Origin of the sequence: Agromyces sp. NPDC058126, from assembly GCF_042884595.1 — a bacterium.
GTDB lineage: Bacteria > Actinomycetota > Actinomycetes > Actinomycetales > Microbacteriaceae > Agromyces.
The window spans coordinates 1-57,218 of the sequence record NZ_JBHVTS010000007.1; the positions used below are offsets into that span (position 1 = coordinate 1).

A 57,218-nucleotide genomic window follows, 5' to 3' on the forward strand; every position below is an offset into this window, starting at 1 on the left:
ATCGAGCACGGCGACCACCGAGAGCACCTCGTCGTCGGGGAACCCGCCGTCGACGAGCGCCGTGGCGAGCACGTCGTAACTCTCGATGACGGCGTCATCGGTGATGGTCTTGCCGACGAGCAGCGGCACGATCGCAGGATGCTCGGCGTAGAGGCGGCGCATGCCCTGCATGGTCTCGACGACGATCTCGTCCCACGTGCCGGTCGGCAGCTCGGGGAGGTAGCGACGGCCGAGCCGTCCGCGCACGAGCTCGATGATGCCGTCGCGGCCCTCGATGTGGTTGTAGAGCGACGAGGGCGTGACATCGAGGCTGCGTGCGAGCGCGTTGACCCCGAAGGGAGCGCCCGAGTCGATGAGCTCGATCGCGGCGTCGGCGATGCGGTCGGCCGACAGCAGCGGCACCTTCGGCCTCGCCATGCGCACTCCTCGGGTCGGGCGCTCGGGTTCGAGCAATCAGGTCAGCCTACGCGGATGCCCCGGTGCGGGGTTCCGCGATCCGGCATCTCCATGCATAATAAACGAACACCATTCGTTTAACGCGGCGCCCCGCCGCGTCATCCCCGGCACACCGCAGTGCCCCGATCCCCCACCGGAGCCCCGATGTCGCACTCCGACCTCAGCGCACGCGTCCCCCTGCGCCTGCCCACCGCGACCGCGACCTTCGCGATCGCCATCGCCGGCTACCTCGGCGTCAACCTCTCGCCGTACATGATCACGGCCCTCCAGACTGCGCTCGACGCCGACCTCATCACCGCGAGCTGGATCGTGACCGGCGCCCTCCTCGCCACCGCGATCGTCGGACTCGCGATGGCGCCGCTCTGCGCCGGGCCCCGCCGTCTGCTCGTCGCCCGTGCCGGGCTCGCCCTCGGCGTCGTCGGCTTCGGCGCCGCCGCACTCGTGCCCGAGCCGGGCGTCGTCGTCGGCGGCCTGCTCCTCGGCGGCGCCGGCGCGGGCGGCGCGGTCGCCGCCGCGGGCGCCGCGCTCGCCGCCTTCCGCAACCCCGACCGGGTCGCGGGCTTCAACGGCCTCGCGAACCGCGGCGTCATCACGATCGTGCTCTTCGTCATCCCGCTCATCGGCCTCGCCCCGATCGACGTGTTCGGCGCGCTCGCCCTCTTCAGCCTCATCGGGATCGCCGTGAGCGGCTGGCTGCCCGCCGCACCCGTGCACGCGCCGCGGGCCGGCGCCGCGGTCGCCGAGGCCGTCCCCGTCGAGATCCCGCCGACCGGCGCCGTGCGCGCCCTGCCCGAGCGCAGCCCCGCCACGACCCGCCTCGTCACCATCGCCGGGTTCGCGCTGCTCGTGACGTTCGCGCTCTGGGCCGCGAGCGAGGACTCCCTCTGGGCGATGGCCGGCGCGATGGGCGCCGAGCAGGCCGGCCTCACCGACGCGGGCCTCGGCCTCGCCCTCAGCGGCGCGACCGCCGGCGGGCTCGTCGGCTCGGTGCTGCTCATGATCGTCGGCGACCGATTCGGACGCGCCCTGCCACTCGGCATCCTGCTCGCACTCGGTGGCATCCTGAAGATCGTGGAGGGCTTCACGACCGACGAGACGAGCTTCATCGTCGTCTTCATCGCGTGGAACACGGTCTACGCGCTCGCCTTCATGTACTTCGTCTCGACCTCGGCCGCGCTCGACGCCGACGGCCGCTGGTCGGGCCCGCTGCTCGCCGTCTACCTCGTCGGCTCGAGCCTCACCCCGGTCATCGGGGCGGCGCTCGTCGGGGTGCTCGGCTACCAGGGCTTCGCCGTCGCCCTCGGCATCGCGAGCTTCGTGCTCGCCGTGCCGGCGGTCCTCGTCGCCCGACTGTCCACCCGCCTGCAGCGCGCCGAGGCCGACCCGTCGGCCGGCGCGCGGCCCGAGGCATCCGCCCCCACCCAGGAGGTCACCGCATGAGCCGCACGCTCGTCACGAACGCCCGCATCTTCACCGCGAACCGGCCCGGCGACGGCGCCGAATGGGCGGAGGCGCTCGTCGTCGACGGCGAGACGCTCGCCTACGTCGGCGACGCCGAGTCGGCCGCCCGTGCCGCCGGGGCCGACGCCGAGGTGCTCGACCTCGGCGGGCGGCTCGTGATGCCCGGCTTCCTCGACGTGCACACGCACCTGCACATGCTCGGCGACGCGCTCGGCCGAGTGCAGCTGCGCGACGCCCGCGACCTCGGCGAGATCCAGGCGCGCCTCCGCGGGGGCCGCGACGCCGACCCCGAGGCGGCGCGCCTCCTCGGCGTCTCCTGGCTGTTCGACTCGGTGCCGGGCGGCGCGCCCACCCGGCAGATGATCGACGAGGTCGTCGCCGACGTGCCCGTCTACCTCGACGCGAACGACCTGCACTCGACCTGGGTGAACACGGCCGCACTCGCCGAGCTCGGCATCACCCGCGACACCCCCGACCCGATCGGCGGGCGCATCGGGCGCGACGCCGACGGCGAGCCCGACGGCATGCTCTACGAGACGGCGACGCAGTACTTCGTGTGGCGGTTCCTCGCCGAGCAGGCGACCGACACCGACCGCGACGCCGCCGTCGAACGCGCCCTCGACGCCTACCTCGCGGCCGGCGTCACCGGCGCCGCCGACATGGCGTTCGGCGAGCACGAGCTCGCCTCGATCGAACGCGTCGTCGCACGGCGCGGCGGCGAGCTGCCCTTCCACCTCGTCGCGTACTGGCTCATCGACAACACCGGCGACGACGCGCAGAACCTCGCGCAGGTCGCGCGCGCGGCCGAGCTCGCGCAGCGGACGGACGCCCCGGTGCGCGTCGTCGGGATCAAGCTCATCACCGACGGGGTGATCGACGCGTGCACCGCCGCGATGAAGGAGCCCTACGCCGACGGCTCGAACGAGGACCCGATCTGGCCGTACGCGCAGATGGCCCCGGTCGTCGCCGCCGCCGATGCCGCAGGGCTGCAGATCGCCCTGCACGCGATCGGCGACCTCGCGAGCGAGTCGGCGCTCGACGCCCTCGAGCACGCCGCGCAGGTGAACGGCGACCGACCCCGGCGCCACCGCATCGAGCACCTCGAGTACGCCGCCCCCAGCACCGCCGAACGCATGGCCCGGCTCGGCGTCACCGCCTCGATGCAGCCCGTGCACTGCGACCCCGCCGTCATGGACAACTGGATCGCGCAGCTCGGCGACGCCCGTGCCGACCGCGGCTTCGCCTGGAGCGAGTACCGCGACGCCGGGGCGCTGCTCGCGTTCTCGACCGACGCGCCGACCGCCCCGCACGAGGCGCTCGCGAACCTCTACATCGCCGCGACCCGGCGCTCGGCGCTCGACCCCTCGCTCGAGGCGCTGACGCCGCAGTACGCGCTGCCGCTCGGCGAGGCCGTCGGGCACGCGACCCGCGACGCGGCCGCGTCGATCCGCGAGGAGCACGTGCGGGGGCGCCTCGCCGAGGGGCTCGCCGCCGACTTCGCCGTGCTCGACGCCGACCCGTTCGCCGAGGGCGACGCGGCGCTGCTCCAGGCCCGGGTCATCCGCACCGTCGTCGCCGGCCGCACCGCCTACGAGGCGTAGGCGCGCGCACCCGCCCGACCGAACACGAACGAGGCCGCCCCCTGGTGTCGCAGGGGGCGGCCTCGTCATACGTACGGAGGGGACGCGGGCGTCACTCCTCCGCGACCGCGCGCGAGAGCGTCTCGCCGCGGAAGTAGGCCGGGCGCTTCCAGCGCTGCCAGAACATGATGACGACACCCGTGAGCAGGATCACCATGCCGAGCACGAACACGAGTCCGACGCCGCCGATGTTCGAGCCCGAACCGTACTCGGGGTCCATGCTGTCGATGAGCGTCGTGAAGAACAGCACCGACAGGATGAGCCCGCCGAGGAACGGCGCGAACAGGCGGAAGAAGAAGTCGCGGCCCGAGCGGAACCAGGTCTTGCGGAAGTACCAGACGCACGCGAACGCCGTGATGCCGTAGTAGAAGCAGATCATCATGCCGAGCGTCGTGATCGTGTCCCACAGCACGTCCTCGCTGACGAAGCGCATGACCGTGTAGAACACGGCCGCGACGATCGCCGCGACGACGGTCGCGTAGCCGGGCGTGAAGAAGCGCGGGCTCACGCGCGCGAACTTCTCGGGCAGGGCGCCGTAGTGGCCCATCGCGAGCAGCGTGCGCGCGGGCGACACGAAGGTCGACTGCAGCGACGCCGCCGAGCTCGACAGCACCGCGAGCGACATGAGGATCGCGAGCGGGCCGAGGATGGGGCCCGCGAGGTAGAAGAACGCGTTCTCCTGGATCGCCTCGTTGCCGAGGCCGACGCCCTCGGTGCCCACGCCCGCGAAGGCGAGCGAACCCATGGCGACGAAGAGGTAGATCGCGACGACGATCGTGACGGTGAGGGTCGCCGCCTTGCCCGGCGTGGTGCGCGAGCCCTTCGTCTCCTCGTTCATCGTGAGCGTGACGTCCCAACCCCAGAACACGAACAGCGAGACCGAGAGGCCCGCGACGACGGCCGAGAACGAGCCGATCTCGAAGGGGTTGAACCAGCTGAGCTCGACCGGCGTCGCGTCGAACGCGGTGCCGTTCGCGACGTGGATGAACGCCGCGACGCCGAAGCCGATCATGACGAGCAGCTGGAACCCGACGAGCCAGTACTGCACCTTCTGCGTCGTCTGCATGTCGCGGTACGAGATGAGCGTCGCCCCGAGGATGAAGACGAGGCACGTGGCGACGTTCACGAACGGGTTGCCGACGAGGTCGGCGACCGCCGCGGCATCCCCGCCGAAGAACCCGACCACCTGCGAGACCGCGAGGTAGAAGAACTCGACCGCGATGCCCGCGAGGTTCGAGAGCACGACGACGGTCGCCGCGATGAGCCCCCAGCCGCCCATCCAGCCGAGCCACGGGCCGAAGGCCCGGGTCGCCCAGGTGAACGAGGTGCCCGAGTCGGGCATCGCGCTGTTGAGCTCGCGGTAGCCGAAGGCGACGAGCAGCATCGGGATGAACCCGAGCAGGAAGATCGCGGGCAGCTGCGTGCCGACCTCGGCGACGGTCGGCCCGAGCGCGCCCGTCAGCGTGTACGCGGGCGCGATGCACGAGATGCCGATGACGATCGCGCCGATCAGGCCGACCGATCCGGCCGACAGGCCCTTTTTCGAGAGGCCCGGGTCGGCGCCGTCGACCATGGCGCTCGCCGTGGTGAGCGGCGCGTGCGGCTCGGTGTGGTGTTCGTGGGGATGCGTCATCGCAATGTCTTTCAGTTCTCGGGTCGCGGCACGACGATCATCGGGACCGGCAGCTCGCGGAGCATCTTCGAGCCGGTGGACCCGAGGAAGAGGCGGCTCGGGGTCGCGAGCCTGCTCGAGCCGACGAGCACGATCTCGCCCGCGTGCCAGTCGAGCCCGCGCACCGACTCCTCGATCGAGGAGCCGGTCGCGGTGGAGACGGTCGCCTCGACGCCCGCGGGCAGCGCCCGCTGCGCCTCGACGAGCACCTCGTCGGCGTGGGCGGTCGACGTGAGGTCGGCGAGCTCCTCGTCCATGCCGGAGGGCAGGTCGATCGGAACGAGCGAGAGGAGGCGCAGCGGCGCGTGGGTCGCACGGCCGAGGCGCACGGATGCCTCGAGCACGGCGCTCGCCCCGGCGCGCAGGCCGATCGCCGCGGTGATGCGGGTGACGCCGAGCGACGTCGGCACCTCGCGCGAGCCCGCGGGGGCGAGTGCGACCGGGACATCCGAGGCGTGCAGCAGCGCGCTCGCGACCGAACCGATGCGCGAACGCCCGAGCGAGGCGCCGCGGGCCGAGCCGACCACGATGAGCGACGCGCCGAACTCGTGCGCGGCCTCGACGAGGCCCTCGGCGAACGACTCCGCGTAGCGGATGTGCAGCGACTGGGCGATGTCGTCGCCGATCTTCGCGCTCGCCTCGGTGAGCCAGCGCTGCGAGCGCTCCTTGACGTGCCGTTCGTAGCCGGGGTCGCGGGGCACGACGCCGCCGCGGGCCTCGATCGGCAGGATCATGACGACCTCGAGGAAGGCCTCGGTCGCCCCGGCGAGCCGGGCGCCGAACGCGAGCGCGTCGGCACCCGAGTCGTCGGCCGTGTAGCCGACGACGATGCGGATCGGTTCGGACATGCTGGAGACTCCGCTCAGCTCGCGAGACTCTGCTCGTTGAGAATCTGCTCGGCGACGAGGCGGCCCATGCGGATCGCGCCGTCGACGTGCTGGTAGCCCTTGCCCGCCATGTCGGAGCAGGCGAAGTGGATCGGGCCGACGTTCTTGCGCAGGTCGGCGCCGTAGCGGGCGAGGCCGCCCATGTCGAAGCTCGCCGCGTACGCGCCGCGGGTCCACTCCTCGCTGCCCCAGTCGCTCTCGTAGTAGACGACGGGGTTGAGCGCCTCGGGGCCGTAGTAGTGCGAGAGCGACTCGAGGATCGCAGCCTTCCGCTCCTCGGCGGAGAGCGTGAAGACGCCGTCGGCCTCCTCGTCGGAGACGAAGCCGACGAGGGTGCCGCGGGTGTCGCCGTGGTTCGTGTTGTCGTACGCCTCGTGCGAGAGCTCGTAGGGGCTGAACGCGGTGCCCGACAGGCCCTGCTCGCGCCAGAACGGCGTCTCGTAGACGGCGTGCACCTTGATGACGAAGCCCATCGAGAGGTGCTGGTGGAGCTGGTGCTGGCGGCGGGGCAGCGGCGGCTCGTACGAGATGCGGCTGTAGAGGATCGGCGGCACGGCGAGGACGACGCGCTTCGCGTGCACCTCGATCGAGTCGGTGACGGCGACGACGCCCTCGTCGAGGTTGTCGGGGTTCCAGCGGAGCTTGCGCACCGGCTGGTTCAGGCGCACCGCGTCGCCGAGCTTCGCGGCGAGGCCGAGCGGCACCTGCTGGAGGCCGCCGACGACGCGCGCGTCGAGGATGAAGTCGGCGTCGACGAGGTTCGAGAACGAACCGGCCGAGGCGGCCATGAGCAGGGCCTGCAGGGCGCTGAACGCGTGGGTCGGCTTCGTGAGCATCGCGCCGGCGATGAACATGCCGATGTTGAGCTTGGCCTCTTCGTCGTCGGTCTGCGTGCCGAGCCACTCGGCGAACGAGATCTCGTCGAGCTCCTTCGCGCGCGGGTGCGCCCAGGGGGCGTCGGGGTCGATCTCGGCGACGAGGGCGTCGAGCTTCTCGATGAGGCCGACGATCTCGCCCTCGGTCTTCGCCGGGACCGGGAAGATCTCGCCCTCGAAGAGGCGCCGCTCGCCGTCCTCGGCGATGTAGACGTTCTTGCCCTCGCGGTAGCGCGTGTAGGTCTCGAGGCCGAGCTCGGCGAGCGTCTCGATCAGGGCGTCCTGGTCGGGCGAGACCCACTGGCCGCCGATCTCGAGCATGGCGCCGTCGACGTCGCCGGTCCAGAGGCGCCCGCCGACGCGGTCGCGGGCCTCGAGCACGACGACCGATTCGCCGGCGTCCTTCAGCTTGTTGGCGGCGGTGAGGCCTGCGGCCCCCGCGCCGACGATCACGACGTCGGTCTCGATGCGTTCCATGGTCTACTTCGCTTCGCTTTCGATTGCAGTTCGTTGGGCTCGCGCCCGAAAAGAGGCGAGCGGATGCCACGGGCTCAGCCGGTGGCATCCGCTCGCATCGTTCAGCTCACCGGGATGAGCGTGTACTTGGTGTCGAGGTACTCGTGGATGCCCTCCGCGCCGCCCTCGCGGCCGATGCCCGACTGCTTGATGCCGCCGAAGGGGGCCGCCGCGTTCGAGACGAGGCCGGTGTTGAGGCCCATCATGCCCGTGGCGAGCTTCTCGATCATGCGCTGGCCGCGCGCGAGGTCCTGCGTGAAGACGTAGGAGACGAGGCCGTACTCGGTGTCGTTGGCGAGGCGCACGGCCTCGTCCTCCGTCGAGAAGGTGGTGATGCCGAGCACCGGGCCGAAGATCTCCTCCTTGAGGAGGCGGGCGTCGGCCGAGACGTCGCCGAGCACGGTGGGCGCGTAGAACGTGCCCGCGCCGCTGATGACGGTGCCGCCGGTGAGGATCTTCGCGCCCTTGCCGACCGCGTCCTGCACGAGCTCGTCGGTCGTCGCGACCGCCTTGTCGTCGATCAGCGGGCCGATGTTGACGCCGTCCTCGGTGCCGCGGCCGACCGAGAAGCCGGCGACGCGCTCGGCGACGCGCTTCGAGAACTCGGCGGCGACCGACTCGTGCACGATGAAGCGGTTGGCCGCGGTGCACGCCTGGCCGATGTTGCGGAACTTCGCGAGCATCGCGCCGTCGACCGCCTTGTCGAGGTCGGCGTCGCCGAACACGACGAACGGGGCGTTGCCGCCGAGCTCCATCGAGGTGCGCAGGATGCCGGTGGCGGCCTGCTTCATGAGGGCGCGGCCGACGCCGGTCGAGCCGGTGAAGCTGAGCTTGCGGAGGCGCGGGTCCTCGATGATCGGGCCCGAGACGGCCGAGGAGGTCGAGGTCGCGATGACGTTCACGACGCCCTTGGGCAGGCCCACCTCTTCGAGCAGCTGCACGAACGCGATCGTCGTGAGCGGCGTGAGTGCCGGGGGCTTGATGACGACGGTGCAGCCGGCCGCGAGCGCGGGCGCGATCTTGCGGGTCGCCATCGCGAGCGGGAAGTTCCACGGGGTGATGAAGAACGAGGGGCCGACGGGGCGCTGCGAGACGACCATGTGGCCGGTGCCCTCGGGGTTCAGGCCGTAGCGGCCCGAGATGCGCACGGCCTCCTCGCTGAACCAGCGGAGGAACTCGCCGCCGTAGGCGACCTCGCCGCGGGCCTCGGCGAGCGGCTTGCCCATCTCGAGGGTCATGAGGAGCGCGAACTCCTCCTTGCGCTCCTGCAGCAGGTCGAAAGCGCGGCGCAGCAGTTCGCCGCGGACGCGGGGCGCGGTGGCGGCCCACTCGTCCTGCGCGGCGACGGCCGCGTCGAGCGCCTTGAGGCCGTCGGCGACCGAGGCGTCGGCGATCTCCTTGATGGTGTCGCCGGTGGCGGGGTCGATGACGGCGAGGGTCTTGCCGCCCTCGGCCGGCACCCACTCGCCGGCGATGAAGAGGCCGGTCTCGACCTTGTCGAGCACCGTGGCTTCAAGCGTTGCGTTCGTCATGTGTGACTTTCCCGTTCGATGGTTCGTGCAGTTCGTGCGGAGTGCTGCGGGTCCGGATGCCTCCGAGTCGCCCGATCCCGCATGGAGCGGGCGACTCGGGGAGGAAGTTGTCGGATCAGGGATAGAGGCCGCGCAGCTTGTGCGCTTCGGCGACGCGCTCGACCGCGAGCGCGGTGGCGGCGGTGCGGAGCGACAGGCCCCGCGAGGTCGCGTAGCCGAGCACGTGCTGCCACGCGCTGAGCATCCGCTCCTCCAGTCTGGCCTCGACTTCGTCGACGCGCCACCAGTAGGCCTGGTTCGCCTGCACCCACTCGAAGTAGGAGACGATCACGCCGCCGGCGTTCGCGAGGATGTCGGGCACCACGAGGATGCCGCGCTCGCGCATGATGCGGTCGGCCGCCGGCGTCGTGGGGCCGTTGGCGCCCTCGACGATGACCTTGGCCCGCACCTGTGCCGCGTTGCCCTCGTGCAGCACGCCCTCGACGGCGGCCGGCACGAGCAGGTCGACCTCGAGCTCGAGCAGGGCGGCGCCGTCGAGCGCCTCGGCGCCGGCGAAGCCGACGACCGCACCGGTCGCGCGGACGTGGGCGCTGAGCGCCTCGATGTCGAGGCCGGCGCCGTTGTACACGGCGCCGTACTGGTCGCTCACGGCCTGCACGGTGACGCCCGCCTCGGTGAGGAACCGCGCGGCATCCGCACCGACCTTGCCGAAGCCCTGCACGGCCGCGGTGGCCTGCGACTGGGTGATGCCGGCGTGGCGGAGGGCGGCGAGCGCGATGTGCGTGACCCCACGCGACGTCGCGCTCGCGCGCCCCTGTGATCCGCCGAGCGCGATGGGCTTGCCGGTCACGATGCCGGGCACGGTGAAGCCGGAGTTCACGGAGTAGGTGTCCATGATCCAGGCCATCGTCTGCTCGTCGGTGCCGATGTCGGGCGCAGGGATGTCGCGCTCCGGGCCGATGATCGGCAGGATCTCGCTCGTGTAGCGACGGGTCACGCGCTCGAGCTCGGCCTTGGAGTGCTCGCGGGGGTCGATCGCGATGCCGCCCTTCGCGCCGCCGTACGGCACGTCGAGCAGGGCGCACTTCCAGGTCATCCACATGGCGAGCGCCCGCACCTCGTCGATGTCGACGTTCGGCGCGTAGCGCAGGCCGCCCTTGGCGGGGCCGCGGCTGAAGTTGTGCTGCACGCGGTAGCCGGTGAACAGCACGGTCTCGCCCGAGTCGCGGCGCAGCGGCACCGCGACCGTCAGCTCGCGACGCGGGGTCGCGAGCATCTGGTGGGTGCCCTCGGAGAAGCCGAGCAGGCCGATGGCCTCGGCCAGCTGCGAGCGGGCGTCGTCGAGCGGGGTCGCTATGGGGGCTGCGTGCGGGGCGACGACGTTGTCGATCACGGTGCTCATGCCTGCTTGAGACCCTCCGCGATCACGCCGAGGCCCTCGATGAGGAGCTCGTCGGAGATCGTGAGCGGCGGCAGGAAGCGGACCACGTTGCCGTAGGTGCCGCAGGTGAGCAGGATCACGCCGTGCTCGTGCGCGTACTTCGCGACCTTGCCGGTGAGGGCCGCGTCGGGGGCGCCGGTGGCGGGGTCGACGAGCTCGATCGCGACCATGGCACCGCGGCCGCGGACGTCGCCGATGCGCGGGTCGGCCGTGCGGAGCGCGTTGAGGCGGCCGATGAGCACCGAGCCGATCTCCTTGGCGCGCTCGATGAGGCCGTCCTCTTCGTAGGTCTCGATCGTGGCGAGCGCGGCGGCGCAGGCGAGCGGCGAGCCCGTGTAGGTGCCGCCGAGGCCGCCGGCCATCGCGGAGTCCATGATCTCGGCGCGACCGGTGACGGCCGACAGCGGCAGGCCGCCGGCGATGCCCTTGGCGGTGACGATGACGTCGGGCACGATGCCCTCGTGCTCGCTCGCGAACCAGGCGCCCGTGCGGGCGAAGCCGGTCTGCACCTCGTCGGCGATGAAGACGACGCCGTTCGCGTTCGCCCACTCGACGAGCGCGGCGAGGAAGCCGGTGGCGGGCACGATGAAGCCGCCCTCGCCCTGGATGGGCTCGATGATGATCGCGGCGAGGTTCTCGACGCCGACCTGCTTCTCGATCTGGAGGATCGCGCGGGCCGCGGCCTCACGGCCGTCGAGGCCGCCGTCGCGGAACGGGTAGCTGAGGGGGGCGCGGTACACCTCGGGGGCGAACGGGCCGAAGCCGCTCTTGTACGGGATGTTCTTCGCGGTGAGCCCCATGGTGAGGTTCGTGCGGCCGTGGTAGGCGTGGTCGAACGCGACGACGGCCTGCTTCTTCGTGTAGTGGCGGGCGATCTTGATCGCGTTCTCGACGGCCTCGGCGCCCGAGTTGAACAGCGCCGAGCGCTTCTCGTGGTCACCGGGGGTGAGCTCGTTGAGCTTCTCGGCGACGGCGACGTAGCCCTCGTAGGGGGCGACGGTGAAGCAGGTGTGGGTGAAGGCGTTCAGCTGCGCCGCGACGGCGTCGACGACGCGCGGGGCCGAGTTGCCGACACCGGTGACGGCGATGCCCGAGCCGAGGTCGATGAGCGAGTTGCCGTCGGCGTCGACGACCACGCCGCCGCCTGCGGCGACGACCGAGATGGGCAGGGTGTGGCCGACGCCGGCGGCGACGGCCTGCGCCTTGCGGGCGATGAGCTCCTGCGAGCGGGGGCCGGGGATGGCCGTGACGAGACGGCGCTCCTGAGCGAGTGCGGGGCCGCCGGGGATGGTGGTGGCCGGGGTGTCGACGAGGGTCATAGCTGCTCCGATGCAATGTGACGACGGTGGCTGATGCGTCGATGGTAGGTCGGGCAGCACGGATGCCTCGACGCCCGTGTGTACATGAAGCATCCCTTTCTTGGACGCCGCGTACAATATCGGCGCACACGTCGCGCGCCACCCCGCGGCATCCGGTCGCCGCGAACAGGACGAGCCGGTCGGCACCCCTGCTCACGGGGGTGCCGACCGGCTCGTCCTGTCGGAGTCGGCGTCAGCGGCCGGCGAGCTCCTTCTGCTCCTCGATCTCCTGCGCCGCGACGGCACGCGTCGCGGGCGCCGGCGGGTCGTTCGGCGCGGCGGCCGCTCTGGCGCCGAGGCCGGGGATCGCCGAGCGACGTCGCGCCCGGCCGATCGCGCGCAGCGACACCGCCCACTGCAGCCCGTAGCCGATCAGGAACACCAGCAGCGTGAAGATCAGCGCCATCGCCGCACCCTGGTCGGGCTGGTAGAGCTGCGCCGAGCGCGGGCTGATCATGGCGTACATGTACACCGACAGCGGCCGCGACTCGGGCGTCGCGAGGAACGCCGGCAGCGTGAACTCGTTCGTGCCGAGGATGAACATCTGGATCCACACGGCGAACACCGTGGGCATCAGCAGCGGCACCACCACCCGGCGGAAGCCCTCGAGCGGGCTCGCGCCGCTCACGACCGCGGCCTCCTCGAGCTCCTTGCGGATCTGCAGCGTCGCGCTGTAGCCCGAGCGGTAGGCGATCGACACCCGGTACGAGTACGCGATCACGAGCGCCGCGATCGTGCCCGCGAGCGGGATCATGGGGTTGATCACGAGGAAGGTGAGGAACATCGCGAAGCCCGCGATGACCGCCGGGATCGCGACCGACGACGAGGCGAAGAGGTCCATGGCCCTCGACCCCGGGGTGCGGCGGCCGCGCGCGATGCCGTAGGCGAGCACCGTCGCCGCGACGCACGCGATCGTCGCGCTGGCACCCGCGATGAGCAGCGTGCGCCCGAGCGAGGCCCAGAACTCGCCGTCGGCGAGCACCTCGCCGAAGGCGGTGAAGTGCGTCTGCGTGGCGAGCGCCTCGAACGAGAACGCGATCGGGTACGGGGTGATCGCCGACCAGAGCAGGGCGAACATCGGCAGGACGGCGGTGAGCAGCACGAAGACGAAGATCGCGACGAGTACCGGCGCCTTCCAGGCGCCGAGCTTCATGGTCGTCGGCCGGAACCCCTTGCCCGAGATCGAGGCGCGGCGCTCGGCGCTGCGGGTCGCACGGAGGTAGATCACGAAGGCGATCGTCGTGATCACGAGGAACACGCAGCCCCACGCCGCGGCGAGCCCGTACTGCGGCAGTTCGCCGGCTCCCGCGCTGATGAGGTTCCAGAGCTTCAGGGCGAAGATGTTCTTGCCCGCCTCCTGGCCGAAGAGGAGCGGGATCTCGAGGCTGCCGAGCCCGAGGATGCCGGTGAGCACGGCGACGCCGAGCAGGCCCGGCCAGAGCATCGGCAGGGTCACCCGCCGGAGGGTCTGCCCCCACGACGCGCCCGACACCCGCGCCGACTCCTCGAGCGAGCCGTCCATCGAGGTGAGGATCGGCACGATCATGAGGAACGGGAACGTCACGTTCGTGAGCGACTGCACGACGGTCATCGTCGCGAACGAGTACGGGTCGATGACGAGATCGCCGGGCAGCAGCCGCAGCAGCTGGTTCAGCACGCCCGACTCGGGCGAGAGCATGAGCTGGTACGCCTGCGCCTTGACGATGGGCGGGATGATGAACGGCACCACGACGAGCACCGAGATCACCCGCCGGAACGGCACGTCGGTGCGCACCGTGACCCACGCGAGGCCGAAGGCGAGCAGCAGCGAGATGATCGTCGAGCCGCCCACGAAGACGGCGGTCGAGCCGAGCACCGACCAGAAGTCCTCGCGCAGCTCCCAGAGGGTGACGAAGTTGTCGACCGACCACTTCGCGCTCGACACGCCGAACGGCAGGAACGGACCACGGAACGCCGTGATGACCTGCACGGCCAGCGGGATCGCGAGGAGGAGGGTGATCACCGCTCCCGCGACGATCGTCGCGATCTTCATTCCGGTCGGCCGGGTCCGCCCGGCCGTCGTGGTCCGTCCTGCCGTCGACATGCGGTTATCCGTTCAGTGCCGCGTCGGCGGCGTTGATCATCGCGATCCAGTCGTCGCGGTTCTCGGGCGACTCGATGTTCGTCGTGCCCTCGAGGCCCGCGAGCAGCGCGTCGGCGTTCGTCTTCATGAGGCCGGTCGCCTCGTCGAACACCGAGGCGGGCAGCCCCGCGTACGGCACCTGCGTGGTCGAGAACTGCTCATCGGTCATGCGGAGGTTCAGCCAGTCGGGGTTGAAGGCGTTCCAGAGCACCCACAGCATGCCGCCGGCCTGGTTCTTCGCGTCGACGTTCACGCCCGAGAACTGCGCGAACACCGGGCCGTTCTCGTAGGGCTGCACCGTGAGGCTCGGGTTCGGGTTGAACAGGGTCTGGCCGAGCGCGATCGGCACGTCGCCGTTCGAGAGCGGCGAGTCCTGGTCTTCGAGCACCTGGAGGGTGCCGGACGACTTCAGCTGGCCGATGAGGTCGACCATCGCGTCCTCGCCGTCCGCCATGCCGACCCCCGAGAACACGTTCGCGTTGTAGCTCGCGACCGAGACCTTGCCCGCGTACTGCGGGTCGAGCAGTCCCTCGAGCGTGGCCGGGGCCTCGATCTTGTCGGTGTTGACCTGCATGAGCGAGCCGTTGATGCTGTCGGGCAGCATGCCGGTCGAGCCGAGGGTGAGGAACTCCTCGGGCACGCCGAACTTCGCCCAGTCGACGTCGGCCCAGTAGCCCTCGTCGGTCATCGCCGCGGAGGAGACGATCGAGCCCGAGATCACGTCGGTGTTGCGGGCGCCGGTGGCCTTCGCCGAGATGATCGCCGACGACAGGTTGTAGGTGAGGCCCTGCGTCTCGATCTTCAGGTCGGGGTAGCTCTTGTTGAACTCGGCGATGACCTCGGGCGAGAGCTCGTACCAGTCCCAGATCACGAGGCGGCCGCCGTCGGTCTCCTTGGCCTGCTCGTAGAGGGCGTCCATCTGCTCGTCGATCGCGGGCCAGATGTCCTCGTAGAAGTTCTCGCATCGGGTGACGGGGCCGACCTCGACGGCGTCGCAGGCGCCGGCCGCGGCGGCATCGCCGGAGGGTTCGATGGCCTGCGGCGTCGAGCCGGGCGTGCTGCACGAGCTGAGCAGCAGCATGCCGGTCGCCGCGAGGGCGATGAGGCCGCTGCGGGCTGTGGATGACTTCATGATCCGGGTGTCCTCTCTGACGTGGATCTCTGATGGATGGAGCGGGGGACGGTGCGATGGAGCGGGTGGAGCGGCCTTCCTGCGCGATGGGGTGGTGGTCAGTCGACGAGCACGCGGCACGCGTGCGGTGCGAGCTCGATGGCGATCTCGCTGCCGTTGGCGGGCGAGTCGAGGGGGGCCCCGCGCGCCACGATCGTGCCGACGACGGTCTCGCCTGCGAGCACCTCGACCTCGTACTCGACGATCTCGCCGAGGAACTCGACCCGGACGACGCGGGCGGGGAGCACGTTCGGGCGATCGGGCGCCGTCTCGTGCCAGCGCACGCTCTCGGGGCGGAAGGTGACGGTGACCTCGTCGCCGAGGCCGACGCCGTCGGGGCACGGGGTCGTGAGCCGGGTGCCGAAGGCCTCGACGTGCGCCTCGCCCGCGCCGCCGCGCTCGCGCACCACCGCGGGGATCATGTTGACCCGGCCCACGAAGTCGGCGACGAAACGGTCGGCCGGTTGGTAGTAGAGCTCGCGGGGCGAGGCCTCCTGCACGATGCGCCCCTGGTTCATCACGGCGACCCGGTCCGACATCGAGAGCGCCTCGGACTGGTCGTGCGTGACGTAGAGCGCGGTGATCCCGAGGCGCTGCTGGAGGCTCCGCAGCTCGTTGCGCATCGTGTCGCGGAGCTTCGCGTCGAGGTTCGAGAGCGGCTCGTCGAGCAGCAGCAGCCGGGGTCGGTGCGCGAGCGCCCGGGCGAGGGCGAGGCGCTGCTGCTGGCCGCCCGAGAGCGCGGTGGCGGGCCGGTTCGCGTAGGCGTCGAGCTGCACGAGCTCGAGGGCCTCCATGGCCCGGGCCCGCGCCTCCTTCTTCGGCAGCTTGCCGCCCGAGACCTGCAGGGGGAACACCGCGTTGGCGAAGACGGTCATGTGCGGCCAGATCGCGTAGTTCTGGAACACCATGCCGACGTCGCGCTTGTCGGGCGGCATGTGCTCGGTACCGGTCGAGAGCACCTTGTCGTCGAGCGTGATCCGCCCGCCGTTGCTCGTCTCGAGGCCGGCGACGCAGCGGAGCGTGGTCGTCTTGCCGCACCCCGAGGGGCCGAGGAGCGAGGTGAAGGTGCCCGGCTCGATCGTGAAGCTGACGCCCTTGACGACGGGCACCGCGCCGCCGTCGAGCTCGTACTGCTTCTCGAGGCCGTCGACGACGAGGCGGCCGCCTCCCTGTGCTGCAGTCATGTGTCCGCTCCTTGGCGATTTTTGAATTCTGGATCCGATTGAAGGACGAGGATGCCCCGGAGGGACCGTGCGGCGGCCATCAGTGCTCGACCGCCTGCGCCGGCGCTCCGCCGCGGGCGTCCGCCCCGGCCTCGCGAGCCTCGCCCCAGCCGACGGTCACCTTGGGCCTCGCGAAGAACAGCACCACGATCGCGCAGAGCGCGAACGCGCCGACCGCGAGCCACAGCGACTGGGCCATCGCGGTCGAGAAGCCGCCGACCGCCGCAGCGGGCAGGCCACCGGCCGCTCCCGGCGCGAGCTCCTCGGCCGTGAAGGTCGGCAGCTCGGCCGCGAGGGTGAGGCTCATGAGGGCGGCGATCGCCGCCGAGCCGAGCACCGAGCCGAGCTGGCGGGTCATCGTGTAGACCCCCGAGCCGGCGCCGGCCTGCGCCCGCGGCAGGTTGCGCGTCGCGGTCGAGGCCAGCGGTGCGAAGACGCCCGAGATGCCGAAGCCGAGCAGCGCCGAGGGCAGGAGCAGCAGCCAGTACGGGACATCCGGCCCGATGAGCGCGCTGTACCAGGCGAGCGCGAGCGCCGAGAGCGAGAGCCCGGCGAGCGCGACCCACTTCGGGTCGATCCGGTCGCTGAACCGGCCGACGAGCGGGGCGAGCACGCCCGAGACCACCGCCATCGGCACGAGCATGAGCGCCGCCTGCGTCGGCGTGAGCCCGCGCCCCACCTGGAAGTAGAACGCGAGCGGCAGCGGCATCGTCGTCATCGCGACGCCCACGAGCGAGATCGCGACGTTCGACAGCGAGAAGTTGCGGTCGCGGAAGAGCCCGAGCGGCAGCAGCGGCTCGGCCGTGTTGAGCGCCTGCCAGACCACGAAGCCCGCGAGCACGACGACGCCGGCGATGATGACGCCCCACACCGTGATCGGGCCGGTGATCGTGCCCCAGTCGTAGGTCTCGCCCTCCTGGATGCCGAAGACGAGGAGGAACATGCCCACCGCGCTCAGCACGACGCCGAGCCAGTCGAAGCGGTGCGAGTGCGTCTCGAGGTTCGGCACGAGCCGCCACGCGGCGACGAACGCGACCACGCCCACGGGGATGTTCACGAAGAACACCCACTGCCAGCCGAGCGAGTCGACGAGCAGCCCGCCGAGGATCGGCCCGACGAGCGTCGCGACACCCGCCACCGAGCCCCAGAGCCCCATCGCCGCACCGCGCTGGTTCGGCGGGAAGACGCGGGTGATGACCGCCATCGTCTGCGGCGTCATGAGCGCCGCACCGAGCCCCTGCAGGGCGCGGGCCGCGATGAGCGTCGTGATGTCGCCCGAGAGCCCGCACCAGAGCGACGCCAGCGTGAAGACCACGAGGCCGACGAGGTACACCCGCTTCGGCCCGAAGCGGTCGCCGAGCCGGCCCGTGATGAGCAGCGGCACGGCGTACGCGAGCAGGTACGCGCTCGTCACCCAGATCACCGCCGTGAGGTCGGTCTCGAGGTCGGCGAGGATCGCCGGGTTCGCGATCGACACGATCGTCGTGTCGACGAGGATCATGAAGAACCCGATGACGAGCGCCCAGAGGGCGGGCCACGGTCTGGCGGTCTGGTTCATGGTCGGCTTTCGCAGGGGGAGGTCACGGGCCGGGGGTGGGGTTCAGTTCGCAGCGGATGACTCGCCCGGCAGCCCGACGACCGGGTCGCCGAGGAGCGGGGTGGAGACCGCGTAGATGCCGTGGTTGGCGAAGAGCCAGATCAGGTTGCGGTCCCACTCGACGAAGATGCCGTGCACCGGCGCCGCGAGGTCGTCGTCGTCCTTCAGTCCCATCGGGGGCACGAAGTACGCGCCGACCTTCGGGTCCTCGGGGTCGCGCACGTCGAAGATCTGCAGCCCCGCCGCGTAGAACGCGTAGGGGATCACGCCGCCGTGCGGGGTGCCGGTGTTGGTGAAGTAGCCCGAGCGCTTCGGCCCGAACGAACCCCGGCGCTGGGCCCAGTCGGTGAACGCGGCCTCGACGGGCGGCACCGGTCGGGGCAGGGTGCGCACGACCCGCGGATTCGTCGGGTCGGAGACGTCGATCTGGTAGATCTCCTTGGCGGGCTCGTAGCAGTCGGTGTTCATCGGGTAGCCCGAGACGTAGACGTAGCCGGTCTCCTCGACCTGGGTCGTGTCGACGTTGTCGCCCTCGGTGCCGGCGACGCTCGTCGGGAGCTCGCACCAGCCGACGTGGTGGATGTTCGCCGGGTCCGAGACGTCGAGCACGAAGAACCCCTGGCCCCCCTGGGCGGCGTAGCCGTAGCGGGAGCCCGACTCGACCGAGCGCGGCATGAAGACGCCCATGCGCGAGCCGAACCACGAGGTCTTGTTGTTCCAGCGGTCGTTGCCGGCGAGGTACTCGGAGTCGTCCTCTTCGCCGGCGCGGGAGCCGGGCACCCACCAAGTCGAGAGCAGCTCGGGGTTGGCGGGGTCGCTGACGTCGTACGCCGCGTGGCCGGCGGTCCAGAGCGTCGTGCGGTAGGGCTGGTTCGTGAAGGTGTTGTCGGGCGCGGTCGCGACGAAGAGGTACTTGTCGCCGTAGTAGACGGGCAGGTCGAGCACGCCGTTGCCCTCCTGGATCTCGTCGGGCCCGTGGTTCGGGTCGGTCGAGACCTCGGTGAGGAGGGTCCAGTCGCGGGGGCTCGGCCCGTTCATCTCCCAGGTGCGGAAGCCGCGCAGGCCCTCCCACTCCTTCAGCTGCCCCTCGACGGTGTCGTCGAGCCACTTGTTGGCGACGCGCCCCTTGAGGAAGTAGCGCGGGGTCTCGCTGGCCTGGACGGCGATGTGCTTGCCGAGCTGCTCGTTCCACTGCACCGTGGTCGCGCCGAACTGGGGGCGGGGGTCGCCCCAGCCCCACTCCTCCTCGTCGACGATCTTCAGGTCGCGCGGGTCGGTGATGTCGTACAGCTTCCAGTGATTGCCGCCGCCGTAGTGCAGCATGTAGCGGGTGCCGTCGAAGTCGTAGATGCACTGCCACGAGTGGCTCGTGTTCACGACGATCGGGTAGAACGCCTCGGCGGTGGCGTTGAGGGCGTACGTCTCAGGGTCGCGGTAGTCGAGCTGACCGGGCCAGTCGACGAACACGTCGCGCGGCACCGACGGGGTGGAGGCCGGCGGGAGGAAGGTGCCGTCGGGCTGCATGCCCCAGGTGCCGGGCTCGGGGTCGCGGGGTTCGCCGTCGACGCGCTCGAAGTCCTCAGGACGGTACTTCTTCGCGTCGGGAACGTAGGGAGAGCCGGCCATGTCGCCTCCATTGGCAGCTGGAACTGAGATCGTCGCGACGCGGTGCGTCGTCACATTCAGCGTCGCCAGAAGTTGCGATACCGTCCAATATCTATTCGGCTCGGAGCCATGACCGTTCAGGCATACCGACCGAACTGCTGCGCCTCGCGTTCGGCGTGCTCGCGTTCGAACTCCGCGAGCCGCGCGCCCTCGACGCGGAGGTGCTCGAGCAGGGCCGAGGCCGCCGCCGACGGCGCCCGGTCGGCGAGCCGCGTGACCCCGACCGCGCGCCGGATCGAGCTCAGCGGCGTCGGGAGGATGCGGAGCTCGCGGTCGTCGACGGCGATGAACATCGGCAGCGCCGCGATGACGTCGGTCGACACGAGGAGGTTGCGCAGCGTCAGCATCGACGTGCACTCCACCCGGTCGGCCGGCAGCGGCAGGCCCTCGTGGAAGAAGACGGCCTCGAGCTCGGCGCGCAGCGCCGTCTGCGCAAGCGGGAAGATCCACGGGTAGCGCACGAGTTCGGCGAGCGCGGTCGTCGGGCCCTGGTGCACGGGATGCCCCGCCCGAGCCACGAGCCGGATGGGCTCGAGGTGCAACCGCTCCTGCTCGAGCCGCACCGGCACGCTCGACGAGAGCCGGCCGACGGTGAGGTCGAGGTCGCCGGCGAGCAGCAGCTGCTGCAGGGTGTCGGGCGTGCCCTCGCGCACGACCACCGTGAGGCGCGGGTGCTCGACCTTGAGCCCCGCGATCGCCCGCGGCAGCAGCAGGTTCGAGCCGGCCAGGTGCGTGCCGACCGTGACCGTGCCGAGCTGGCCCGACTGCAGCAGCCGCACCTCCTCCCCCGCGATCCGCAGCTCGGCGAGCACCGAACGGGCGCGCTCGATGAACGGCCGGCCGTACTCCGTCGGCGTGACGCCACGCGGCAGCCGCTCGAACAGCGGCACCCCGAGCAGGTCCTCGACCTCGCGCAGCCCGCGCGTCACGACCGGCTGGGTGATGTGCAGCACCTCGGCGGCGCGCACGAGGGTTCCCTCGTCGGCGATGGCGGCGACGAGGACCAGGTGCCGGATCTTGAGTCGGCCATCGAGGAGGCGGTCAGTGCTCATGCAACGGAACCATAGCCGAACGGGCATGGCAGCGCGTCAACTCGGCATTTGTCGGCATCCCGCCCGGTTCCTAACCTGAAGCCATGTCCTCCCCGACGTCACCGGCGACGATCGCCCTGCCGACCAAGCCGACGCCTCGCGCGCCCCGCCAGATCCGCAACTTCATCGACGGCGAGTTCGTCGACGGCATCCGCGGCTTCGACAAGATCGATCCCGTCGACGGGTCGCTCGTCGGGCAGGTGCACGAGGCCGGCCGGGTCGAGGTCGACCGGGCCGTGGCCGCCGCGCGCGCCGCGCTCGACGGTCCGTGGGGCCGCATGTCGGTCATCGAGCGCACGCGCCTGCTGCGTCGCATCGCCGACGTCATCGACCGCCGCGCCGAGGAGCTCGTCGCGGCCGAAGTCGGCGACACGGGCAAGCCCGAGACCCTCGCCCGCGACCTCGACGTCGCCCGGGCGGCCATGAACTTCCGCTCCTTCGCCGACACCGTCGCCGCGGCCGGGCTCGACTCGTTCCTCACCGAGCTGCCCGACGGGCGCCGGGCGCTCAACTACGCCGTGCGCAAGCCGCTCGGCGTCGTCGCGGTCATCGTGCCGTGGAACCTGCCGCTGCTGCTGCTCACCTGGAAGCTCGCCCCGGCGCTCGCCGCCGGCAACACCGTCGTCGTGAAGCCCTCGGAGGAGACGCCGTCCTCGGCGACGATGCTCGCCGAGATCCTCGCCGAGGCGGGGCTGCCGGCCGGCGTCGTCAACGTCGTGCACGGCTTCGGCGCGGGTTCGGCCGGCGCGTTCCTCACGGAGCATCCGGGCATCGACGGCGTCACCTTCACCGGCGAGTCCTCGACCGGCTCGACGATCATGCGCGCGGTCGCCCCGCGGGTGCGCCCCGTGTCGTTCGAGCTCGGCGGCAAGAACGCCGCCGTCGTGTTCGCCGACGCCGACCTCGACGCCGCCGTCGCCGGCCTTGCCCGCTCGACGTACCTCAACACCGGCCAGGTCTGCCTCTGCACCGAGCGCATCTACGTCGAGCGGGCGATCTTCGACGACGTCGCAGCCGGGCTCGCCGAGCAGGCGCGGCGGCTTCGCCTCGGCCGCCCCGAGAACCCGGCGACCACGACCGGCCCCCTCATCTCGCAGGCGCACCGCGAGAAGGTGCGCGGCTACCTCGACCTCGCCGTGGCCGAGGGCGCGACGGTGCTCGCCGGCGGCGGCATCCCGACCCTCGGCGAGGGCCTCGACGGCGGTTCGTGGATCGAGCCGACCCTCTGGACCGGCCTCGACAACTCGCACCGCACCGTCCGCGAGGAGATCTTCGGGCCGGTCGCCGCCCTCATCCCCTTCGACACCGAGGAGGAGGCGATCGCGCTCGCGAACGACACCGACTACGGGCTCGCCGCGGTGACGTGGACGAGCGACCTCACCCGCGGCCACCGTGTGGCTCAGCGCATGCGCGTCGGCATGTCGTGGGTGAACACCTGGTACCTGCGCGACCTGCGCAGCCCCTTCGGCGGCATGGGCCTGTCGGGCATCGGCCGCGAGGGCGGCCACCACTCGCTCGAGTTCTACACCGAGCCGACGAACGTGTGCGTGCAGCTGTGAGCGGCGAGTCGACGGCCACGACCCTGCACGCCGCCGAGGAGCGGCTGCACGCGGCGGCCCGCGACGGCCTCGCCTGCTCGCCCGTGCGCGAGCTCATCGGCGAGACCGACCAGGATGCGGCCTACGCCGTGCAGTCGCTCGGCATCGCGCGCCGGCTCGCCGAGGGCCGGCGCATCGTCGGCCGCAAGATCGGCCTCACCTCGCCCGCGGTGCAGGCGCAGTTCGGCGTGTTCACCCCCGACTACGGCGTGCTGCTCAACGACATGGTCTTCGCCGACCGCGAGCCCATCGACCTCGGGCGCTTCCTGCAGCCCCGCGTCGAGGCCGAGGTCGCCTTCGTGCTCGGCCGCGACCTCGACTCCCCCACGACCCACGTGGCCGAGGTGCTCGCCGCCACCGAGTTCGTGCTCCCGGCGATCGAGGTCGTCGACTCGCGCATCGCCGGCTGGGACATCCGCATCACCGACACGATCGCCGACAACGCCTCGAGCGGGGCGATCGTGCTCGGCACCACCCCGCGCCGGATCGAGGGGCTCGACCTCGCCGAGCTCGGCATGCGCCTCGACCACGGGGGCGAGCCCGTCTCGACCGGGTCGGGCGCAGCATGCCTCGGCAGCCCGGTCATCGCCGTCGCCTGGCTCGCGCGCGAGGTCGCCCGGCACGGGCGGCCGCTCCGCGCCGGCGAGATCGTGCTCTCGGGCGCACTCGGGCCGATGGTCGCGGCGAGCGCGGGCGTCTTCCACGCCCGCCTCGACGGGCTCGGCGAGGTGCGCGCGGACTTCACCACGACCGCTCTCGAAGGAGCCGCAGCATGACCACCGCCGTCGCCATCATCGGTTCGGGCAACATCGGCACCGACCTCCTGATCAAGGTCAAGCGCCTCTCGTCGACGCTGCACGTGGCCGCCATGGCCGGCATCGACGCCGACTCCGACGGGCTCGCGCGAGCGCGCCGCCTCGGGGTCGCGACGACCCACAAGGGTGTCGACGGGCTCGTCGCGATGCCCGAGTTCGAGGGCGTCGAGCTCGTCTTCGACGCGACCTCCGCGGGGGCGCACGCGCGCAACGACGCCGTCGTGCGCGACCGCGGCCGCCTGATGGTCGACCTCACCCCGGCCGCGATCGGCCCCTACGTCGTGCCCGTCGTGAACCTCGGCGACGAGCTCGACGCCACCAACGTGAACATGGTGACGTGCGGCGGCCAGGCCACCGTGCCGATGGTCGCCGCGGTCTCGCGGGTGGCTCAGGTGGCGTACGCCGAGATCGTCGCGTCGATCTCGTCGCGCTCGGCGGGTCCCGGCACTCGGGCGAACATCGACGAGTTCACCGAGACGACGGCCCGCGCCCTCGAGGTGATCGGCGGCGCCGAGCGCGGCAAGGCGATCATCGTGCTGAACCCGGCCGATCCGCCGCTCATCATGCGCGACACGGTGTACTGCCTCGTCGAGGACCGGGGCGACGGCGCCGCGCTCGACGAGGACGCCGTGCGCGACTCCGTCGCCGCGATGGTCGCGGAGGTGCAGGGCTACGTCGGCGGCTACCGCCTGAAGCAGGAGGTGCAGTTCGACCGCGTCGACGAACCCTACGTGCCGGCGCTCGACCGCCCGTTCCGCGGCACCCGCGTCACCGTCCTCCTCGAGGTCGCGGGCGCCGGCCACTACCTGCCCGAGTACGCGGGCAACCTCGACATCATGACCTCGGCGGCGCTGCGCACGGCCGAGCGACTCGTCGCCGCACGGAACGGAGCCACGGCATGACCGTCACCGAGACGGCGTCCGCGCCCGCGCCGAAGGTGTACGTGCAGGACGTCACGCTCCGCGACGGCATGCACGCGATCGCCCACCGCTACACGCTCGACCAGGTTCGCGACATCGCGCAGGCCCTCGAGGCCGCGGGCGTCGACGCGATCGAGGTCGCCCACGGCGACGGCCTCGGGGGTTCGAGCGTCGCCTACGGGCAGGGCGCGCACACCGATTGGCAGTGGATCGAGGCGGCCGCCTCGGTACTCGACCGGGCGAAGCTGACGACGCTCATCCTCCCCGGCATCGGCACGATCGACGACCTCGAACGGGCCCGCGACCTCGGCGTCCGAAGCGTGCGCGTCGCGACGCACTGCACCGAGGCCGACGTCGCCGCCCAGCACATCGGCTGGGCACGCGAGCACGGCATGGATGTCTCCGGGTTCCTGATGATGAGCCACATGAACGACCCCCGGGGCCTCGCCGAGCAGGCGCGGCTCATGGAGTCGTACGGCGCGCACTGCGTCTACGTCACCGACTCGGGCGGCCGGCTCACCATGCGCGACGTCGCCGACCGCGTCGACGCGTACCGCGAGGTGCTCGCGCCCGAGACCCAGATCGGCATCCACGCGCACGAGAACCTCTCGCTCAGCGTCGCCAACAGCGTGACCGCCGTCGAGCACGGCGCCTTCCGCGTCGACGCCTCGCTCGCGGGGCAGGGCGCGGGCGCCGGCAACTGCCCGATCGAGGCGTTCGTCGCCGTCGCCGACCTCCTCGGCTTCGGGCACGGCTGCGACCTCTTCGCCCTGCAGGATGCCGCGGAGGAGCTCGTGCGGCCGCTGCAGCGCCGGCCCGTCCGCGTCGACCGGGAAACCCTCACGCTCGGTTACGCCGGGGTGTACTCGAGCTTCCTGCTGCACGCCGAGCGGGCCGCCGAGCGCCACGGGCTCGACGCCCGCGACATCCTCGTCGAACTGGGCCGCCGCCGCATGGTGGGCGGCCAGGAGGACATGATCGTCGACGTCGCCCTCGACCTCGTCGCTGAGCGCGACGCCGCGCGCAAGGACGGGGATGCCGCATGACCGCCGCAGCCGCCTTCGCCGCCGCCCTCGACCGGGCGCAGCGCACCGCCTCGCCGATCGCGCGCCTCGATGCGGGCGAGGTCATCGGCCTCGGCACCGCTTACGCCGCGCAGCACGCGCTCGTCGCCCGCCGCGTCGCCCGCGGTGAGCGCGTGACCGGCGTGAAGCTCGGATTCACGAGCCGGGCGAAGGCCGCGCAGATGGGCGTCGACGACGTCATCATCGGCACCCTCACCGACGCGATGCGCGTCGAGGACGGCGGCGCCTTCGACCCCCGCGCGGCGATCCACCCCCGAGTGGAGCCCGAGGTCGCGTACCTCCTCGGCGTCGACGTCGACGGCGCGTCCGACGCCGAGCTCGACCCCGCCACCGCCATCGCCGCGGTCGCGCCCGCGCTCGAGGTGATCGACTCGCGCTACCGCGACTTCCGGTTCAGCCTCGACGACGTGGTCGCCGACAACGCCTCGGCGGCCGCCTACGCGATCGGCCCGTGGAGCTCCCCCGCCGCGGCGGGCGCCCTCGACAACCGCGCGGTGCGCCTCGAGCTCGGCGGCCGGCTCGCGCAGGCCGGCTCGACCGCCGCGATCCTCGGCGACCCCGTGCGGGCGCTCGCCGCCGCCCGACGTCTCGCGCGCGAGCACGGCTTCGCGCTGCGAGCCGGCACCGTGCTGCTGGCCGGCGCGGCGACGGCGGCCGTGCCGCTGCCGGGCGACGGCCTCGTCGAGGCGACGATCGCCGGTCTCGGCCGGGTGTCGTTCCGCGTCGAGCGCGGGGCAACCGACGGCTCGTCGACCGGCGACCACGATCAGCAGGAGGACGCGTCATGAGCGACGCCCGTGGCATCCTCGTCGCCGGCAAGGCGACCCCTCGCGGACGGTTCCCCCACGCGAAGGTCGCGGGCGACCTCGTCTTCGTGTCGGGCACCTCGAGCCGCCGGCCCGACAACACGATCGCGGGCGCCGAGGCCGACGAGTTCGGCGCCACCCGGCTCGACATCACGGTGCAGACCCGCGCGGTCATCGAGAACCTCCGCGAGATCTTGGCGGAGGCCGGCTGCAGGCTCGAGGACCTCGTGCAGGCGACGAGCTACCTCGTCGACATGAACGACTTCGCCGCCTACAACGCGGTCTGGGCCGAGTACTTCGACGAACAGGGCCCGACCCGCACGACCGTCGCCGTGCACCAGCTGCCGCACCCGCACCTGCGCATCGAGATCCAGGCGGTCGCGCGGCGCCCCGAGGCTTCCGACGTTCCCGATACCGCCACTCTCGAGGAGGAGAAGAAATGAGCACCATCCCACCCGTGATCGATTTCGCCGCGTGGATCAAGGAGCACGAGCACCTGCTCCAGCCGCCGGTGAACAACAAGCAGGCGTTCATCCCGATGAACGACTTCATCGTGCAGGTCGTCGGCGGGCCCAACCAGCGCACCGACTTCCACTTCGACCCGTACGAGGAGTGGTTCTACCAGTACCGCGGCAACATGCACGTCAACATCCAGACGGAGGACGGCCCGCAGCGCATCGACATCCGCGAGGGCGAGATGTGGCTGCTGCCCGGCAACGTCTACCACTCGCCGCAGCGCCCCGAGCCCGGTTCGATCGGGATCGTCATCGAGCGCATCCGCGAGGAGGGCACGCTCGAGAAGTTCGCGTGGTTCTGCCCGAACTGCAACACGAAGGTGCACGAGGTCGAGCTGCAGGTGCGCGACATCGTCGAGGACCTGCCGCCCGTCTTCCGCGAGTTCTACGAGAGCGAAGAGGGTCGGACGTGCCCGAACTGCGGCACCGTCCACCCCGGCAAGGGCTGACCCCGTTGGGCACGATCGACATCCACACGCACTACGTGCCGAGCGCCTGGCCCGATCTGTCGACGCAGATCGGGCCGGGGGTCTGGCCGTCGCTGCGGGTCGACTCCGAGCGCGAGGCGATGATCATGCTCGGCCAGTCCGAGTTCCGTCGCGTGGAGTCCGACTGCTGGGATGCCGAGGCACGCCTCGCCGACATGGACGCCGACGGGGTCGACCTCCAGGTCGTCTCCCCCACGCCGGTCTTCTTCTCGTACGACAAGTCGGGCGACGAGGCCGTGAAGGTCGCGCGCATCTTCAACGACCTCGCCCTCGAGATCTGCGCACCGGCGGCCGATCGCCTGCTGCCGTTCGCGCAGGTGCCGCTGCAGGACACCGACGCCGCGTGCGCCGAGGTCGACCGTGCGATCGCCGCCGGGCATCGCGGGGTCGAGATCGGCAACCACGTGGGCGACCGCGACCTCGACGACGAGGGCGTCGTCACCTTCCTCCAGCACTGCGCTGCGCAGGGCGTGCCCGTGCTCGTGCACCCGTGGGACATGGCCGAGTCGCCGCGACTCGACCGCTGGATGGCGCGCTGGCTCACCGGCATGCCCGCCGAGACGCACCTGTCGATCATCGCGATGATCCTCGGCGGCGTCTTCGATCGGGTGCCGCCCTCGCTCCGCATCGCGTTCGCCCACGGCGGCGGTTCGTTCGCGTTCTGGCTCGGCCGCCTCGAGAACGCCTGGCACCGCCGGCCCGACCTCATCGCGACGAGCGAGCGGCCGCCGTCGACCTACCTCGACCGGTTCAGCGTCGACTCCGTCGTCTTCGACGATGCGCCGCTTCGCCTCCTCGTCGACACGCTCGGCACCGAGCACGTGATGGTCGGCAGCGACTACCCGTATCCGCTCGGCGAGCGCCCGGTCGGCTCGGTCCTCGACCGCGCCGACTACCTGAGCGACGCCGAGAAGGCGGCGATCCGCCACGGCAACGCCCGCCGCTTCCTGGCGATCTGAGCGGGGCGCCCGTACCGCGGGCGCCCCGCCCGGCCTTCTTCCTTCCTTTCTCTCGACCCCAGACCCCCGGAGACCCGCACATGAGCCTCGCGACATCCGCCCCCCAGTCGATCGACCGCGCGACGTGCGCCGCGCTCGACGCGGCCGACCCGCTCGCGCGGTTCCGCGAGCGCTTCTCGCTGCCCGAGGGCGTCGTCTACCTCGACGGCAACTCGCTCGGCGCACTGCCCCGTGCGACGCCGGGGCACGTCGAACGGGTGATCGCGGAGGAGTGGGGCACGGGCCTGATCCGCAGCTGGAACGACGCGGGCTGGTTCGACAAGCCCGCCGCCCTCGGCGACCGCATCGCCCCGCTCATCGGTGCGGCGCCGGGCGAGGTCGTGCTCGGCGACTCGACCTCGGCGAGCCTCTTCCAGGCGGTGACGGCGGCCGCCCGTATGCGCCCCGGCCGACGGGTGATCATCTCCGAGCGCGGCAACTTCCCGACCGACCTGTACGTGCTCGAGTCGGTGCAGGAGCTCCTCGGCGAGCCCGGCCGCCCCCTCGAGCGCCGGCTGATCGACGACGACGGACCGAGGCTCGACGAGGTGCTCGACGACGACGTCGCGGTGGTCGTGCTCACCCACGTGAACTACCGCACGGGGCGGATGTATGACCTGGCCGAGGTGACCCGTCGGGTGCACGAGGCGGGCGCGCTCATGGTGTGGGACCTCTGCCACAGCGTCGGCGCGGTGCCGGTCGAGCTGAACGCGGCCCGGGCCGACTTCGCGATCGGCTGCACCTACAAGTACCTCAACGGCGGACCCGGCTCGCCCTCGTTCATCTGGGTCGCGGGCCGCCACCAGGGCGTCGCCCGGCCGCCGCTCACGGGCTGGCACGGCCACGCCCGCCCCTTCGACTTCACCGTCGGCTACGAGCCCGCCGACGGCATCACACGGTTCCGCGTCGGCACGCCGCAGCTGCTCGCGGTCGCCGGGCTCGAGGCGAGCCTCGACCTCTGGGCCGAGGTCGACCTCGCCGAGCTCCGCGAGAAGAGCCTGCGGCTCACCGAGCTGTTCATCTGCCTCGTCGACGCACAGCTGGCCGAGTGGGGCATCGAGGTCGTGACGCCGCGGCAGTCGGCGCGCCGCGGCAGCCAGGTCGCGCTCCGCGCGGGCGGCGCGCTCGACGCCGGCGACGGCTACGCCCTCATGCAGGCGCTCATCGAACGCGGGGTCATCGGCGACTTCCGCGCGCCCGACCTCATGCGCTTCGGCTTCGCCCCGCTCTACGTCACGCACACCGACGTGTGGGACGCGGTCGCGACGCTCGAGGACCTGTTGCGCACCGGGGTCTGGCGAGAGCCCCGCTTCGCGCGACGCGGGGCGGTCACCTGACTGTCTGTCACCCATCGGGGCAGCGCGACACATTCGACGGATGCCTCGGGGCCGATGTGTACACTCAGGGCATCATGTTCGCCGGCGTGTACACCGTCTCGCCGGTCGAGTAGGCCCGCCCGGGCCGACTCGAGATCCACCCGGGATCACCGAGGAGCCCCGTGAAGCCCACCGTGCAGACCCTGCTCGACCGCCCCGAGCTCGCCCTCGGCCTGCTCACCCCCGCCGACGCGCTGCCCGACGGTGCGCTCGATGCCCCGGTCGTGTGGGCGCACAGCTCCGACCTCGCCGATCCGACGCCGTTCCTCGACGCCGGCCATGTCCTGCTCACGACCGGCACCCAGTTCGCCGACGGCGCCGCGGCCGACGCCGAGTTCGCCGAGGCGTTCGTGCTGAGGCTCCGCGAGCGCGGCATCGCGGCGCTCGGCTTCGGCACCGAGGTGATCCGCGCCGGCACCCCCGAGACGCTCGTCGCGGCGTGCCTCGCCCAGGGCCTGCCGCTCTTCGAGGTGCCCTACCGCACCCCGTTCATCGCGATCGCGCGCACCGTCGCCGACCTCATCGCCGAGGACGCCTTCGCCAGGCAGGCGTGGGCGCTCTCCGCGCAGCGCGCGATCTCACTCGCGGCGCTCCGCCCCGACGGGCTCTCGGCGACCCTCGCCGAGCTCTCGCACCGGCTCGGGGCCTGGGTCGGACTCATCGATGCGACCGGATCGCTCGACCGTGAGGCCCCCGAGGGCGGACTCGCGCAGCCCGCGCTCGGCGAGGTCGTCGGCGAGGCCCGCTCGATGATCCGCCGCGGCCAGCGGGCGAGCCGCACCGTCCTCGCCGCCGAGTCGACCGACGCACCGCAGCGGATGACCCTCCAGACCCTCGGCGGCGGCGGCGCGCTGCGCGGCGTGCTCGCGATCGGCGACTCGGCCGAACTCGACCAGGCCGGGCGCGAGGTCGTCACCTCGGTGATCGCGCTCGCGGGCCTCGCGCTCGAGCAGAACCGCGACCTCGACCGCGCACGCGGCCACCTGCGGTCGGGCCTGCTCAGCGGCATCCTCGCCGGCGACACGACCCTCGCCGAGCGCGTCTCGGCCGAGATGTGGGGCCCGCTGCCCGAGCCACCGCTGCGCATCATGGTGACGGATGCCCCGCTCACCCAGGCCGACCGCCTCACCGAGCTCCTCGAGCTCCGCGTCGAGGAACGCGGCGGACGGCTGTTCTTCGGCCGCGACGACGAGCAGTACGTGCTCGTCGTCGAGGAATCCGACGCCCCACTCGCCGAGGAGATCGCGACCGAGTTCGAGCTGCCCGTCGGCGTCTCCGACCCGGTCGGCGGCGGCGCCGTCGCGCAGGCGCACGAGCAGGCGCTGCGCGCGCTCGAGCGGGCGCGCGAGAGCGGCGCCGGCGTCGTCGCCTTCGACGAGATCAGCCGACAGGGCGTGCTCGCGTTCCTCGCGCGCACCGACGCGCGCGCCGTCGCCCTCGCGACCCTCGCCCCGCTCACCGAGCACGACGCCGCGAGCGGCACCTCGCTCGTCGTGACCACCCGCACCTGGCTCGAGCACGGCGGGCAGTTCGACGCGACGGCGCAGGCGCTCGGCGTGCACCGGCACACGGTGCGCAGCCGCATCGCCCTCGCCGAGCGGCTGCTCGGACGCGACCTCTCGGGGTTCCACGCCCGCGCCGACCTCTGGGCGGCGCTCCTCGCGGTCGAGTAGGCGCGGAGGAGGCGCGGAGTCGGCGCGTGCGTATCCGGGCGCGCCGTGGCACAGGCCGCCGCCGCGACGGGAGGAGATCGCACGATCGGGAGGAGCGGTTCCCGATTCCGATCCTCCCGATCGTGCGATCTCCTCCCGACTCGGTGCGAGAGCTGCGGCGGGGCGGGCCAGCCGCCCGGCCGCCCGACCCGCAGGTCAGCGCGGCTGGGCGGCGATGAGCTCGCGGTACCAGCCGAACGAGTCCTTGCGGGTGCGTTCGCCGGTCTCGAAGTCGACGTGCACGAGGCCGAAGCGCTGCGTGTAGCCCTGCGCCCATTCGAAGTTGTCCATGAGCGACCACGCGAAGTAGCCCCGCACATCGACGCCCTGCTCGATCGCCGCGGCGACGGCGCGCAGGTGGCCGTCGAGGTAGGCGATGCGCTCGGCGTCGTGCACGGCGCGACCGCCGTCGGATGCCTCGACCACCTCGTCGACGAACGACGCCCCGTTCTCGGTGATGACGACGGGCGGCAGCGCGTCGCCGTAGTCGCGGCGCAGGCCGACGAGGAGCTCGGTGAACGCGCCCGGCACGATCGGCCAGTCGAAGCCCGTGAGCGGCGTGCCCTCGGGCGGTGCGACCAGCTCGAACGGCAGGCCTGCGGCGGCGAACTCCGAGCCGGCGGCGGGCGCGGCCACGTACGTCGGGTTGTAGAAGTTCACCCCGTAGAAGTCGAGCGGCGCCGAGATGAGCTCGAGGTCGCCCGCCTCGAGCCCGGGGAACTGCTCGAGCCCGAAGGCCGACAGGTCGGGGTAGGCGCCCGTGAGCACGGGGCCGGCGAAGATGCGGTTGTAGATGAGGTCGAACGCGCCCGCCGCCATCAGGTCGTCGATCGACTCGCCGGCGGGCACGACGAGGGTGTGGTTGTTCGTGATGCCGACCTCGGCATTGCCCGCAGCCCGGATCGCGGCGACCGCGAGCCCGTGCCCGAGCAGCTGGTGGTGCACGGTCGGCAATGCGCCGAGCATGAGCTGGCGCCCCGGCGCCTGGGTGCCGAGCGCGTAGCCCTCGAGCGTCGTCATCGCGGGCTCGTTGAGGGTGATCCACCGCCCGACCCGGTCGCCGAGGCGGTCGAGCACCAGCCCGACGTACTCGGCGAAGCGCTCGGCGGTGTCGCGCACGAGCCAGCCGCCCGCATCCTCGAGGGGCTGCGGCAGATCCCAGTGGTAGAGCGTCGGCAGCGGCGCGATGCCGGCCTCGGCGAGCGCGTCGACGAGCCGCTCGTAGTAGTCGAGCCCCGCCGCGTTCGCGGGCCCGGTGCCGCTCGGCTGCACGCGCGGCCACGCGATCGAGAACCGGTAGTCGGTTGCGCCGAGTTCGGCGAGCAGGGCGACGTCGTCGCGGAACCGGCGATAGCTGTCGGCGGCGACGAGCGCGTTCGAGCCGTCGACCACCCGACCGGGCTCGGCGGTGAAGGTGTCCCAGATGCTCGGCCCGCGCCCCGCGGCATCCGTGGCGCCCTCGATCTGGAACGCGGCCGTCGCCGCACCCCAGCGGAAGCCCGCGGGCAGCCGCAGCACCGGGTCGGCAGCGGCCGAGTCGGCCGTCGTCGCACGCGTGGTCGGGGCATCCTGCATCGTGAACCTCACTGTCCGTCGCCAACTGGGACGCTTGACCCAGTTCGACCCACCCTAGCGGGCCGGGCTCGCGCTGGGAAGAGCCGCCGCCCCTTCCCGCCCGCGGCGCGCGAGCGTACGCTGGAGGCGTCGAAGGGGGCTCCGATGAACGCGACGGTCGGCGAACGCCTCGTCATCCACGGCAAGCAGGTCGGCCAGCCCGGCCGCCATGGCGAGATCCTCGAGGTGCGCGGCGAGAACGGCGGGCCGCCCTATCTCGTGCGATTCGACGACGGCCACGAGACGCTGCTCTTCCCCGGCGCCGACTGCGAGATCGAGCACGCCGAGCAGTGAGCGCGGCGCGCTAGCGTGGAGGGCATGTTCCACTCCTATGCGGCGATCGGCGACAGCTTCACCGAGGGCGTCGGCGACGAGCTGCCCGACGGCAGCGTGCGCGGCTGGGCCGACTTCGTCGCCGTCGGCCTCGCGAAGGCCGCCCGCGAGCCGATCGGCTACGCCAACCTCGCCATCCGCGGCCGCAAGCTCGGCCCAATCATCGACGAGCAGCTCGACGCGGCGATCGCGCTGAAGCCCGAGCTGCTGAGCTTCAACGGCGGCGGCAACGACATGCTGCGCCCCCGCATGGACGAGCAGGCGACCGCGATCCGCTTCCGCGAGGCGATCCACCGCATCCGCGAGGCCGACATCCACGTGCTCATGCTGAGCGGGGCGAACCCCACCGACCACCTGCCGATGGGCCGCGTGTTCGATACGCGCGGCGCCCGGCTCACGGCGGCCCTCGTCGACCTCGGCTCGCTCGAGGGCGTCACCTTCGTCGACAACTTCAACGACCGAGGGCTCCGCGACATCCGCTACTGGTCGCCCGACAAGCTGCACCTCAACGCGCTCGGCCACGCCAGGGTCGCCTCGAACGTGCTCACCGCGCTCGACGTGCCGGTGCCGGCCGAGTGGGGCGTCGAGGAGGTCGCCGCCGCTCCCGCGGGGCCGCGCAGCCGAAACACCGCCGCGTACTACCGCGAGTTCGTGCTGCCCTGGATCGGGCGCCGGCTCACCGGCCGCTCGTCGGGCGACGGGCGAGTCGCGAAGCGGGCGACGCTCGAGGCGGTCGACGCCGACGCGATGCGCTGAGGCGCGGCGGCGGCGGCGGCGGCGTCCGCGCCGGCATCGCAACGGTCGGGCGCGCCCGCTACGCCCCGAGCACGTCGGCCACGAAGGCCCGGGTGCGCCGCGCGAGCCCCTCGATGCGTTCGAGCTCGTGCGCGCTCGGCAGGACCTCGGACGGCGCGGGCGGACGGCCCAGCCGCACGGTCTCCTGGCAGGCGAGGTCGCCGCAGATGTACGTGCCGACGCTGTCGCCGCGGGCTCCCGCCGCACCCGAGCGACGGGCCGAGAACAGCGAGACCTGGTCGCCGGGCTGGTGGGTGTGGCAGAGGTTGCAGACGGCGGCGCGGTGCCGCGAACCGGTGCGCTCGGCGCTGCGCAGCACGATGCCGGCGGGCTCGCCGTCGAGCTCAGTGACGAGGTACCCGCGCGAGGAGATGCGCGGGTCGCGCCACGCGAACGCGTCGAGATGCGCCCATTCGGTGACGAAGAACTTCACCGGCAACGAGAGCTGCTCGAGCTCGGAGGCGTCGGCGTTGCCGAGCACCGCCCGGACCTCGGACTCGACCAGCGGCTGCATACGGCTCCCCTCGTGCGACTTCCAGTCTACGAACGGGCTCGCGCGACGGAGCATCCCTAGTGCGCGACCGGGCGGTTCGACCACTCCTCGTAGGTCATCCGATCCGGCGTGGGCGGGTCGATGAGCACGAGCTCCCACGTGACGCCCTCGCTCTCGGCCGACCAGGAGATGACGACCACGTCCCGCTCGCCCATGCCGTCGGGCCGGTGCCGCCCGAGTTCGGTGGCCGCGTACTGCACCATGATGCCGTGCTCCTCGAAGCGCGCCCGCGAGGCGCACTCGCCGCGCTCGACGAGGCTCGTGCCCACCGGGACGACCGAGAGGCAGACCTGGTCGATCCCGTTGAGGTAGGCCCAGAAGCCTCGGCCGAGCACCTCGTCGATGCGGCGTACGGTGTCGGCCTGCGCGCCGAGCGCGACGGTGAGGCTCTCGTCGTCGGGCTCCTGCGGACGGTCGAAGACGGCGAGACCGCGCGGCGGGGTCGCGACCGAGATCACCGCGATCGCACCGGCCACGGCGAAGCCCGCGAGCACCGCCGCGATGGCGAGCCCGCTCGCGACGCGAGTGCCGAGTCGGCCTCGCCGTCGAGTGCCGGTCGCGGATGCCACGGGGCCTCCCCCGTCCGCTGAACGGCCCTCGCCCGCCGCGGCGGGCGCACCGCCGGTGATGACGCCGCGGTCCCCTGCCGTGTCGGTCCCGGCATCCACTCGACCGGATGCCGCGCCGGTCCGCGCTTCGTCGAACCGCTCCTCCTCGTGGGATGCCGCCGCGGCCGCCGCCCGTTCACTTTCGCGTGCCCTCCGAGCGAGTTCGGCCTCGACCGACTCGAGCTCGTCGGCGGCGCCCGAGGCGAACCCCTCGGGAGTGCCGTAGACGACCCGGCGCAGGGCATCGGCCCGCGCCTCGAGTTCCGCGTCGTCGCTCGTCAAGGCCCCTCCGATGCCGACGCTAGCCCGCGGACGGGCGTTCGAACAGTCCCCCGTCTGCGGCATCCGCTCGCACTCTTCAGGACGAGCGCCGCGATGCGCCCTGCACGAGCCCTCTCGCCCCGCTCATCCTGAAAAGCGCGGCGAGGAAGTGCTCCCCCTGCCGGCGGGGTGAGCCGCCGCATCAGAAGACGGGGCGGGGCCGATCGTCGACGAGGGGGTGCCATCCTTCGGGGCCGCGGTCGTACGCGTGCGCGGGGCCGTCGGCGAGGAGCTTCGAGAGCGCGGCGAGGAAGCGGTCGACGTCGTCGGCCGACGACCCCGCCCCGAGGCTCGCGCGCAGCCCGTTCGCGCGGCTGGCGACGCGCTCGAAGAAGGGGTGGGCGCAGAACCGGCCGGCCCGCACCGAGATGCCGTACTCGGCGCCGAGGGCGGCGGCGAGCAGGCCCACCGAGCCGCGCTCGAGCTCGATCGTGGCGATGCCGAGTCGGTCGGAAGCGTCGTCGAACCCGCGCACGACCCGCACGCCGCGCTGCGCGGCGAGGCCCGAGTGCAGCCGTTCGGCGAGGGCCGCCTCGTGCTCGTCGCGGGCGGCGTCGCCGAGGCGTTCGAGCTCGACGAGCGCGCGCGCGATCGCGGCGATGCCGACGACGTTGGGCGTGCCGGCCTCGTGGCGCGCGGCGCCCTGCTTCCAAGCGACGCGATCGAGGGAGACCGTCTCGACGGCGCCGCCGCCGGCGAGGTGGGCGGGTGCGGCGTCGAGCCAGTCGGCGCGGCCGACGAGGGCGCCGGCGCCGAACGGCGCGTAGGCCTTGTGCCCCGAGAAGGCGAGGTAGTCGATGCCGGATGCCTCGAGCGAGACCCGGCGGTGCGGCAGCAGTTGCGCGGCGTCGACGGCGAGACGGGCGCCGTGCGCGTGGGCGAGTGCGGCGAGACGCTCGATCGGCAGCACTTCGCCGGTGACGTTCGAGGCGCCCGTCACGGTGAGGAGGGCGGCGGGACATCGGGCGAGTTCGGTGTCGAGCACCTCGAGGGTCTCGGCGATGGTCGGCCGGGCGACGACGACCCGGCGGGCGCCCTCGCGCCAGGGCAGCAGGTTCGCGTGGTGCTCGAGGTCGAGCACCACCGTGTCGCCGGGCACGGCCGCCGCGAGCAGGTTGAGCGCGTCGGTCGTGTTGCGGGTGAAGACGACGAGGTCGTCGTCGCGCGCCCCGACGTGCCGGGCGACGGTCGCGCGGGCGGCCTCGACGAGGGCGGTGGTCTGCTGCGACGGGTACCCGGTGCCGCGGTGCACGCTCGCGTAGTACGGCAGCACCTCGGCCACGTGCGCGGCGACCGCCGTGAACGCGGGCGCCGAGGCGGCGGTGTCGAGGTTCACGTGGCGCACGAGACGCCCGCCGAGCACGGGAACCTCGAGGCCGGCGTCGACGAGCCGCGCGAGCGGGCCGGGGGCCGTGGCATCCATCATCGCCGCCGGCTCCGACGTGCGCGCGGCGCGGGCGGCGGTCGACTCGGTGGCGATCACAGGGCTCTCCTCGGTGCGTGGTTCGGACGACGCTACGGATGCCCCTGCGCCGCCTCAACCCTCCGTGACGCGGGCCGTCATGGCGCGCAACAATCGGAAACACGGAGGATCGAGACGGCGCCGTCGGGCCGCCGTCCGCCTACTCGGTCGGCGGGTTCGTCGGCTCGCCGAGCGAGAGCATGAGCCGGTTCGCCCAGTTGAAGAACGCAGCCGAGTGGATGACGTCGGACACGGCCTGCTCATCGAAGCCGACCTCGCGGAGCGCGTCGAGGTGCCCGCGCTCGAGCCGGGGCGGCGTGGCGGCGAGCGCGACGGCGGCGTCGATGACGGCCCGCCACGCGGCATCCTGCTCGCCGTCGATGCCCTCGTCGAGCAGCCGTTGCACGTCGTCGTGGCGCTTCGAGTGGTGCGTCGCGAAGCGCGCGTGCACCGAGGCGCAGAAGATGCAGCCGTTGAAGCGGCTCGTCGCGGCCGCCGCGAGCTCGCGCTCGGCCCGGGGCAGGCCGTCCTTCGCGTTGTAGAAGATGTCCTTGTCGGTGAGGGTGCGGGCCTTCAGGATGTCGGGGTCGCGCGCGAGCAGCCGGAAGTAGTCGCTCTTCGCCCGCGCCCGGTCGACGAGCCCGTCGTATTGGCGCTCGGTGAGCTCCGCCTCGTCGGCCGGTTCGAGCCAGGGCACCCAGCCGAGCTCGGCCTGGGTGAAGACCTCGGGGGTGGATGCCTCGGGGTGCCCGAGCACGCGGGCGGTCTCGTGCGTGGCGTGGTCGGTCATGCTGCGTCCTCCGTCGTGAGGAGTCGGAGCCCGGCGGCGACGCGCAACTGGAACGCGAGGAACGACACGAGCTGGGAGAGGGTGACGATGCCATCGCTCGACCAGCCTGCGGCGGCGAGCGCGGCGAGCGTCTCGGGCGAGGCCTCGCGCGGGCGGAACACGAGCAGGTGCGCGTGCTCGAGGGCGGCGGTGATCCGCTCGCCGAGTGCCGCCCGGGCCGGGTCGTCGGCCGCGACGGCGAGCCGGAGCCCGTCGCGGTTCTCGGCCGCGAGCGCGGCCGTCGGATAGTCGCCGTACGGTCCGGTCGTGCGCACCGAGGCGGCGAGGTCGGACACGGCGTCGGCGAGGGCGTCGCCGGTGTCGCCGCCGACGCTGCGGGTGAGCGCGCCGTAGTGCGCGGTCGCCACCTCGTCGTCGTGCAGGATCGCGACGAACTGTGCGACGGCGGCGCGCTCGGCGAGGGTCGCGTGCGACTCGTCGATCTCGGTGAAGAGTGCGTCGTAGCTCGCCTGGGCGTTGTCGCGGGTGGCCGGCCGGTGCCGGCGCAGCGCGTCGGCGGCGGTGCCGGGGGTCACCCCCGCGAGTCGGTCGATGAGGTCGGTCATGTCGGTGCCTTTCTGTCGGTCGTTGGTGGCGGGAGTCGCGGGGTGCCGGTTCGGGTCCTTCGGGGCCCCATCGGGTCGGCTCAGCGGGCGAGCGCAGGTGCGGGTGCGGTCGCACCCCATCCGAGCGCCGGCGCGACCTCGCGGGCGATGAGCTCGATCGACCGCAGCACGAGCTCGTGCGGCGGGTCGACCGAGTGCACCTGGAACGCGACCTCGCTCGCCTGCGCGGCGACCGCGTCGCGCGAGAGCGACTCGATCACCTCGTCGACGGTGCCGACGTGCGTGTCGTACGCCGCGATGAGCTCGTCGAGCGTGTCGCCGGCGGGCGGCTGCCCCATGCGCGTGAACCCGACCGCGGCGCGACGCAGCCCGATCTCGGCGTAGCGGCGGGCCTCCTCGCGCGAGTCGGCGACGAAGAGCGTGCGCGACGCGAGGATCCGCGGCGGCACGCCGTGCGGCAGCGCCTCGAGGTAGGCGTCGACGACCGGCTGCTGCACGTCCGACAGGCTCGCGCGGGGGGCATCCGACGGTCGTGGCTGGGTGCGAGAGAGCATCAGTCCGTGACCGGCGCGACCGGCGCGCGTGCCGCCGGAGGGTGAGAACGTCGCCTGCCAGACGCGGCCCAGCAGGTCGCGGCCGGGCGGCTGCAGCCGGTTCGCGTCGTCGCCGAGCGCTCCTCCTGCGAGCGCCGCGACGAGTGCGTCGATCTTCTCGCCGAAGATGCGACCCCGGTCCTCCGAGCGCTCGCCGAAGGCGAGGAACGAGGCGGGCGTCGAGCCCGATCCGAGGCCCAGTTCAGCACGGCCGCCCGAGACGAGGTCGAGCACGACCGCATCCTCGGCGACCCGCACCGGGTCTTCGAGGGGCAGCGTCACGACCCCCGTGCCGAGCCGGATGCGCGAGGTCTGCGCGGCGACGTTCGCGAGGAACACGAACGGCGACGGCAGCCCGCCCTCCGCGGCGTGGAAGTGGTGCTGCGCGACCCAGGCCGAGTCGAAGCCGTGGCGTTCCGCGGCGACGATCTGCTCGGTCGCGATGCGGAAGCGCTCGGCGGGACCGGCGTCGTCGAGCAGGCGGGTGAAGAATCCGATGCGGGTCATGCGAGGGCCTTTCCTGAGGAGACGGCGAGTGAGACGTCGGTCGAGTCGAGCGCGTCGGGCGCGGTGCGGCCGTCGTGGTCGGCGGCGGAGTCGGCTGCGTCGAACCGCACCGCCCGACGGGGCACCGCGGCGAGGAGTTCGCGCGTGTACTCGTGCTGCGGCGCGTCGAACACCTGCTCGGTCGCCCCCTGCTCGACGACGCGGCCACGCCGCATCACCGAGACCGAGTGGCTGATGCGGGCGACGACGGCGAGGTCGTGCGAGATGAACAGGTAGCTGAGCCCGAGCTCCTCCTGGAGGCGTTCGAGGAGTTCGAGGATGCGCGCCTGCACGGTCACGTCGAGCGCCGAGACGGCCTCGTCGAGGATGACGAGCTCGGGTTCGGGTGCGAGCGCGCGTGCGATCGCCACTCGCTGACGCTGCCCGCCCGAGAGCTCGGCGGGCCGCCGGCCGGCGACGTCGGCGGGCAGCGCGACCCGCTCGATGAGGTCGCGTGCCGTCTCGGCCCGGCTGCGCCGGTCGCCGATGCCGAAGTTCCGCAGCGGCTCGGCGATGATCTCGGCGACGGTCTGCCGCGGGTCGAGCGAGGCGAACGGGTTCTGGTAGACGAGCTGCACCCGTCGGCGGAAGTCCCGCTTCGCGGCGCCCGCGAGCGCGGTCACCTCGAGTGAGGCCCCGCCGCCGCGTGCGCCGAGCGAGACCGTGCCGGCGTCGGGTTCGACGAACCGCGCGATGATGCGCGCCGTCGTCGTCTTGCCCGACCCCGACTCCCCCACGATCGCGTGCGTCGTGCCGCGCAGCACCTGGAACGAGACGTCGTCGACCGCGCGGAACGGCGCGCGCCCCCGGCCGAGCGAGAACTCCTTCACGAGCCCGGATGCCTCGAGCACGAACGGGTTCTCGGCCGCGGCAACCCCGGGGTCGCGCAGGTACAGCGGCGGGCGGGGGTGGCGGAACGGATGCTCGGCGAGCCCCGGGGCATCCGCCAGCAACCGGCGCGTGTACGCCTCGACGGGGGCGTCGATGAGCTGCTCGGTGCCGCCCTGCTCGACGACTCTGCCGTGCTGCATGACGACGACGCGCTCGGCCCGCTCGGCGGCGACGCCGAGGTCGTGGGTGACGAGCAGCACGGCCGTGCCGCGCTCGCGGCGCAGTTCGTCGATGAGGTCGAGGATGCGCCGCTGCACGGTGACGTCGAGCGCGCTCGTCGGCTCGTCGGCGATCACGAGCTCGGGCTCGAGCGCCACCGCGTTCGCGATCAGCACCCGCTGGCGCATGCCGCCCGACAGCTCGTGCGGGTACTGCTTGGCCCGCAGCGCCGGGTCGTCGAGGCCGACGCGGTCGAGCAGTTCGAGCACGCGGCCACGGATGCTCCGGCGGTCGCCCCGGCCGTGGATGCGGAAGGTGTCGGCGAGCTGCACGCCGATCGGCCGCACGGGGTTGAGCGACGAGACCGGATCCTGCGGGATGTAGCCGATACGGGCGCCGCGCACCGACTCGAGGCGGCGGTCGCTCCAGCCTGCGAGGTCGGTGCCCGAGAGGCGGATCGCGCCGCCCTCGATCCGGCCGCCGCCGGGCAGCAGCCCGAGCACGGCGCTCGAGGTGGTCGTCTTGCCCGAGCCCGACTCGCCGACGAGGGCGACGACCTCGCCGGGCGCGACCTCGAACGAGACGTCGTGCACGACGCGGCGGAGTCCGTCGCGCCCGCCGTAGGCGACGTCGAGGTGCTCGATGGCGAGCAGGGGCGTTGCGGCGTTCGCGGTCATCGGGTCCTCCCGAGGGCGTGGCTGATGCGGTTGGCGCTGAGCACGACGGCGACGACGACGAGGCCGGGCAGCACGGTCAGCCACCACGAGGTCGCGACGTAGTTGCGCCCCTCGGCGATGAGCAGGCCCCACTCGGGCGTCGGCGGCGGAGCGCCGTACCCGAGGAACCCGAGCGTCGAGATCGCGAGGATCGCGGTGCCGAACTGCAGCGCTGCGAGCCCGACGACCGAGGTGAGCGAGTTCGGCAGCACGTGCCGGAACAGCACGGTGTGCAGCCGCGCCCCCGAACCGATCGCGGCTTCGACGTAGTCGGCCTGCCGCACCCGCACGACCTCCGAGCGCGAGAGTCGGGCGAAGGCGGCGATGGAGCCGACTCCGACGGCGATCGCGGCGTTCACGGTGCCGAAGCCGAGCAGGATGATGATGCTGAGCGCGAGCAGCAGCCCGGGGATCGCGAGCAGCACGTCGACGAGCCGCATGACGACCGCGTCGACGGCGCCGCCGAGCGAGCCCGCGAGCACGCCGAGCAGGGTGCCGCCGACGAGGCCGACGGTGACGGCGACGAATGCGCCCGACAGCGAGTGCACCGCGCCGTACACGACCCGGGTGAACAGGTCGCGGCCGATCGCGTCGGTGCCGAAGAGGTGCGCGGCGCTCGGCGCCTGCAGCTTGTCGGCGGGCACCCCCGCAAGCGGGTCCTGCCCGGTGAACAGCCACGGCACGAGGGCCCACGCGATCGCGAGGGCGATCACCGCCCAGGCGAGCACGAGACCGGGCCGGATGCCACGGAGCCGCCGGATTCCGTCTGCAGCCCGGACGGCGCTCGCCGACCCCGGCCGCTCGAGCACGTCGACGCTCATGCCGCCACCGCCTTCCGCTTGAGCCGCGGATCGAGCACCGGGTACACGAGGTCCACGACGAGGTTCACGAGGACGAACACCAGTGCGGCGAGGATGACGATCGCCTGCAGCACCGCGACATCCTGATTGGCGACGGCCTGCTCGGTGAGCCGGCCGATGCCCGCCCGCCCGAAGACCGTCTCGGTGACGACCGCGCCGCCGATGAGTTCGCCGATGAGCACGCCCGCGATGGTGATCGTCGGCAGGGTGGCGTTGCGGGCGACGTCGAGCCAGAGCACGCGAGCCGGGCTCGCGCCCTTCGCCCGCACGACCGCGACGAACGGCGACAGCTGCACCTCGTCGATCGCCCGGGCGAGGATCTGCGCGAGCGGCGCCGAGATCGGGATGGCGAGCGTCAGCACCGGCAGGATGAGCGCCTGCACGGGGTCGGCGCCGATGACCGGCACGAGCCGGAGCTGGAACGAGAACACCTGGATGAGCACGATGCCGAGCCAGAACACCGGCACCGAGACGAACACGCCCGGCAGCGAGCGCAGCGCCTGCCGCAGCCACCCGAACGGCGCGAGCGTCGAGAGGAAGGCCAGGGCGACGGCGATCACGACCGCGACGAGGAACCCGAGTCCGGCGAGCACGAGCGTCTCTGGCAGCGCCGAGCCGAGGAGCTCGTGCACCGGGGTGCCGTACTGCACCGAGGTGCCGAAGTCGCCCGCGAGGAAGCCGGCGACGGTGTGCAGGTACTGCTGCCAGACCGGCACGTCGGCGCCGTAGCTCTGGCGGATCTCGGCGATCTGCTCGGGCGAGAGGCCGAGCTCGGGGCTCTCGAACTTGATCAGGATCGCGTCGCCCGGCAGCGCCTGCAGCAGCACGAACGTCGCCGTGAACGCGATCGCGAGCACGAGGAGCGCCTGACCTGAGCGTCGTGCGAGGTAGGCCATCGTTCTCTCCTTCCGTTCTGTTCGCGTGAGGGGCCGCGGCGGTCGAGCGGCCTTCGTGGGGGCCGCCCGACCGCCGAGTGCTTCGCTACTGCTTCGCGACCCAGGTGTCGTAGAACAGCGGACGGGCGACCGCCTCGGTGGTGAAGCCGTGCACGTACGGCGCGGCGCCGTAGACCTGCGGCTCCTCGAAGAGCGGGATCACGTACGCCTGCTCGGTGAGGTAGTCCTGCACTGCGGCCGACGCCTCGTCGCGCTTCGCGGGGTCGGGCTCGGATGCCACGGCCAGGAGCAGCTCGTCGAGCTTCGCGTCGTCGGAGAGCAGGGTGTTGCGGTTCTTCGTGAAGTACTGGCTCTTGATCACGTCGTTGTCGGCGCGTCCGACCATCGAGTGGTACAGCGGGGTCTTCAGCGGGTCGAGGATGTCCTCGGCGTAGCTGCCCGCGTCGGCCGCCTTCACGTTGAGTTCGACGCCGATCTTCGCGAGCTGCTGGCTCACGAGTTCGAGCGTCTGCTTCGAGAGCGGCTGCGGCTTGGCCTCGTAGACGGTGAGCGAGAGCCGCGCGCCGTCCTTCTCGCGGATTCCGTCGGCGCCGGGCGTCCAGCCGGCCTCGTCGAGCAGCTGCTCCGAGAGCTCGGGGTCGAAGGCGAGCGCCGCCGACTGGTCGGTGTAGCCCTTCGCCGTCGCGGCGAGCTGCGAGGTCGCGACCGGGTAGTTCTCGGTGAAGATCGTGTCGACGACCTCTTGGGCGTCGACGCCGTGCACGAGCGCCTGGCGCACGCGCAGATCGCTCAGCAGCGGGTTGGTGAACCGCAGCCCGAGCGAGTTGTTGACGCCCCGGGTGGGGGCGGCGACGATCTCGAAGCCGGCGTCCGCGACCTGGGCCTCGTCGAAGGCCTGCACGTAGCGGATGACGTCGGCCTGACCCGCGAGCAGCGAGCCGATGCGCACGCTGTCCTCGGGGGTGACGATGAGGTCGATGGCGTCGAGGTACGCCCGGCCCTGGTGCTCGAACGAGGGCGGCGCCCAGTCGTAGTCCTCACGGGCCTCGAGGTGCAGCGAGGTGCCGATCTCCTCCTCGGTGACGACGAAGGGCCCCGAGCCGACGATCTCGGTCGACGAGCCCGCGCCCCAGTCCTCGAGCTTGCGGTCGAGGGTCTCGGGCGAGACGAGCCCCGAGTTGATCGTCGAGGTCGCCTGCAGGAACCCGGGTGCGGGCGCCGAGAAGGTGAAGGTCACCGTGTCGGCGTCGACCACCTCGCTCGCGGCGTAGTTGTTGATCGCCTCCGAGACGGTGAGGCCGAGCGCCTCGTCGCCGAGTCCGTAGGTGTCGAAGTTCTTCGCGACGGCGGCGGCGTCGAGCGGCGTGCCGTCCGAGAAGGTGACGTCGTCGCGGAGCTCGAAGGTGTACTCCGTGGCATCCTCGTTGACCGACCACTCGGTCGCGACCCACGGCTCGATCTCGAGGGTCTCGGGGTCCTGCCAGGTGAGGCGCGCCGTGATGTTGTTCACGATGCCGCCGTTCGGGTAGAAGCCGGCCTGCGGCGGGTAGAGCGTCGTGTGGGGCTGGTGCTCGAGGTAGGTGAGCGTGCCGCCCGTGACCGGGTCGCCGGCCGCGTCGGCCGTGCCCGGCGCGCCCTGCCCGGCGCAGGCGGCCAGCAGGCCGGTCGCGGCGAGCGCGGCGACGCCGGCGGCGATCAGTCGCGTGTTCTTCGTGGACATGTGCTGTGGGTTCCTTCGGTTCGGAAGCGGGGTTTCGCCCCTGGGTGCGGGGTGTGATCGTCGAAGCTACGGATGCCCCGCGCTCGTCTCAACCACCCCTCGACGCCGGCCGTCACCGCGGGAAACCGGCGGCAACGGGGCGTCACCCGGCGTCACGTGCACGTTCTCGGGGCGGGCCAGGCCGAGGTGGTCGCGCAGCGTCTCGCCCTCGTACTCGGTCGGGAACGCCCCCCGCCGCTGCAGCTCGGGAACGACCCCGAGGGCGAACGCCTCGAACTGCGTGGGCTGGATCGCGGAGAGCACGTTGAAGCCGTCGACGGCCCCCGCGTCGCCCCACGCCTCGAACTCGGTCGCGATGTCCTCGGCGGTGCCGACGATCATCGACGCGTTCACCGAGGCGGCCACGACGAGGTGGCGGAGGGTCGGCGGCCGATCGCCCGAGGGGTTGCGGCCCGTGCGCTCGGCGACGATCTCGACGAGCTCCTGGCCGGGCGCGCTGAACTCGGCGACGATCGCCGGGGTGACCGCACGATCGGGAGACAGCCCCGAGACATCCACCCCCAGGAGCGTCGAGAGCTGGGCCAGCGAACGGTTCGCGGGGAACGCCGCAGGCGGCCCATCGGGCCAGTCCTCGGCGATCTGCACGAGCTCGCTGAGCTCGTCGGCGATGGATTGCGCGTGCTCGCGGGTCTCCCCCACGATCGGCAGCACGGGCGCGATGACCTTCAGCGTGCGGTCGTCGCGACCCGATTCGAAGGCCAGCGCCCGCAGCTCCTCGCGCACCTGCACGGCGTGGTCGAGGTCGCTCACCGCGACGAGTGCGAGGTCGGCGTTCTGCGCGGCGAACAGGCGCGAGCGCGGCGAGGTGCCGGCGTGCACGATCGGCAGGTGCCCCTGCACCGGCCGTGCGACGTTCAGCGGCCCGGTCACGCTCAGGTGCTGGCCGTTGAAGTCGGTGGCGTGCAGCTTCGTCGGGTCTATGAAGACGCCCGCCGCGGCATCCGCGACGATCGCATCGTCCTCGAAGGAGTCCCAGAGGCGGCGCAGCACGTGCTCGAACTCGACCGCGCGGTCGTAGCGGGTCTCGTTGGCGGCGTGGAAGTCGCGCCCGTGGTTGCCGGCCGCCCGCGGTTCGGCGCCGGTCACGAGGTTGAGCCCTGCGCGACCGCCGCTCAGGAGGTCGACCGAGGCGGTCGCCCTGGCCAGCGTGAACGGGTCGGAGTAGCTCGTGTTCGCCGTCGCGATGAGGCCGATCCGCTCGGTGACGCCCGCGAGGTACGTGACCGCCGACAACGGGTCGATGCGGGCCACGAGGTACGGATCGCGGAACTCGAGGTCGTGCCCCGTCGCGAGCCAGTCGCCGAAGAACAGGTAGTCGAGGCGCGCCTGCTCGGCGACCTCGGCCGTGCGGCGCAGCACCGCGGCATCCCCCCGCGGATCTCGATGCGCCCCCGGATACCGCCAGCCCGAGGGGTAGGCGCCGATCGCCCTGACCATTGCGCCGATGATGAGTCGTGTCATGTTTCGACCTCCCGGAGACCGACGCTAGGGAGGGCGATCGGATGCCGCGAGCCCACCCGTCACACGGGGGAACCGGGTGTCACACGGGGACTGCGGGCGTCACATGACGGGGGTGCTCACCAGGTCGCGACGTACTCCGACACCCGGTCGGGCAGCGTTCCCCGCACCACGGGGGCGCCGCGCTGCACCGCCTGCGCGATGCGCTCGCGGAGCTGCGGCGACGCGATCCGGTAGTCGACGAAGTCGCCGTCGCTCGCGTACACCCCGATCGGCAGGGTCAGCGCCTGGAAGAACGAGAACAACGGGCGGAACTGGTGCTCGATGATGAGCGCGTGCCGGTCGCTGCCTCCCGTCGCGGCGAGCAGCACCGGCTTGTCGATGAGCGAGTACTGCCCGACGAAGTCGAACACGTGCTTGAAGAGCCCGGTGAAGCTCGCCCGGTAGACGGGGCTCGCGACGATGAGCAGCGTGGCCGACTCGATCCGGCGGATCGCCGCCTCCGCGGTCGGGCTCAGCTCGTCGCGCCGCAGCGCACCGCTGAACTCGCGCCCGATCTCGCCGAGCTCGATGAGGTGGGTCTCGACCTCGACGCCGGGCTGCGCAGCGAGCGCGACCGCGAACTCCTCGAGGATCTCGCGGACGAGCACGGTGGTCTTGGACGGGCTGTGCAGGCTGCCCGAGACGGCGACGAGCGAGACGTGGTGCGACATGCCTCGACGCTAGGCAGGGCCCGAGGATGCCGCGACCGCGCGGGTCACACGACGGAACCGGCCGTCACGCGGCGGAACGCCCGGTCACACGAGGTCATGCGGGCGCGGTGCGCCGGGCGTGCTCGCACCCCGATCTCCGACAGGATGGCGCCGAACCCCAACGCTCGAGGAGATCGTGTGTCGTCGAAGAAGGACCGCAACGCCCTGCCGTCGTGGGGCAGCGAACTCTGGCTGAGCCGCGCGCAGCGCCGCTTCATCGGCGTGGTCACGACGGTCACGGTCGTCGTGGCGCTCATCGCGTGGGTGCTGACGCTCACCCCGTGGCCGTCGGCCCTCGCGATCCGCGGGCTGTTCGAGCGCGGCGGGGCCGAGACCGCGGCCGAGATGCAGCGGCACGTGCCCGACACCCCGCTGAACGCGCTCCTCGACGAGCACGTCGGCGGCGACCCCGACGCCGACATGCGCTACGACGTGTTCTCCCCCGCCGACGGCGGCGACGAGCCGCTGCCGACGGTCATCTGGGTGCACGGCGGCGCCTGGATCTCGGGCTCGTCGACCGACGTCGACCCGTATCTGCGGATCCTCGCGGGCGAGGGCTACACGACGGTGGGGCTGAACTACGGGCTCGGCCCCGAGTCGACCTACCCCACCGCGGTGCACCAGCTCAACGACGCGCTGCTCGAGCTCGACGCACGCGCCGACGACCTCCGCATCGATCGCGACCGGATCGTGCCCGCTGGCGACTCGGCGGGCGCGCAGCTCGCGAGCCAGCTCGCGACGCTCAGCACCAACCCCCGCTACGCGGAGCTCATGGCCATCGACCCGGCACTCGACGCCGATCAACTCGCCGGCGTGGTGCTGAACTGCGGCGTCTACGACCTCGACGCGATGTCGGAGCTCACCGGCATCGGCTCGTGGGGGCTGAAGGCGGCGCTCTGGGCGTACACCGGCACCCGCGACTGGTCGCAGGAGTCGCCCGGTTCGACGATGTCGACCATCGACTACGTCACCGCCGAGTTCCCGCCGACGTACATCTCGGGCGGCAACGGCGACGCGCTCACCTGGATCCAGTCGCTGCCGATGCGCGACCGGCTCGTCGAGCAGGGGGTGGAGGTCACCGAGCTCTTCTGGCCGGCCGCCCACGAACCGGCGCTGCCGCACGAGTACCAGTTCCACCTCGACCTCGGCGAGGCGCAGTTCGCCCTCGACGAGACGCTCGTGTTCCTCGCCGATGTCGCTCGCTGAGGCGGAGTGCCGGCTGACGACGCGCCACGAACGCGCAACTCAGGAGCCGGAGCCGGTAGAACCGGCAGCGACGGCCGCCCGACCCGCCACGGCGTGCGCGAGCGGCACGAGCCCGAGCAGCAGCACCGCCCCGAGCACGTAGCCGACGAGGTCGAGCGGGTCGAACGAGCTGCCGAAGACGAGCCGCAGCGGCGGCACGGCATCGACGATCCGCGACGGGAGACCGGTGAGCTGCAGCAGCTCGACCGCCGCCGAGACCCCGAACCCGGCGACCGCGACGGCCCACGCCGGCAGGCTCGGCCGCACGATCGCGATCACGAGCCCGACGAGGCAGGCGTAGAGCGCGCTGCCGGCGAGGTCGATCACGACCGTGCGGTCGAACAGCTGCAGGCCGAGGCCCACGAGCAGCACGACCGCAGCGGTCGCGGCGAACGCCAGTCGCGTGCGCCGGTCACCCGCCGCGCGACTCACTCGTCGCGCGGACCCTTGTGGCGGGGCTTGCGCGCCGGGCGGTCATCGCCCGAGTCGGCGGCACGGTCGTCGTCGCGCGGCCGGTCGTCGCGGTCGTCGCGACGCGGCCGGTCGTACCGGTCGTCACGGCGGGGACGGTCGTCGCGCTGGTAACGCCCACCGCCGCCGCGCCCGTCGCGATCGCCACGGCGCGGCGCGCCCCGGTCGGGTCGCAGCTCGATGAGTCGACCCGAGATACGGGTGCCGTCGAGGCGCTCGAGCGTCTCGCGGGGCAGGTCGGCCGGCAGCTCGACGAGCGAGAACTCGGGCTTGATCTGGATCGCGCCGAAGTCGTCGCGGTTCAGCCCGCCCTCGTTCGCGAGCGCGCCGACGATCTGGCGCGGTTCGACCCGGTGGCGTCGGCCGACCGCGATGCGGTAGGTCGCCATCGGCACGCCGCTGCCGCGCGGGCGGCGCGCGGGGCGGTCGTCGCGGTCGTACCGGTCGCCGCCGCGTCCGCGGTCGTCGCGGTCGCGCCCGCGGTCGTCGCGGCGCTCGCGATCGAAGCGCGCGGGCCGCTCGGGCTCGGGCTCGAGCAGCAGCGGCGACTCGCCCTGGGCGACCACGGCGAGCGCTGCGGCCACGTCGACCTCGGGCACGTCGTGGTGGCGCAGGTAGTGGGCGATGATGTCGCGGAAGCCCTCGATGCGCTCGTTCTGCTCGAGCGCAGCGGTGATGCGGTCGTCGAAGCGGGCGAGCCGGGTCACGTTGACGTCGTCGACGCTCGGCAGCGACATCGGGGTCATCGGCTGCTTCGTCGTCTTCTCGATGCGGGCGAGGAGGCTGCGCTCGCGCGGAGTGACGAAGCTGATCGCGTCGCCCGTGCGGCCGGCGCGGCCGGTGCGGCCGATGCGGTGCACGTACGGCTCGGGGTCGGTGGGGATGTCGAAGTTGACGACGTGCGAGATGCGCTCGACGTCGAGGCCGCGGGCCGCGACATCCGTGGCGACCAGGATGTCGAGCTTGCCGCTCTTCAGCTGCTCGACGGTGCGCTCGCGCTGGGCCTGGGCGACGTCGCCGTTGATCGCGGCGGCCGCGTATCCGCGGGCGCGCAGCTTCTCGGCGAGCTCTTCGGTGACGTTCTTCGTGCGGACGAAGATGATCATGCCCTCGAAGTTCTCGACCTCGAGGATGCGGGTGAGCGCGTCGACCTTCTGCGAGTACGCGACGATCAGCGAACGCTGCGTGATGTTCGCCGAGGTCTGCGTCTTCGTCTTGACGGTGATCTCTTCGGGGTCGTGCAGGTACTGCTTCGACATGCGGCGGATCGCGGCCGGCATGGTCGCCGAGAACAGGGCGACCTGCTTGTCGTCGGGGGTGTCGGCGAGGATCGTCTCGACGTCTTCGGCGAAGCCCATCTTGAGCATCTCGTCGGCCTCGTCGAGCACGAGGTATTTGAGCTCCGAGAGGTCGAGGGTGCCCTTGTCGAGGTGGTCCATGATGCGGCCGGGCGTGCCGACGACGATGTGCACGCCGCGGCGCAGCGCCGAGAGCTGCACGCCGTAGCCCTGCCCGCCGTAGACGGGGAGGATGTGCACGCCCTTCAGATGCGCGGCGTACTTCTCGAACGCCTCGCACACCTGCAGGGCGAGTTCGCGGGTGGGGGCGAGCACGAGCGCCTGCGGCGTCTTCTGCGAGAGGTCGAGGCGGGCGAGGATGGGCAGCGCGAACGCGGCGGTCTTGCCGGTGCCGGTCTGGGCGAGGCCGACGACGTCGCGTCCCTCGAGCAGGGTGGGGATGGTCGCCGCCTGGATCGCGGAAGGGGTCTCGTAGCCGACGTCGTCCAGGGCCTTGAGCACCGCCCCGTCGAGACCGAGGTCTGCGAATGTCGTCGCGGCGGGCTCCTCGGGAGCCGCGGCCGGGGCGGGAAGTTCTTCAGAAGTCACGCTTCAGGGTAGTCCCCGGTGCTGTGAAAGGCCCGGTGGATGCCGCGGGGTGCCGCCGGGACGGCGGTCTGCGCGGCCCGTGGTCGCCGTCAGCCCTTGGGCTTCTTCGGCCCCTGCCCGCGGCCGGGGTGGTCGTCGTCGGTACTGGGGTCGGGTTCGGGTTGGGGCTCGACGACGGGTTCGTCGACCGGCTCGTCGGGTTCGTCGGCGACGGGTTCGTCGGTCGGTTCGATCGGGACCGCCGTGGGCTCGGTGGGTGCGGGGGTCGACGTCGGCAGCACCGGCGGGAACGCCTGCGAGTTCGCCGGGGCGCTCGGGGTCGGCCGGGGCGTCTGGAGCTCCGAGGAGGCCTCGGCGTCGGGTGCGCCGGCGCTCCCGGCCTGGATGACCGCGGCTCCGCCGGCGATGATCCCGATCGAGAGGAGCGCGGCCGCGCCGGTGAGCGACACGGCGCGGTGAGCGGATGCCCAGGAGGTGACCGCGGCGACGGCGGGCGCCGATCGGCGCGCGAGGGCATCGACCACGGCCGCGAGGAGGGCGGTCGCCGTGGCGAGCGGCCCGGCGGGGACCGCAGGCGGGGCGGCGCGGCGGCCGCGGGGGCGCGTGGGGTTGGGCTGCTCGCCCGTTCCGTCGCTCACCTCGACCTCGATTCCTCGGCGGCCCGCGTTCGGGGGCCGCATTCGAGGATAGATGCCGAGGCCGCCGTGCGCATCCCGACGAGTCGGCCGCGAGGTCAGCCCGAGACGATGAGCGAGTAGAGCAGGGTGCCGAACTCGGCCAGGAGCACCATCGCCCCGGCTGTCGTGCCGATCGCACCGTAGACGCGCGTCGGACCGCCGCGCAGACAGGCGGTGATGCCCACCGCGATCGCCGTGAGCGCGAGCACCACCATGATCGCCGAGACCACGAGCGACGAGGTCGCGATGGCCCCGATGTCGCTCGATCTCAGGGCGGAGGCCGTGATGATCACGCCGACGAGGTCGAAGACGACGAGCACGATGGCCAGGACGAAGGCGACGATGCCGATCGCGTCGACGCGGGCCGGGGCGGCCTGCGGTGCTGGGTGCGGGGCGGCCGGTGAGGCGGCGTGCGGGTCGCTCATCCGGCCACACTAGCGGGGCGGTCACGGCGGCGACAGGATCCCGGGTGCCGCCGAGGCTCGCGCCCTGTTAGTCTTCCCACTGGTTTCAACGTTGAAATCGTAGAGAGCCGAGGACATGACGACCCGAACCCGACCCCGTGGCATCCCGACCGCCGCCGCAGCGGACGCCCCCGCACTCGGCCCCCGAACCTGGGCCGCGGTCATCCTCATCGGCCTCGTCGGTCAGCTCGCCTGGGTGATCGAGAACATGTACCTCAACCTGTTCGTCTACGAGACGGTCTCGACCGACCCCGGCGTCATCGCGTGGATGGTCGCGGCGAGCGCGATCGCGGCGACGGTCGCGACGCTCATCGTGGGCGCCTGGTCCGACCGGCTCGGTCGCCGTCGCGAGCTCATCGCGGGCGGCTACCTCGCGTGGGGCGCGGTCACCGCGGCCTTCGGCCTCGTCGGCGCGCCGGACGCCGCGGCCGAGGCCGCCCCCGTGCTCATCGGGGCGGTCGTCGCCATCATCGCGCTCGACTGCGTCATGAGCTTCGTCGGCTCGGGCGCGAACGACGCGGCCTTCGCCGCCTGGGTCACCGATTCGACGGTGCCCGCGAATCGCGGCCGGGTCGACGGCTGGCTCGCGACGATGCCGCTCGTGGCGATGCTGCTCGTGTTCGTGCTGCTCGACCCGATGACCCAGGCCGGCCAGTGGCCCGCCTTCTTCGCCCTCGTCGGCGGCGTCACCGCCGCCGCCGGCGTCGCCGCCTGGTTCCTCGTCCGCGACCGCGGCGTCGCTCCCCGTGAGCAGCGCGTGCTGCGCGCGGTCGTCGACGGCCTCCGCCCCGCGACCATCCGACGCGAGCCTGCGCTCTTCCTCACCCTCGCGATCTGGTGCGTCATCGGCATCAGCTCGCAGGTGTTCATCCCCTTCGTGCTCATCTACCTGCGCTACTCGCTCGCGCTCGAGGCCTCGGCGATCGCCCTCGGCATCGTGCTCGTCCTCGCCTCGGCGCTCAGCGTCGTCGGCGGGCGCGTGATGGATCGCGTCGGCAAGGAGCGCTTCCTGCTCCCCGCGGTCGGGGTCTTCGTCGCCGGCCTCGTCGCGATGACCTTCGTGCGCGACTTCGCCTGGGTGGTCGTCGCGGCGACGTTCATGATGGCGGGCATGATGGCCTCCATCGCCGCGGTCTCCGCGATGACCCGCGACCAGACGCCCGCCGACCGGGCGGGCGGCGTGCAGGGCGCCCGCATGATCTCGGCGGTGATGCTGCCGATGGTGATCGGCCCCGCGATCGGCGCCGCCGTCATCTCGGGCGCCGCGCACAGCTACGTCGAACTCGGGCGCGAGCACCCCGTGCCCGGCCCCGAGATCTTCCCCGTCGCCGCGCTCGTGCTCGTCGCCGTGCCGGTGCTGGCCGCGTTCCGCACGCGCGTGCTGCGGCGCACCGCCGCGGCCGCCGTCGCCGCCGCCGCGTCCGAGGAGCCGCGCGCGTGAGCCGCCGCACCCCCTGGGCCGAGGCCCTCGATCCCGACGCGATCCTGCCCGAGTACCCGCGACCGCAGCTCGTCCGCGACAGCCACCTGAACCTCAACGGCTGGTGGGACCACGCGTTCACCGCCGACGACCGGCCGCCGAGCAGCTGGGACGGCCGCATCCTCGTGCCCTTCTCCCCCGAGGCCGAGCTGTCGGGCGTGGGGCGGCAGCTCCAGCCCGGCGAGCACCTCTGGTACCGGCGCACCGTCCGGCTGCCCGACGGTTTCCTCGTCGACCGGGTGCTGCTGCACTTCGGCGCCGTCGACCAGCGCTGCCGCGTCTTCATCGACGGCGTCGAGCTCGGCGCGCACGAGGGCGGCTACCTGCCGTTCTCGATCGACGTGACCGAGGCGCTCGCCGACGGTGAGGCGCACGAGCTGACCGTCGACGTCGTCGACCCGAGCGACACCTCGTACCACTCGCGCGGCAAGCAGTCGCTGAAGCGGGGCGGCATCTGGTACACCGCGCAGTCGGGCATCTGGCAGACCGTCTGGATGGAGTCGGTGCCCGCGCTCCACGTGCGACAGCTCGAGCTGCGCCCGAGGCTCGACGACGAGACGATCGAGGTCGTCGTCGAGGCATCCGAGCCCCAGGGCGTCGCCGCGGGCGAGCCGCCCGTCGCGACCGTCGTCGTTCGCGCCGACGGTCAGGAGCTCGCCCGGGCCGAGGGCCCGGCGGGGCGCCCGCTCACGATCCCGGTGCCCGGCGCACGCCGCTGGAGCCCCGACGACCCGTTCCTCCACGACCTCGAGGTGCGCCTCGGCGACGACCTCCTGCAGAGCTACGTCGGCATGCGCTCGGTCGGCGTCGCGCCCGATGCGTTCGGCCGCCCGCGGCTCATGCTCAACGGCGAACCGGTGTTCCACGCGGCGGTGCTCGACCAGGGCTACTGGCCCGAGGGCCTCTACACACCGCCGTCCGACGAGGCGATGGTGCACGACCTCGTCTCCATGAAGGCGCTCGGCTTCAACGCGGTGCGCAAGCACATCAAGATCGAGCCGCTGCGCTGGTACCACCACTGCGACCGGCTCGGGCTCCTCGTCTGGCAGGACATGGTGAACGGCGGCCGCCGCTACGACCCGGCCGTCATCACGCTGCCGGTGAAGCTGCCGTTGCGGCTCAGCGACCACCGATACCGACGCTTCGGCCGGCAGGATGCCGCGGGGCGGGCCGAGTTCACCGCCGAACTCGAGGCGACGGTGCGGCTGCTGAAGAACTCGCCGAGCGTCGTCGTGTGGGTGCCGTTCAACGAGGGCTGGGGGCAGTTCGATGCACTCGCGGCCGTCGACCGGGTGCGGGCCATCGACCCCGATCGGGTCGTCGACCACGCGAGCGGATGGCATGACCAGCGCGGCGGCGACCTCCAGAGCCTGCACGTGTACTTCCGGAAGCTGCAGCCCGGGCGTCGCTGGGGCCGTGACGGGCGCGCCGTCGTCGTCTCGGAGTACGGCGGCTACAGTCTGCGCCTGCCGGGTCACGAATTCGGGCCGCGCGAGTTCGGCTATCGGCGGTACGGCAGCATCGACGCACTCACCGCGGGATTCGTCGAGCTCCACCGCGACGAGGTGCTGCCCGCGATCGCGGCGGGTCTCTCCGGCATCGTGTACACGCAGCTGTCCGACGTCGAGGACGAGCTCAACGGCCTGCTCACCGCCGACCGCACCGTCGTGAAGGTCGACGCCGACCGGGTGCGCGACGTCATCGGCGAGTTGTTCGCCGAGTTCGCCGCGGTCACGACGTCGGCCGCGGCATCCCCGTCGTCGCCGCCCACCCGCCCCGCCCGCTGAAACCCGACCCGAGAACGGAACCCCATGGCCCGCACCATCGTCGAGCGCGAGCTCACCGCCCCCGTCGCCCTCTGCGGGCCCGACGGCCGCCTGAACCGCGACGCCGTCGGCTGGACCCGCACGCCGCTGCACGACACCTCGGGCATCGACGGCCGCCGCGTGTGGGGCCGCAACAAGCGCTGGGAGTACTGGGCGATCACGACGCCGACCCACCTCATCGCGCTGACCGTGTCGTCGATCGACTACGCGGCGGTGCACGCGATCCTCGTGCACGACCGCCGCGACGGCTCGACGATCGACCGTTCGGCGATCTCGCCGCTCGGCTCGAGCGCGACCCTGCCCGCCTCGCTCGGCGACGGGCCGGCGCGGGCCCGCACGTCGTCCATCCAGATCGACATCGAGGAGCTCGACGGCCCGGTCTCCTCGTCGTGGCCCGACGGCACGGCCACCCGGCTCCGCGGCAGCGCGCAGGGCGTGCGCCTCGAGATCGATGCGCACCGCCCCGCCGGGCACGAGAGCCTCGGCGTCGTCGTGCCCTGGTCGGACCGTCGGTTCCAGTACACGATGAAGGATGTCGCGCGCCCCGCGAGCGGGTGGCTCGAGGTCGGCGGCGACGGCGACCGTCCGGTCGAGCGCATCGAGCTGCCCGAGGGTGAGAGCTGGGCGGTGCTCGACCACGGCCGCGGACGCTGGCCCTACAAGATGGTCTGGAACTGGGGCGCCGCCTCGGGCCGCGTCGACGGCCGTACGATCGGCCTGCAGCTCGGCGGCAAGTGGACCGACGGCACCGGCTCGACCGAGAACGCCGTCGTCGTCGACGGCCGGCTGCACAAGATCGGCGACGAGCTCGACTGGGAGTACGACGTCGACGACTGGCTCGCACCGTGGCGCATCCATGGCGAGCACGTCGAGCTGCGGTTCGAGCCGTTCTGGGATCGGGTGAGCGCGACCGAGCTCGTCGTGTTCGGCTCGCACGGGCACCAGTGCTTCGGGCACTACTCGGGCTGGGTCGACGCCGGCGGCGAGCGCGTCGAGATCACCGGCCTGCTCGGCTGGGCCGAGGACGTCAGGAACCGCTGGTGACCGGGCCGGACGAGGCGGGCCGCGCGGGCCGCCCCGGCCATCCGGGCCGTCCGGGCCACCGTTCAGCCGGCCCGACGCTGCGGGATGTCGCGGCGATCGCCGGGGTCTCCTACCGCACCGTGTCGAACGTCATCAACGGGCGGGTACCCGTCAGCGGGCCGACGCGCGAGCGGGTCGAGGCCGCGATCGCCGAACTCGGCTACCGGCCGCAGCTCGCCGCGCGCCAGCTGCGGGCAGGGCGCAGTAACTTGATCACCCTCTCGGTGCCGTTCCTCTCGCTGCCGTACTTCGCCCAGCTCGCGCACGCGGTCGTCGGCGCGGCCGAGCGGGTCGGCTACGACGTCGTGGTCGACGAGACGCACGGCGATCCCGAACGCGAACTGCGCGCGGCCGCCGGATTCCAGACCCTCCTCACCGACGGCATCCTGCTGAGCCCCATGTCGCTCGACGACGCGGGGCTCGTCGCCGCGCGCGGGCGCACGCCGCTCGTCGTCCTCGGCGAGCGCATCCGCGCCGCCCGCGTCGATCGCGTCGTCGTCGACAGCGTCACCTCGTCACGGGATGCCGCGGCCCACCTGATCGCGTCGGGCCGCCGCACGCTCGGCTTCCTCGGCACGGTTCCGGATGCCTCGATCGGCGCCGCGGCCGCCGACCTCCGGCTCGAGGGCTTCCGATCTGCGCTGCGCGCGGCGGGGCTCGAGGCGAAGCCGCAGCACGTCCTCGAGGTGTCCCCCTGGGACCCGGCGTCGCCCGACGGCGACTACTCGCGCGAGGAGGGGTACGCCCGGGTGCGGGCGCTGCTCGCTGACGGCCGCAGCGGCTCGGACCCGCTCGACGGCCTCGACGGGCTCGTCTGCGCGAACGACCTGCTCGCGATCGGTGCGCTGCGCGCCTTCCGTGAAGCGGGGGTCGAGGTTCCCCGCGAGGTCTCGGTGGTCGGCTGGGACGACTCCCCCGAGTCGGCGTTCACCGCACCGTCGCTCACGAGCGTCGCCCCCGATCTCACCGAGCTCGCACGGCTCGCCGTGGCATCCCTGCTGCGCCTCGTCGACGACCCGCACTCGCCGCCGCGCGTCGAACAGGCGCCGTACCGGCTCGTCGTGCGCGAGTCGGCGCCGTAGCGAGCATCCGGCCCGATGGATCAGCTCTTCGACGTAGTGTAGAAAGATGCCCCGCGCGACGCTCGCCCTCCGCCTGCTGCTGCCCGCGTTCCTCATCGGAGCGATCGTCGCGATCTCGTTCCTCGAGGCGCCGCTGAAGTTCCAGGCGCCGGGCATCACCATCCCGCTCGGGCTCGGCATCGGCCGCCTCGTCTTCACCGCGCTCAACGTGCTGACGGGCGTCGCGCTCGCGGTGCTCACCCTCGTGAGCCT

50 protein-coding genes (1 of these 50 running past the window's edge) are annotated in these 57,218 nt (G+C 72.4%); 20 read left to right on the forward strand and 30 right to left on the reverse strand.

The window, feature by feature from the left end:
• Positions 1-417: TetR/AcrR family transcriptional regulator (locus ACFVTR_RS17880; protein ID WP_387039516.1), on the reverse strand; the 417-nt coding region annotated here is incomplete at its 3' end.
• 183 nt (positions 418-600) lie between these two features.
• Between ACFVTR_RS17880 and ACFVTR_RS17885 the strand changes: the two genes are divergently transcribed.
• Both ACFVTR_RS17885 and ACFVTR_RS17890 read left to right on the forward strand, forming a co-directional pair.
• Positions 601-1,896, forward strand: coding sequence for an MFS transporter (locus tag ACFVTR_RS17885; RefSeq protein WP_387039517.1), 1,296 nt, complete (start codon positions 601-603; stop codon positions 1,894-1,896).
• Entirely contained in the window at positions 1,893-3,518 is a 1,626-nt protein-coding gene (locus ACFVTR_RS17890; RefSeq protein WP_387039519.1) for an amidohydrolase, read from the forward strand. The genes ACFVTR_RS17885 and ACFVTR_RS17890 overlap by 4 nt, the downstream gene beginning before the upstream one ends.
• Before the next feature lie 91 nt (positions 3,519-3,609).
• Here ACFVTR_RS17890 and ACFVTR_RS17895 read toward each other — a convergent pair whose 3' ends face one another.
• The 12 genes from ACFVTR_RS17895 to ACFVTR_RS17950 all read right to left on the reverse strand — a co-directional run bounded on the left by ACFVTR_RS17895 (position 3,610) and on the right by ACFVTR_RS17950 (position 20,668).
• Positions 3,610-5,130 (reverse strand): APC family permease, encoded by a 1,521-nt coding sequence (locus ACFVTR_RS17895; protein ID WP_387039756.1) that lies wholly within the window; start codon positions 5,128-5,130, stop codon positions 3,610-3,612.
• Positions 5,131-5,201: 71 nt separating this feature from the next.
• Positions 5,202-6,077, reverse strand: coding sequence for a universal stress protein (locus ACFVTR_RS17900; protein ID WP_387039521.1), 876 nt, complete (start codon positions 6,075-6,077; stop codon positions 5,202-5,204).
• Positions 6,078-6,091: 14 nt separating this feature from the next.
• Positions 6,092-7,468, reverse strand: coding sequence for a flavin monoamine oxidase family protein (locus ACFVTR_RS17905; RefSeq protein ID WP_376941728.1), 1,377 nt, complete (start codon positions 7,466-7,468; stop codon positions 6,092-6,094).
• Positions 7,469-7,569: 101 nt separating this feature from the next.
• On the reverse strand, positions 7,570-9,039 hold the full coding sequence (locus ACFVTR_RS17910) for an NAD-dependent succinate-semialdehyde dehydrogenase (RefSeq protein WP_387039522.1): 1,470 nt from the start codon (positions 9,037-9,039) through the stop codon (positions 7,570-7,572).
• Positions 9,040-9,154: 115 nt separating this feature from the next.
• The gene (locus ACFVTR_RS17915; protein WP_387039524.1) at positions 9,155-10,441 is read right to left on the reverse strand and encodes a Glu/Leu/Phe/Val dehydrogenase; all 1,287 of its coding nucleotides are present in this window, start codon (positions 10,439-10,441) and stop codon (positions 9,155-9,157) included.
• On the reverse strand, positions 10,438-11,799 hold the full coding sequence (gabT, locus tag ACFVTR_RS17920; RefSeq protein ID WP_387039526.1) for a 4-aminobutyrate--2-oxoglutarate transaminase: 1,362 nt from the start codon (positions 11,797-11,799) through the stop codon (positions 10,438-10,440). Before gabT ends, ACFVTR_RS17915 begins: the two co-directional genes overlap by 4 nt.
• 232 nt (positions 11,800-12,031) lie before the next feature.
• Positions 12,032-13,921, reverse strand: coding sequence for an ABC transporter permease (locus ACFVTR_RS17925; protein ID WP_387039528.1), 1,890 nt, complete (start codon positions 13,919-13,921; stop codon positions 12,032-12,034).
• A gap of 4 nt (positions 13,922-13,925) precedes the next feature.
• On the reverse strand, positions 13,926-15,092 hold the full coding sequence (locus tag ACFVTR_RS17930; protein WP_387039529.1) for a hypothetical protein: 1,167 nt from the start codon (positions 15,090-15,092) through the stop codon (positions 13,926-13,928).
• Positions 15,093-15,190: 98 nt separating this feature from the next.
• A complete protein-coding gene (locus tag ACFVTR_RS17935) occupies positions 15,191-16,315 on the reverse strand; it encodes an ABC transporter ATP-binding protein (protein WP_387039531.1) in 1,125 nt (374 codons plus the stop codon).
• Positions 16,316-16,394: 79 nt separating this feature from the next.
• Positions 16,395-17,912, reverse strand: coding sequence for a DHA2 family efflux MFS transporter permease subunit (locus ACFVTR_RS17940; protein WP_387039533.1), 1,518 nt, complete (start codon positions 17,910-17,912; stop codon positions 16,395-16,397).
• 42 nt (positions 17,913-17,954) lie between these two features.
• The gene (locus ACFVTR_RS17945; RefSeq protein ID WP_387039535.1) at positions 17,955-19,577 is read right to left on the reverse strand and encodes an LVIVD repeat-containing protein; all 1,623 of its coding nucleotides are present in this window, start codon (positions 19,575-19,577) and stop codon (positions 17,955-17,957) included.
• Between the two features lie 116 nt (positions 19,578-19,693).
• On the reverse strand, positions 19,694-20,668 hold the full coding sequence (locus tag ACFVTR_RS17950) for a LysR substrate-binding domain-containing protein (RefSeq protein WP_387039537.1): 975 nt from the start codon (positions 20,666-20,668) through the stop codon (positions 19,694-19,696).
• Between the two features lie 83 nt (positions 20,669-20,751).
• On the opposite strand from ACFVTR_RS17950, the gene ACFVTR_RS17955 reads away from it, so the two are divergent.
• From ACFVTR_RS17955 to ACFVTR_RS18000, 10 genes are all read left to right on the forward strand, one after another.
• On the forward strand, positions 20,752-22,266 hold the full coding sequence (locus tag ACFVTR_RS17955; protein WP_387039538.1) for a 2-hydroxymuconic semialdehyde dehydrogenase: 1,515 nt from the start codon (positions 20,752-20,754) through the stop codon (positions 22,264-22,266).
• Positions 22,263-23,081, forward strand: a complete 819-nt coding sequence (locus ACFVTR_RS17960) for a 2-keto-4-pentenoate hydratase (protein WP_387039540.1) — start codon at positions 22,263-22,265, stop codon at positions 23,079-23,081. The genes ACFVTR_RS17955 and ACFVTR_RS17960 overlap by 4 nt, the downstream gene beginning before the upstream one ends.
• Positions 23,078-24,022 (forward strand): acetaldehyde dehydrogenase (acetylating), encoded by a 945-nt coding sequence (locus tag ACFVTR_RS17965; protein WP_387039541.1) that lies wholly within the window; start codon positions 23,078-23,080, stop codon positions 24,020-24,022. Before ACFVTR_RS17960 ends, ACFVTR_RS17965 begins: the two co-directional genes overlap by 4 nt.
• The gene (gene dmpG / locus ACFVTR_RS17970) at positions 24,019-25,086 is read left to right on the forward strand and encodes a 4-hydroxy-2-oxovalerate aldolase (RefSeq protein WP_387039543.1); all 1,068 of its coding nucleotides are present in this window, start codon (positions 24,019-24,021) and stop codon (positions 25,084-25,086) included. The genes ACFVTR_RS17965 and dmpG overlap by 4 nt, the downstream gene beginning before the upstream one ends.
• On the forward strand, positions 25,083-25,913 hold the full coding sequence (locus ACFVTR_RS17975) for a 2-keto-4-pentenoate hydratase (RefSeq protein ID WP_387039544.1): 831 nt from the start codon (positions 25,083-25,085) through the stop codon (positions 25,911-25,913). Before dmpG ends, ACFVTR_RS17975 begins: the two co-directional genes overlap by 4 nt.
• On the forward strand, positions 25,910-26,374 hold the full coding sequence (locus tag ACFVTR_RS17980) for a RidA family protein (RefSeq protein WP_387039546.1): 465 nt from the start codon (positions 25,910-25,912) through the stop codon (positions 26,372-26,374). The genes ACFVTR_RS17975 and ACFVTR_RS17980 overlap by 4 nt, the downstream gene beginning before the upstream one ends.
• The gene (locus ACFVTR_RS17985) at positions 26,371-26,895 is read left to right on the forward strand and encodes a 3-hydroxyanthranilate 3,4-dioxygenase (protein ID WP_387039547.1); all 525 of its coding nucleotides are present in this window, start codon (positions 26,371-26,373) and stop codon (positions 26,893-26,895) included. Before ACFVTR_RS17980 ends, ACFVTR_RS17985 begins: the two co-directional genes overlap by 4 nt.
• Before the next feature lie 5 nt (positions 26,896-26,900).
• Positions 26,901-27,893, forward strand: coding sequence for an amidohydrolase family protein (locus ACFVTR_RS17990; protein ID WP_387039549.1), 993 nt, complete (start codon positions 26,901-26,903; stop codon positions 27,891-27,893).
• An 80-nt stretch (positions 27,894-27,973) separates the two neighbouring features.
• Positions 27,974-29,269, forward strand: a complete 1,296-nt coding sequence (gene kynU, locus ACFVTR_RS17995) for a kynureninase (RefSeq protein WP_387039551.1) — start codon at positions 27,974-27,976, stop codon at positions 29,267-29,269.
• Positions 29,270-29,430: 161 nt separating this feature from the next.
• On the forward strand, positions 29,431-30,981 hold the full coding sequence (locus ACFVTR_RS18000; RefSeq protein ID WP_387039553.1) for a PucR family transcriptional regulator ligand-binding domain-containing protein: 1,551 nt from the start codon (positions 29,431-29,433) through the stop codon (positions 30,979-30,981).
• 195 nt (positions 30,982-31,176) lie between these two features.
• Here the strand turns inward: ACFVTR_RS18000 and ACFVTR_RS18005 are convergent, their stop codons facing one another.
• Positions 31,177-32,595 carry a GH1 family beta-glucosidase gene (locus tag ACFVTR_RS18005; protein WP_387039555.1) on the reverse strand — a complete coding sequence of 473 codons (1,419 nt, stop codon included), beginning with the start codon at positions 32,593-32,595 and terminating at the stop codon, positions 31,177-31,179.
• A 144-nt stretch (positions 32,596-32,739) separates the two neighbouring features.
• On the opposite strand from ACFVTR_RS18005, the gene ACFVTR_RS18010 reads away from it, so the two are divergent.
• Together ACFVTR_RS18010 and ACFVTR_RS18015 are read left to right on the forward strand one after the other, a co-directional pair.
• Positions 32,740-32,928: a DUF1918 domain-containing protein gene (locus tag ACFVTR_RS18010; protein ID WP_376941772.1), complete on the forward strand. Its 189-nt coding sequence runs from the start codon at positions 32,740-32,742 to the stop codon at positions 32,926-32,928.
• A 24-nt stretch (positions 32,929-32,952) separates the two neighbouring features.
• Positions 32,953-33,723: an SGNH/GDSL hydrolase family protein gene (locus ACFVTR_RS18015; protein WP_387039557.1), complete on the forward strand. Its 771-nt coding sequence runs from the start codon at positions 32,953-32,955 to the stop codon at positions 33,721-33,723.
• Between the two features lie 58 nt (positions 33,724-33,781).
• On the opposite strand, the gene ACFVTR_RS18020 is transcribed toward ACFVTR_RS18015, so the two are convergent.
• The 12 genes from ACFVTR_RS18020 to msuE form a co-directional block, all read right to left on the reverse strand.
• A complete protein-coding gene (locus tag ACFVTR_RS18020; protein WP_387039559.1) occupies positions 33,782-34,276 on the reverse strand; it encodes an FBP domain-containing protein in 495 nt (164 codons plus the stop codon).
• A gap of 56 nt (positions 34,277-34,332) precedes the next feature.
• Positions 34,333-35,205, reverse strand: coding sequence for a hypothetical protein (locus ACFVTR_RS18025; RefSeq protein ID WP_387039560.1), 873 nt, complete (start codon positions 35,203-35,205; stop codon positions 34,333-34,335).
• Between the two features lie 181 nt (positions 35,206-35,386).
• The gene (locus ACFVTR_RS18030) at positions 35,387-36,727 is read right to left on the reverse strand and encodes an aminotransferase class V-fold PLP-dependent enzyme (RefSeq protein ID WP_387039562.1); all 1,341 of its coding nucleotides are present in this window, start codon (positions 36,725-36,727) and stop codon (positions 35,387-35,389) included.
• A gap of 139 nt (positions 36,728-36,866) precedes the next feature.
• Entirely contained in the window at positions 36,867-37,496 is a 630-nt protein-coding gene (locus ACFVTR_RS18035; RefSeq protein ID WP_387039564.1) for an alkylhydroperoxidase domain protein, read from the reverse strand.
• Positions 37,493-38,101, reverse strand: a complete 609-nt coding sequence (locus ACFVTR_RS18040) for a CMD domain protein (protein ID WP_387039566.1) — start codon at positions 38,099-38,101, stop codon at positions 37,493-37,495. The genes ACFVTR_RS18035 and ACFVTR_RS18040 overlap by 4 nt, the downstream gene beginning before the upstream one ends.
• An 80-nt stretch (positions 38,102-38,181) precedes the next feature.
• On the reverse strand, positions 38,182-39,201 hold the full coding sequence (locus ACFVTR_RS18045) for a putative FMN-dependent luciferase-like monooxygenase (protein WP_387039568.1): 1,020 nt from the start codon (positions 39,199-39,201) through the stop codon (positions 38,182-38,184).
• The gene (locus tag ACFVTR_RS18050) at positions 39,198-40,967 is read right to left on the reverse strand and encodes a dipeptide ABC transporter ATP-binding protein (protein ID WP_387039570.1); all 1,770 of its coding nucleotides are present in this window, start codon (positions 40,965-40,967) and stop codon (positions 39,198-39,200) included. Before ACFVTR_RS18050 ends, ACFVTR_RS18045 begins: the two co-directional genes overlap by 4 nt.
• Entirely contained in the window at positions 40,964-41,827 is an 864-nt protein-coding gene (locus tag ACFVTR_RS18055) for an ABC transporter permease (RefSeq protein ID WP_387039571.1), read from the reverse strand. The genes ACFVTR_RS18050 and ACFVTR_RS18055 overlap by 4 nt, the downstream gene beginning before the upstream one ends.
• On the reverse strand, positions 41,824-42,762 hold the full coding sequence (locus ACFVTR_RS18060; RefSeq protein ID WP_387039573.1) for an ABC transporter permease: 939 nt from the start codon (positions 42,760-42,762) through the stop codon (positions 41,824-41,826). The genes ACFVTR_RS18055 and ACFVTR_RS18060 overlap by 4 nt, the downstream gene beginning before the upstream one ends.
• Before the next feature lie 85 nt (positions 42,763-42,847).
• Entirely contained in the window at positions 42,848-44,482 is a 1,635-nt protein-coding gene (locus tag ACFVTR_RS18065) for a TIGR04028 family ABC transporter substrate-binding protein (protein WP_387039575.1), read from the reverse strand.
• 66 nt (positions 44,483-44,548) lie between these two features.
• Positions 44,549-46,003, reverse strand: coding sequence for an NtaA/DmoA family FMN-dependent monooxygenase (locus ACFVTR_RS18070; protein WP_387039577.1), 1,455 nt, complete (start codon positions 46,001-46,003; stop codon positions 44,549-44,551).
• Between the two features lie 116 nt (positions 46,004-46,119).
• Complete coding sequence (msuE, locus tag ACFVTR_RS18075) at positions 46,120-46,713, reverse strand: FMN reductase (RefSeq protein ID WP_387039579.1); 594 nt, start codon at positions 46,711-46,713, stop codon at positions 46,120-46,122.
• 177 nt (positions 46,714-46,890) lie between these two features.
• On the opposite strand from msuE, the gene ACFVTR_RS18080 reads away from it, so the two are divergent.
• Positions 46,891-47,958: an alpha/beta hydrolase gene (locus ACFVTR_RS18080; protein WP_387039580.1), complete on the forward strand. Its 1,068-nt coding sequence runs from the start codon at positions 46,891-46,893 to the stop codon at positions 47,956-47,958.
• Positions 47,959-47,997: 39 nt separating this feature from the next.
• Here ACFVTR_RS18080 and ACFVTR_RS18085 read toward each other — a convergent pair whose 3' ends face one another.
• From ACFVTR_RS18085 to ACFVTR_RS18100, 4 genes are all read right to left on the reverse strand, one after another.
• Positions 47,998-48,429 carry a DUF2809 domain-containing protein gene (locus ACFVTR_RS18085; protein WP_387039582.1) on the reverse strand — a complete coding sequence of 144 codons (432 nt, stop codon included), beginning with the start codon at positions 48,427-48,429 and terminating at the stop codon, positions 47,998-48,000.
• A complete protein-coding gene (locus ACFVTR_RS18090; protein WP_387039583.1) occupies positions 48,426-50,354 on the reverse strand; it encodes a DEAD/DEAH box helicase in 1,929 nt (642 codons plus the stop codon). The genes ACFVTR_RS18085 and ACFVTR_RS18090 overlap by 4 nt, the downstream gene beginning before the upstream one ends.
• A gap of 89 nt (positions 50,355-50,443) precedes the next feature.
• Positions 50,444-50,992: a hypothetical protein gene (locus ACFVTR_RS18095; protein WP_387039584.1), complete on the reverse strand. Its 549-nt coding sequence runs from the start codon at positions 50,990-50,992 to the stop codon at positions 50,444-50,446.
• Between the two features lie 95 nt (positions 50,993-51,087).
• Positions 51,088-51,456, reverse strand: a complete 369-nt coding sequence (locus ACFVTR_RS18100; RefSeq protein WP_387039586.1) for a hypothetical protein — start codon at positions 51,454-51,456, stop codon at positions 51,088-51,090.
• Between the two features lie 115 nt (positions 51,457-51,571).
• Here ACFVTR_RS18100 and ACFVTR_RS18105 point away from each other — a divergent pair, with 115 nt between their 5' ends.
• The 5 genes in view from ACFVTR_RS18105 to ACFVTR_RS18125 are tightly spaced (at most 46 nt apart) and all read left to right on the forward strand, a layout consistent with a single transcriptional unit that may run on beyond the window.
• Positions 51,572-52,936, forward strand: a complete 1,365-nt coding sequence (locus ACFVTR_RS18105) for an MFS transporter (protein WP_387039588.1) — start codon at positions 51,572-51,574, stop codon at positions 52,934-52,936.
• Positions 52,933-54,762, forward strand: a complete 1,830-nt coding sequence (locus tag ACFVTR_RS18110; RefSeq protein WP_387039590.1) for a glycoside hydrolase family 2 protein — start codon at positions 52,933-52,935, stop codon at positions 54,760-54,762. The genes ACFVTR_RS18105 and ACFVTR_RS18110 overlap by 4 nt, the downstream gene beginning before the upstream one ends.
• 24 nt (positions 54,763-54,786) lie before the next feature.
• A complete protein-coding gene (locus ACFVTR_RS18115; protein WP_387039592.1) occupies positions 54,787-55,845 on the forward strand; it encodes a DUF2804 domain-containing protein in 1,059 nt (352 codons plus the stop codon).
• Positions 55,842-56,966, forward strand: coding sequence for a LacI family DNA-binding transcriptional regulator (locus ACFVTR_RS18120; protein WP_387039594.1), 1,125 nt, complete (start codon positions 55,842-55,844; stop codon positions 56,964-56,966). The genes ACFVTR_RS18115 and ACFVTR_RS18120 overlap by 4 nt, the downstream gene beginning before the upstream one ends.
• A 46-nt stretch (positions 56,967-57,012) precedes the next feature.
• On the forward strand, positions 57,013-57,218 hold the 5' end (the start) of the coding sequence (locus ACFVTR_RS18125; RefSeq protein ID WP_387039595.1) for a hypothetical protein. 280 nt of this gene lie beyond the right edge of the window; the window shows 206 of its 486 coding nt (coding positions 1-206); it begins with the start codon at positions 57,013-57,015; its stop codon lies beyond the right edge, outside the window.

Bases quoted from the DNA above. Each gene is read 5' to 3' on its own strand.
- ACFVTR_RS17885 (WP_387039517.1), top strand. From the start codon at position 601: ATGTCGCACTCCGACCTCAGCGCACGCGTCCCCCTGCGCCTGCCCACC.
- ACFVTR_RS17890 (WP_387039519.1), top strand. From the start codon at position 1,893: ATGAGCCGCACGCTCGTCACGAACGCCCGCATCTTCACCGCGAACCGG.
- ACFVTR_RS17895 (WP_387039756.1), bottom strand. From the start codon at position 5,130: ATGGTCGACGGCGCCGACCCGGGCCTCTCGAAAAAGGGCCTGTCGGCC.
- ACFVTR_RS17900 (WP_387039521.1), bottom strand. From the start codon at position 6,077: ATGTCCGAACCGATCCGCATCGTCGTCGGCTACACGGCCGACGACTCG.
- ACFVTR_RS17905 (WP_376941728.1), bottom strand. From the start codon at position 7,468: ATGGAACGCATCGAGACCGACGTCGTGATCGTCGGCGCGGGGGCCGCA.
- ACFVTR_RS17910 (WP_387039522.1), bottom strand. From the start codon at position 9,039: ATGACGAACGCAACGCTTGAAGCCACGGTGCTCGACAAGGTCGAGACC.
- ACFVTR_RS17915 (WP_387039524.1), bottom strand. From the start codon at position 10,441: ATGAGCACCGTGATCGACAACGTCGTCGCCCCGCACGCAGCCCCCATA.
- gabT (WP_387039526.1), bottom strand. From the start codon at position 11,799: ATGACCCTCGTCGACACCCCGGCCACCACCATCCCCGGCGGCCCCGCA.
- ACFVTR_RS17925 (WP_387039528.1), bottom strand. From the start codon at position 13,921: ATGTCGACGGCAGGACGGACCACGACGGCCGGGCGGACCCGGCCGACC.
- ACFVTR_RS17930 (WP_387039529.1), bottom strand. From the start codon at position 15,092: ATGAAGTCATCCACAGCCCGCAGCGGCCTCATCGCCCTCGCGGCGACC.
- ACFVTR_RS17935 (WP_387039531.1), bottom strand. From the start codon at position 16,315: ATGACTGCAGCACAGGGAGGCGGCCGCCTCGTCGTCGACGGCCTCGAG.
- ACFVTR_RS17940 (WP_387039533.1), bottom strand. From the start codon at position 17,912: ATGAACCAGACCGCCAGACCGTGGCCCGCCCTCTGGGCGCTCGTCATC.
- ACFVTR_RS17945 (WP_387039535.1), bottom strand. From the start codon at position 19,577: ATGGCCGGCTCTCCCTACGTTCCCGACGCGAAGAAGTACCGTCCTGAG.
- ACFVTR_RS17950 (WP_387039537.1), bottom strand. From the start codon at position 20,668: ATGAGCACTGACCGCCTCCTCGATGGCCGACTCAAGATCCGGCACCTG.
- ACFVTR_RS17955 (WP_387039538.1), top strand. From the start codon at position 20,752: ATGTCCTCCCCGACGTCACCGGCGACGATCGCCCTGCCGACCAAGCCG.
- ACFVTR_RS17965 (WP_387039541.1), top strand. From the start codon at position 23,078: ATGACCACCGCCGTCGCCATCATCGGTTCGGGCAACATCGGCACCGAC.
- dmpG (WP_387039543.1), top strand. From the start codon at position 24,019: ATGACCGTCACCGAGACGGCGTCCGCGCCCGCGCCGAAGGTGTACGTG.
- ACFVTR_RS17975 (WP_387039544.1), top strand. From the start codon at position 25,083: ATGACCGCCGCAGCCGCCTTCGCCGCCGCCCTCGACCGGGCGCAGCGC.
- ACFVTR_RS17980 (WP_387039546.1), top strand. From the start codon at position 25,910: ATGAGCGACGCCCGTGGCATCCTCGTCGCCGGCAAGGCGACCCCTCGC.
- ACFVTR_RS17985 (WP_387039547.1), top strand. From the start codon at position 26,371: ATGAGCACCATCCCACCCGTGATCGATTTCGCCGCGTGGATCAAGGAG.
- kynU (WP_387039551.1), top strand. From the start codon at position 27,974: ATGAGCCTCGCGACATCCGCCCCCCAGTCGATCGACCGCGCGACGTGC.
- ACFVTR_RS18005 (WP_387039555.1), bottom strand. From the start codon at position 32,595: ATGCAGGATGCCCCGACCACGCGTGCGACGACGGCCGACTCGGCCGCT.
- ACFVTR_RS18010 (WP_376941772.1), top strand. From the start codon at position 32,740: ATGAACGCGACGGTCGGCGAACGCCTCGTCATCCACGGCAAGCAGGTC.
- ACFVTR_RS18015 (WP_387039557.1), top strand. From the start codon at position 32,953: ATGTTCCACTCCTATGCGGCGATCGGCGACAGCTTCACCGAGGGCGTC.
- ACFVTR_RS18020 (WP_387039559.1), bottom strand. From the start codon at position 34,276: ATGCAGCCGCTGGTCGAGTCCGAGGTCCGGGCGGTGCTCGGCAACGCC.
- ACFVTR_RS18035 (WP_387039564.1), bottom strand. From the start codon at position 37,496: ATGACCGACCACGCCACGCACGAGACCGCCCGCGTGCTCGGGCACCCC.
- ACFVTR_RS18040 (WP_387039566.1), bottom strand. From the start codon at position 38,101: ATGACCGACCTCATCGACCGACTCGCGGGGGTGACCCCCGGCACCGCC.
- ACFVTR_RS18045 (WP_387039568.1), bottom strand. From the start codon at position 39,201: ATGACCCGCATCGGATTCTTCACCCGCCTGCTCGACGACGCCGGTCCC.
- ACFVTR_RS18050 (WP_387039570.1), bottom strand. From the start codon at position 40,967: ATGACCGCGAACGCCGCAACGCCCCTGCTCGCCATCGAGCACCTCGAC.
- ACFVTR_RS18055 (WP_387039571.1), bottom strand. From the start codon at position 41,827: ATGAGCGTCGACGTGCTCGAGCGGCCGGGGTCGGCGAGCGCCGTCCGG.
- ACFVTR_RS18060 (WP_387039573.1), bottom strand. From the start codon at position 42,762: ATGGCCTACCTCGCACGACGCTCAGGTCAGGCGCTCCTCGTGCTCGCG.
- ACFVTR_RS18065 (WP_387039575.1), bottom strand. From the start codon at position 44,482: ATGTCCACGAAGAACACGCGACTGATCGCCGCCGGCGTCGCCGCGCTC.
- ACFVTR_RS18070 (WP_387039577.1), bottom strand. From the start codon at position 46,003: ATGACACGACTCATCATCGGCGCAATGGTCAGGGCGATCGGCGCCTAC.
- msuE (WP_387039579.1), bottom strand. From the start codon at position 46,713: ATGTCGCACCACGTCTCGCTCGTCGCCGTCTCGGGCAGCCTGCACAGC.
- ACFVTR_RS18100 (WP_387039586.1), bottom strand. From the start codon at position 51,456: ATGAGCGACCCGCACGCCGCCTCACCGGCCGCCCCGCACCCAGCACCG.
- ACFVTR_RS18105 (WP_387039588.1), top strand. From the start codon at position 51,572: ATGACGACCCGAACCCGACCCCGTGGCATCCCGACCGCCGCCGCAGCG.
- ACFVTR_RS18115 (WP_387039592.1), top strand. From the start codon at position 54,787: ATGGCCCGCACCATCGTCGAGCGCGAGCTCACCGCCCCCGTCGCCCTC.